The organism is Pararhizobium sp. DWP3-4, assembly GCF_049898205.1.
Lineage (GTDB): Bacteria > Pseudomonadota > Alphaproteobacteria > Rhizobiales > Rhizobiaceae > Pararhizobium.
Window position 1 is genome coordinate 443,909 of the sequence record NZ_JAFCXF010000002.1, and the last position, 55,913, is coordinate 499,821.

Below are 55,913 nucleotides of genomic sequence, written 5' to 3' on the forward strand. Positions count from 1 at the left end.
CCCGCCGGCGTCAGCGGATCGGGCGCCAGGAATTCGAAGGCGTAGCACATGTGCATCTTGTCATTGCCGGACGTATATTGCCCGGCGATCTCAAGACCAATCTGGCTGTCTCCGACTTCACCGACGGCGGCGATTGCCGGAAACTCATCCATCACGGCGCGGAAGCGCTTGAGGAATGCGAGGTTTTCCGGGCGGTTCTTGTCGTAGAGATGTTCCTGATAGTTGTACGGATTGACCGCCGGTGCCGTGTTGGCGTTGCGGCGTTCCGGCGCCAGCGCCGGGTTGTCGCGCAGTTCCAGATCGTGGAAGTAGAAATTGATCGTATCCAGCCGGAAACCATCGACGCCGCGTTCCAGCCAGAAGCGTTCGACGGCCAGAAGCGCATCCTGGACCTCTGGGTTGTGCAGATTGAGGTCCGGCTGCGAGGTCAGGAAGTTGTGCATGTAATACTGCAGGCGCGTCGGGTCCCATTGCCAGGCCGAGCCGCCGAAGATCGACATCCAGTTATTCGGGGGCGTGCCGTCCGGCTTGGAATCCGACCAGACATACCAATCGGCCTTCGGATTGAAGCGGCTGGAACGGCTCTCGACGAACCACGGATGCTGATCCGAGGTATGGGAGAGAACCAGATCGATCATCACCCGGATGCCGAGGCGGTGGGCCTCGGCGATCAGCGCGTCGAAATCGGCAAGCAATCCGAAGATCGGATCGACGCCGGTATAATTCGACACGTCATAGCCGAAATCCTTCATCGGCGAGGTGAAGAAAGGCGAAATCCAGATCGCATCGACGCCGAGCGAGGCGACATGCGGCAGGCGGGCGGTGATGCCCTTCAAGTCGCCAATGCCATCGCCGTTGCTGTCCTGGTAGGAGCGCGGATAGATCTGGTAGATCACCGCGCCACGCCACCAGTCCCGGTCGGCCTGCAATGTCGAACCACTTGCCTGGGTCATGCTCGTATTCATTCCTGTAGACGTCCTTGTACTATCGAAAAGTCTCAGCCGCCCTTGACCGATCCCGCCAGCAGGCCACGCACGAGGTAGCGCTGCAGGGTGAAGAAGACGATCAGGGGCACGATGATGGTGATGAAGGCCGAGGCCGTAAGGATTTCCCAGTTGCCGCCGCGCGAGCCGAGCAGGTTGACCAGACGGCCGGTGAGGACCAGCTCGTCATTGCCGGTTCCGAGGAACACCATGGCGACAAGCAGATCGTTCCAGGTCCAGAGGAACTGGAAGATCGAGAACGACGCCAGCGCCGGGAAGGACAGAGGCAGGATGATCTTGATGAAGATGTCGAAATCGCTGGCGCCATCGACGCGGGCCGATTCCATGATTTCGCGTGGCAGGCCGGCCATGTAGTTGCGCAGCAGATAGATGGCGAGCGGCAGGCCGAAGCCCATATGCGCCAGCCAGATGCCCACATAGGTCTTGGCCGGAACACCGAGAAACGCACCGACGCCATTGTAGAGTTTCAACAGCGGGATCAGCGACATCTGCAACGGCACGACCAGAAGGCCGACGACCACGGCGATCAGGATTGCCCGGCCGGGAAATTTCATCCAGGCCAATGCGTAAGCCGCAAAGGCTGCGACGAGGATCGGGATGATCGTGGCGGGAATGGCGACGGTCAGCGAGTTGATGAAAGACGAACCGATGCCCGCAGCGCGCATGACTTCACGATAGTTGTCGAAGGTGAAGCGTGGCGGGACGGCGGCGGTATAGAAGATACGCTGGCCGCGCGAGCCGTCCATGCGGGCCGGCGAAACGATCTCGTAACTGCCGTCGTCCTTGACGGTCAATGTCTGGCCGTCGCCGATGTCGGCGACCGCGCCGGCCGCGAATGCAGTGGGCTGCAGGGGCCGGAAACCGAAGGCCGAAACCTTCGCATTGCTGCTCTCCAGAAGATTGCCCGCGATGACGAACTTGCCGTCACGTTCGACTTGCTCGTCGGGCGAGGCAGCGCGGCCGGTCAGGTTCTGCGACGACGTGGAAAGAGCCGTCCACCAGCCGGACACGGCAAGCTGGTCCTTGTCGCGCAGCGACGAAATCAACAGGCCGGCGGTTGGCAGGGTCCAGAGGACGACGAGCAGGATGACGGAAATATGGACGACCCAGACCAGTGGCGAGCGGGAAGAAGCAATCATCTCAGTGGCCCTCCATTTCCTTGGCAGCGTTGCGGATGTTCCAGATCATGATCGGGATCACCAGCACCATGATGATGACGGCGATCGCAGCACCGCGGCCGAAGTCACCGCCACCGCGGAACATCCAGTCGAACATCAGATTGGCGAGAACCTGGCTTTGCCACTGCCCGTTGGTCATGGCGAGCACGATGTCGAAGACCTTGAGCACCAAGATGGTGATGGTGGTCCAGACGACGGCGATCGTGCCCCACATTTGCGGGATCATGATCTTGAAGAAAATCTGCAATCCGTTGGCACCGTCGATGACGGCAGCCTCGATGGTTTCTTCCGGGATGCCGCGCAGGGCGGCCGAGAGGATGACCATGGCAAAGCCGGTCTGGATCCAGATCAGGATCACCATCAGGAAGAAATTGTTCCAGAACGGCAGCGTCACCCAAGCTTCCGGCGTGCCACCAAAATAGACGACAACCGCGTTCAAAAGGCCGATCTGCGCGGTGCCTTCAGCGCGATAATCGTAGATGAATTTCCAGATGACCGAAGCGCCGACGAAGGAGATCGCCATCGGCATGAAGATCAGCGTCTTGGCAATATTGCCCCACCAGATGCGATCGGTCAGGGCTGCAATGATCAGGCCGAAGAACGTCGCTGCTGCCGGCACGACCAGCAGCCAGAGGAAATTGTTGTAGATCGACTGGCGGAATTCGCCGTCGTTGAACATCCAGATGAAATTGTTCAGGCCGACGAAATTCTCGCCCGCCCTGTCATGCAGACTGAGCCAGACGGAGGCGATCACCGGATAGATCAGGTAAATGGTAAGCGACAACAGCGCCGGACCGAGGAAAAGCCATGGCCGGATGGCATTGGTGATGCGCAGGTTGCGCGAGGCGACCGGTCCCGTCAAACCTTTGGATGGAAAGAGCTTGTCTAGAATCCAGTTCGTGCCGAAGAAATAGGCGGCGCAGCCGAGAACCCCGGCGGCCATCGTGGCGATGGCGAATATCAACTGCTGCATGGCAACTTCCTCCCCCAGGAATGTAAGGCCGGATACGCGGCCTGCCTGCCCTTGTTGCGTCAGTATCCCGGCCTTTCGGGAGATCACACGCGACCAGAATAGTCACACCGTTTGTTTTGCCTTAACCGGATATGCGGCTGGCAAGGGTGCGTTCATTCAAAAGGGCTTCTTGTGTCAGCTTTCCCCGAGCCGTTCCACCGCACCCACTCTACCGAGCGGCTGGGCAGGCGGCATTTCAGGCCCGGCAGTCTTTTGATTTCGGCTCCGGGATATTTCGCCCGGAGCCGCTTTTCGATGAACAGGCTGGCGATCCTACTTGATCGAATCCCATGCCTTCTGGATGCCGTCAGAGACGTCCTTGGCCGACTTGCCGCCGACATAATCGACCATGCCGGTCCAGAATGCGCCGGCGCCGATCTTGCCGGGCATCAGGTCGGAACCGTCAAAGCGGAAAGTCGTGGCGTTCAGCAGGATTTCGCCCTGCTTCTTCATCGGGCCGTTGGCATAGGCATCCTTGTTGGCGCTTTTCAACGGTGTCAGGAAGCTCGACTGAGCCATCCAGACTTCATGCGCGATCGGCGTTTCGAGGAACTCGATGAAGGCGCGAGCCGCCGGAGTGTCCTTGGTGATCATCGCCAGCGTACCGGCGCCGAGCACCGGATTGCCGAGGTCCGGCTTGCTGGCGTAAGGCGGCATGTAGAAGAAGTCAGCGTCTTCGCCGACCTTGGTGCCTTCCGGGAAAAACGACGGAATGAACGATGCCTGATGGTGCAGGTAGCACTTCGGCGGCGAGGCAAACAGACCCTTCGGGCTGTCGCGGAAGTCGGCGGAGGCAACGGCTGCTGCACCGCCATCGACATTCTTGTCGTTCTTGGCAAACCAGCCGAATTCATCGATGGCGCCGACGACGGCCGGATCGTTAAACGGGATCGCGTTGGTGACCCATTTGTCATAGACGTCGGCCGGCTGCGTGCGCAGCATCATGTCCTCGACCCAGTCGGTGGCCGGCCAGCCGGTCGCACCGCCGGAACCCAGACCAATGCACCACGGCGTGCCGCCATCGGCGACGATTTTTTCCGTCAGGGCCTTCAGTTCTTCCATGGTCTTCGGAACTTCATAGCCCGAATCCTCGAAATTTTCCGGCACGTACCAGACCAGCGACTTCACGTCGATCTTGTAGGGGAATGCGTAGAGTTCCTTCTTGCCGTCCTTGCCGGCATAGGTCGACAGATCGACCCAGGACTGGCCAGCGGCATAATTGTCGAGCAGCCACTTCTGGGTCTTTTCGCCAAGCGGCGTCAGGTAACCCTTCGACGCCAGATCGGCGATCAGGCCCGGCTGCGGCAGGATGGCGACATCCGGGGGACTGCCGGCCTGGGTGTCGATGACGATCTGCTGTTCGTAGTTTTCGGACGAGGAATATTTCACCTCGACGCCGGTCGCGTCGCGGAAATAGTCGAGCATGGACTCGGCCAGCGCTTCGTCTTCACCGCGCCATGGACCAAAGATGGTCAGCGTCTGACCCTTCAGGTCATGGCTCTTCTTAAACTCTTCGAAGCTTGCCCAGTTGAACTTGGAATCTTCGCCCGGCTTGAATTTCAGTTCGGCCGCATGCGTGGCTCCTGCCACAAGCGCAAGCGCCGCCACTCCCAACAAGAATGTTCTCTTCACGTCATTTCCTCCCAAGAAAGACCCGACCCATTGATGCCGGGCGAACACCACAGCGCCGCCAAAATTCAAAGCGCTTTGAGTTTGCTAACAAACCATTGCGATAGGTATCAAGTCAAGAGCTTTCCCGCAACGGTCGAACAAAGGCCTCATTCCTGCAGTGCAGCGAAGGTTTGCGCTGCACTGAAGCTGATTTTTCTGGTTGATGAGCAAAGCCGATGATACAAAATTCGTCGCGCATGAAGATTGAAAGCAAAAACAAAATAAAAATCAAAGCGCTTTGGGAGTGCGCGCTTGTCATGAACGTGAATTTGAAGCAGCTGGCGGAGATGTTGGGCCTGTCGCAAACGACAGTCAGCCGGGCGCTCAACGGCTATCCGGAAGTCAACGCCGAAACGCGCCAGCGAGTCCTGAATGCCGTGCGCGAAACCGGCTACCGGCCGAACCGCGCCGCCCAAAGGCTGGCGACAGGCCGGGCCGGATCGATCGGACTGGTGATGCCGATCGCCCGGGGCATCGATTCCGACGTGCATTTCGGCGAATTTCTGGCCGGCCTCGGTGAGGAATCCGTCCGGCACGATTTTCATTTCGTCATCAATCCGAGCGCACCCGACGACGAGGAATCCACCTTCAAGCGGCTGGCCGCCAGCGGCAATGTCGATGCGCTGTTTCTCGCCTATGTGCGTGCCAACGATCCACGCATCGCCATGCTGAAATCTCTGTCGATCCCGTTCGTCGTCCATGGCCGGGCGATCGACCAGCCGGCCGATTATCCGTTTCTGGATATCGACAATACCGGCGCCTTTTATGACGCAACCCGCCTGCTCATCCAGTTGGGACACCGGCGGATCGCCCTGATCAACGGGCCGGGAAACCTGACCTTCTCCATTCGCCGCATGAAGGGGATGCGGCGCGCGCTTGAGGAAAACGGACTGCGGTTCGATGAAGGCCTGGTGCAGAATTCGTTGATGACCGACGAATACGGGCACCGGGCCATGCAGCAATTCCTCGAGCGGGATCAGCCTCCGACCGCCGTCCTCTGCTCCAGTACCGTGATCGCGCTCGGCGCAGTCAGGGCGATCAACCGGGCCGGCCTGCACATGGGCAGCGATATTTCGCTGATTGCCCATGACGACGTGCTGCCGATGCTGAAGCCCGAAAACTTCAGCGTGCCGCTGACCACGACGCGCTCATCCCTGCGCGCGGCCGGCGCGCGGATCGCTACCCGGCTGATTTCGCGCATTCTCAAGACCGGCGAATATCCGGAGCAGGAACTGTGGCGGACAGAACTGATCGTCAGGGCCTCGACAGGCCCTGCTCCGAAATCGTAGCACGGTCCGCTGGCATCAGAACTTCGGTGCTGTCCTACCGGCCTTGCGGTAGGCGGCGATCACCGTGTTGGCCATCAGCATGGCAATGGTCATCGGACCGACCCCGCCGGGCACGGGCGTGATGACGGCGGCAACTTCAGCGCATTCCTCAAAGGCGACATCGCCGACCAGGCGGGACTTGCCCTCGCCCTTTTCCGGCGCCGCGATGCGGTTGATGCCGACATCGATGACGGTGGCGCCGGGCTTGATCCAATCGGCCTTGACCATTTCCGGACGGCCGACGGCGGCGACCAGAATATCGGCGTTGCGGCAGACGGCGGCCAAGTCCTTGGTGCGCGAATGGGCGATGGTCACCGTCGCATTGGCGGCCAGCAGCAGCTGTGCCATCGGCTTGCCGAACAGGTTGGAGCGGCCGATGACGACGGCGTTGAGGCCTGACAGGTCCTCGCCATGCGTGCGCTTGACGAAGACCATGGCGCCGGCCGGGGTGCAGGATACGAGGCCGCCATCGAGATCGCCGGTCGCCAGCTTGCCGGCATTGACGACATGCAGACCGTCAACGTCCTTTTCCGGCAGGATGGACTGGATGATGGCTTCCGAATTGAAATGTTTCGGCAGAGGCAACTGCACGAGAATGCCGTGAAGCGTTTCGTCCTTGTTGAGTGTCTGGACCAGAGCGGCCAGCTCTTCCTGCGTCGTCTCTTCCGGCAGCGTGTGCTGGACCGAGGTGAAGCCGCACTCCTTGGCCATCTTGCTCTTGGAAGAGACGTAGGCGTGGCTTGCCGGGTCGTTGCCGACGATGACGACCGCGAGACCGGTCTTGACGCCGGTCTGTTCGGTCAATGCCTGCGATGCGGTTTTCACGGCATCGATCACCGACGCTGCAACTTCTCTGCCATCAATCACGGTCGTCACGGTGCTCTCCCAGATTCTCGTTTGTTCTGTTCACTCTAGTTTCAGCAAAAAATAACGGTCGCCTCAATGCGTCCTATGCTGTCCAGATCGAATAAATTCAAGGCTGATCCGCGAAAGGCCGGGGAAATGCCGCCGATGCCCGCATTTTCCATCATCGCTGAGGGGATCGTCTGAGACAGGATTTCACTACCGCCGGCCGCCGGCCCGCAGTTTGGCGTAGTGCTCGACGCGGGACCGTAGAGCCCGCAGGTTTTCCTGGACCTCCACCATATCCCGATCGTCCGTATCACTGTCCTGCATCTGGCGCAGATAATCCTGCAGACTTGCCGATGCAGCATCGGTGCGCTGCGGGAAGGCATTGAGCGCTGCGGCAGATGCCGCTGCGTGATGCGCCGATGGCATGCGCGTTCGATACTCGACGGGCGCAGGCAACAGGTCTTCGATATTCTTCGGCGTGCCCGGGCCTTCCGGATGATGATCGTCATGGCCGGGCGGATCCCTCTGTGGAACCACGACAGCTGGCCGGCTCGACCGCTGCAACAAATCGCTTATGCTCCGGTAAGCGCCGAGCGCGATGCCCAACCCGACCCCGGCCATGAAGCCGAAAATCATGCCGCCTATGGCGATCAGCTTGCGTGACGGCCCGGTGGGCTGAAGCGGCGGCTGCGCCGACGAGATCACACGGATGTTCTTCGAAGTCAGCTTTTCCTCCTGGCCGGTTTCGCTTGCGCGCTTGAGGAAGGATTCGTAGATCGTCCGCGTCGCGTTGGCCTTGCGCTCCAGTTCCCGCAGCTCGATAAAGCCGGTGGACGAATTCATCTGCTGCGCCTTCTGGACCGCCAGTTGCTGGACGAGATCTTTTTCGGTCCGGATCGCCCGGTCGAGCTCGGTCTGGGCCGTTGCTTCGATGCGGCGAAGCTCATTGCCGATTTCGGAGCGCGCGACTTCAAGCGACTTGACGGCAGCCAGCCGTTGCGGATGACGCGGGCCAAGGCTCGCATCCAGCGCGCCCAACTGCGCGCGCGCCTCGGAATATTGCTTGCGCAGTTCCTGAAGCGTCACGGAACTGACCTCTTCCGGGAATGCGCCGCTCAGCACATCGTTCAACCCGATCTTCGTGGCGATATCAACTTTCGCCCGAGCATCAGCGATACGGTTGCGCACGGCGCCGACCTGATCGTTGAGGGCCAGCAATTGCTTGTCGAAGATCAGCTCGCCGGCAGCGCCGACGATGTCGTGCTCGGCCTTGAAGCTCTCGACAGCGTTTTCCGCTGCGTCGAGCTCCTTGCGCAACTCGGCCAGCCGGCTGTCGAGCGCCCGCGTCGTGCGCTGGAAGAAGCCGGATTGGGCTGCCTGCTCCTCATTGAGAAAGGTCGCCACGAGGCGATTGGTGATCAGTGCGGATTTGGCCGGATCCCGGCTCTTGACCTCGATGGTGACGATGAAGGTTTTCGGATCGCGCGACACGGCGACGGCATCGCTGAGTTTTTCCAAAGTGCGCGGATTGACCCCGGACGCGGGCGCCGGCGTAGCCTTGCCGGGGGAAACGATATCGCGGATGACGTCAATGCCATCCAGAATCCCGCCTTTGCCAGTAGTAACGCCGCCGAATTCCGGGTCACGATCAAGCCCCAGATCGACGGCGACCTTTTCCAGAACCGTTCGCGACCGCAGCACTTCAAGCTGACTGTCGACCAGCGCCAGGAGCGCTTCGGTGGCCAGGCTTTCCTTGGAAAGATCGGAATCCGTCAAGCGGACTTCGCGCGGATCGACATAAAGCTTGCTCTGGGAAACATAGACGCTCGGAGTGGACATCGCGAGCAACACGCCACCGATCGCGCCGGCGACCGTCAGCCCCACGATGGTCTTTCGAACCTGCCAGACGGATCTCATGATCGTGGCGATGTCGATCAGCGGCCGATCCTGCCGTTCTCCATAATAGGCGTCTGGATTGTTCATCGGCGGCGGGACGGCAGCTTCGGCTTGCGATGGGCTGTCCTGTGCAGCCGCTGTCTTTTCACCCTTGAACCAACCCCTAAACCGCCCGGCAGCTTTTCCCAGGCCCGCCTTGGCCGGCTCCCCTGCCGGCTGCTGCCGAACGCCGGATGTTTCCGACTTGACGGTGGGGCTGCCCAGACGCTCGAGCAACGCGCCGGCAGTGCGCGCAACCGGCGCTCCGGTTCGCGTCTGAGCGCGGGAACGCGAAGACGCGCCCCCGGCATTCGACCCGAGATCGGCGGGGGAGCGACGCACCACAGTCCGTTTGTTGTCTTCCGGATCGAACATCAATGCCTGCAAACGCCCGCACCGGGGCAAAGTGACGAATTGTGAACGAAGCATAAGTTTTTGTGGAAAACAAACCGTTAACAGACAGCAGGTTGCGGGCCGCACATGGAGGGAAATTCCCAAGGCCAAACAGCTCATTAAGCTTTCCCGGTTAGAAACGGGAACAGCACATCCGGACGCCACTCGTGATCGATTTCGCCAAGACCCTCTACGCACGCAACCGCAGCGTTATCAACGCCTATATCTCGATGACGAGCGGGTCTGCGGGCAGGCTTGTGCTGTCGCTGGTCTATTTCATCTGCATTGCCAACGGGCTTTCGATCGCGGAATTCGGCTTGTTTGCCACCGCATCGGCCGCCGGCATCATGATCTCGCGCGTGCTTGCCTTCGGCTTCATGTCGCCGCTCTACCGGGTCGCCACCGTCAAACCCTTGCTGGTGGGTACCTATAGTGCAGGCTTTGCTGCCGGTGCGCTGCTGTCTCTGCCCTTGATCGCCGTTCTCTCCCTAGCGGTCTATTATGCCGTTTTCGCAGGCGATATCGCGCTTGTGGTATTTTTGGCTTTCATGGCCGCCGAAATCCTTTGCTGGCGTGGCCTGGAGGTCGTGGTCATCGTCCTCAACGGTCTCGGCCGGTTTGGCCGCGCCGCCCTTCTGGTGGTGATCGGCACCGGCATCCGCACCGCCGCCGCACTGGCATTCTCCATGTCGCAGCCGGCATCACTTGGCACCTGGTCGCTGTTCTACCTGGGTGCCAACCTACTTGCGCTGCTGATCGCGCTTATCTGGTTCTTTCCGAAAGTCCGGCTTCGCTGGCGGCCGGCGCTCTATGTCCGCCGCTGGGCGGATTCGGTCACGGTCGCCGGGGCCGAGGTGCTGTTCTACATCCAATCGGAATTCGACAAGATCGCGGTGCTGGCGATCGGCGGGCCAGAGGTTTCGGGCATCTATGCGATTATCATGCGGCTTGCCGACCTGACGGCGCTGCCGGTGCGTTCGTTCAACACGCTTCTGGTGCAGAAGATCATGCGCACGCCGGCAACGATCTCCTCATGGCGCACCCGGCTGACGATCGAGACATTGGTGGCGGCCATATCCTTGCTGGCGATAGCCGCCATGGCGGTCTACCTCTGGATCCTCCCGCGTGGGCTGGGGAACAACGTCGCGCAGGCAGCGCCTTATCTGATGGCGGTGCTGCTGGTGCCGTCGTTCCGCAACCTTGTCGAATATCACTCCGAACTGCTCTATGCGACCGGCCGCACGGTGCGCCGGATGGTCAACCTGGTGATCGCGGGGATCGTCAAGGTGTCCTTGCTCGCCATCGTCTTCAAGACCAGCACGGATGTCGCCTATTGGGCGCCGCTGCTTAACGGCGTCTATCTGGCCCTGTATGCCGCGTCCTTCGCCCTCACCTACACGGCCCTGCGGCGCGAAACCGGGCGGGTCATCTGACGGATCAGGCGGCGCGTTCGAGAACGATATTGCGGATATCGGCAAGATCGTGACCGACAAAGGACTGGACGCCGATGCCGATCTGATGCGGCGCCATTTCGCGCATGAAATGCCGGAGACCGCCGATATCACGCGCATAGCTGTCGTCAAACCAGAGCACGTGGCAGAGCCCGTCCGGTGAGGCGCTGTGCCCCTGCCCCATCAGCACTTCATCGACAAAACGGCCATAGATCAGGCATTCCGAAAACTGGCGCGAGCGAAGGAAGGCGCGTATCCAGTTTCGGCCGTGAAGGGCCTCGATATGGTCGAGCAGAGCCCGGCAGGTGTCGGTGCGCCAGGCAATCAGCGTATTGATGTAATCATTGGCCGGCAGGCTGAAAGGACCGATTCCCAGCAGCCGGTCGGAATGAGCAAGCCATTCGAGATGATTGGAGCGCATGCGCTCGCCAATCGCGCCATCCTTGCGATAGAGCGTCAGGCGGTCACCTTGCCAGAGATCGGCCGGATCGAAATCACGCAACAGAACCACATCGGAATCGACGGCGAACATCGTCGCCTCGCCGATATGCCGCGCCAGCGCCAGCCGGCGCAGTTGCTGCGCATGCCAGCCGCGCAGCGGTAGGCTGTAAGGGTTGATCCAGAGCTTGCGCCGGCCCGCCGAGAGCGGGTCTGGAATAGCGCGCAGCCACCACGGCAGGAGATCGCTCTCGCTGATGACCTGCCGCCGCGAACCTTCCAACTGCCGGAACAGTGCGACGTCGAAGGGCGCCACCAGCAGATAATGAACCCAATCGCCCTTCAGCCGCATGTCCATGCTTTCGCACAGCAGCCGGCAGCGCTCGAAATCATTGGCGTAGGAGGCCGTAACGACAGCAGTGCGCATGATGGTTTCCGTTAGAACGACCGCGACCCGGCGCGCTGACCGCCGACTTGCGGCGGCGGCTGACGCCCATTCAGCTTATGGCGGAGAACATAATATATGAACAACGGGTTTCCGAGCAGATAACGCCGCCACAGCCGGCGTGGCTCCTGGACCAGCCGGTGCAGCCATTCCAGGCGCAGGCGCCGGACGACGGGAGAGGCGCGCGGCACTTCTTCGGCCATGAAATCGAACAGCGCGCCGACGCTGATCACCAGCCGCGCGTGGCCGGGACCGACATGGCGGTCGATCCATTTTTCCTGCTTCGGGCTGCCCATCGCGATCAACAGGATATCCGGTTTCACAGCGCGAACCTTGGCCATGACCTCGTCGGATTGCGCCGGGTCGAAAAAACCGTCGGAAACGGCGATGAACTCGTGCCATGGCGCGTGTTTCTGAAAGTTTTCGGCAGCGCGCTTGAGCACGTCCGGACGCGCGCCGACCATGGCGATGCGCCTCGGCGTCGTCATATAGGTCATCAGCGCCGGGACGAAATCGGTGCCATTCAGATTGGCCGGGAACGTCTTTCCATGGAACAGCCAGGAGGCGAGATCGACGCCATGCCCGTCGGGCAAAACGATGTGCCGGTTGAGCACGGCGCGGTATTCCGGATCCTGCATCATCAGGTTGGCATTGTGGGCGTTGAGGAACGATATCACCGTCTGCCCGATCGGCAGCGAAGCGATTTCGTCGGCAAAGGCGAAGGCGTCGGCCCAGCCGAAATCGCAGACCGGTATGTCGAGGATCATGCGCTGCGAGGCGACGATCGATGTCCCCGGGAAAACGTTCATCGGGATTGCCCCCCCTCATGCACTGCAAGGCCGTAAGGTGCGCCAGCAGTTTTGCTTGCCCGCTGCCGTGCTTCGTCTCTCGTCAAGGCGAGGTCGGATGCGACGGCAGGCATTCCGAACCGCAACAGGCCCTCATCCAGCGTCTCAAGCAGCCTGGTTTTCTGCGCCTGATGAAAAACCGATCCCGACAGACGCTGGCGATTGCCCGTCCGCACCTGCGCAACTTTTTCGACCAGCAGTTTTGCGAATTCGGCGGGATCGTCGGCAACCGCGCAATTGCCGGGAAGTGCGTCGATGCCGCGCAAGGATGCGCGCGTCGCGACACAGGGCATGCCGAGTTCGAAGGTCTCGATGGTCTTCAACTGCACGCCCGTACCGCCACGGCTGATCAATGGCAGAACGGCGCCGGATTCGACGAAGGCGCGTGCGTCGGGCACCCGGCCGAGCAGGCGTATCCCCGGATGGGAAATGGCGGGCGCGTCCGGCAGCTGGCCGGCAATGCCGATCGACATGCCGGCCGGCAGCAGCGGCACCACCTTCGAGAGAAACCAGTCGAGGCCGATCCGGTTCGACTGCCAGCTCCAGGTTCCGATCAAAGCCAGATCGTATTCCGGCGATTTTTCCGGACCGCTCGCGGCAAGGTCCCATCGGGTTACCAGCGGCAAGACGGTTGCACGAGTGGCGACGGCATAGCCAAACCCGAGGCGATCCGCCTCCGCAAAGGTCCATACCGCCGAGGCGGCCCGTGTCAGTGTCCGCTCAAGCCGGTCGAGGTAATGCGCTTCGCGCTTGAACAGCCACCGCTCCAACAGACCGGATGCGGTGGCAGCGTTTTCCCGCGCCGAACCGGCTTCGACATTGTGGGCGATGTAGATCGTCTTGTGTTTCTGGAATGAGGCGGCAAAGGCTCCGGGCAGTTGCACGGAGTTGAGAACGATGCCGTCGAACGGCTGCAGGCGCTGCAACAGCGTTTCCATATGCGCGCGGCTGGTCTCCAGCATCTTCGCCGAGGATAGCGTCGTGCGATGAAGACCGGCCTTTGCCAGCCAGCGCAATTTGGTCGCTGCGCCGACCTTGGCATTGGTGACCTCCAGTTCGCCCAGCAGATGCACGTCCTCGCCGCCAGCAGCGGTCTGCCCCGGCTGCAGATAGCCGATCACGCTCACCCTGTGGCCAAGGGCGCGAAGACCATCGAAGACGGCCCGGTTGGCGATGTCGAACCCTGACGAAGGGTTTTCCACCGGTACCAGCGAGGAAACGAAGACCAGATGCATGCTGTCACGCGAGCCTTGAGAACAATTGCCCGACTGTAGCAACACGGCGTGAAGCGAGCTTTAAGCCATTCATTCGAAAGCGAATTCGGAGATTCAGCATCTGTTTAGGAACATTTGCTTTAGTGCTTGCCAGTTTCCCGCCTTCAACAGGTACCCGCCATGACCCCGCCCGCCCAGGATGTGACCGAATTTTATAGGACGGCGGTGGATGACAATGACAGCATCGAGCTCGTCGTCACGCTGCCAACGTTCCGGCGCCCCGAGCATCTGCTGAAAACCCTGAGAACCGTTATTTCACAGGCCCCCGGCTGTCCCTTCGCCATCGTCGTGATGGAGAACGACGCGGTCGGACTGGAAGGGGCGAACGCTGCAAAAATGTTCTTGGCCGACCACCGCGTCAACGCGCTGGTGGTGATCGCGCATCAGCGCGGCAATTGCCATGCGTACAATGCCGGCTGGTCGATGGCGCTTGCCCACTATCCCAACCTGCAGGCCATCGCCGTGATCGACGACGACGAACTGGCAGCCCCCGATTGGCTCGACAGTCTCGTTTCGGTACATCGCCAGACGCGGGCTGACCTGATCGGCGGGCCTCAGCTTCCCGATTTCGAGGACAAGACCCGCCATGACCGCAAGCGGCACCCGGTCTTCATGCCCCACTATGACACGACTGGGCCTGTTGCTATCCTCTATTCATCGGGGAATGTGCTGATCACGCGACATGTGCTCGACGCCATGCCGCGACCATTCCTCGACCCATTGTTCAACTTCATCGGCGGGGGAGACAGCGACTTCTATCGCCGGTGCAAGGAAAACGGGTTTTCTTTTGCCTGGGCGGCGGAAGCCTGGGTGGCCGAGACCATTCCGGCACGGCGGACGGAACTGTCGTGGATCAGATCGCGCAGTCTGCGAAACGGGGCAATTTCCGCTTTGCTGGAACACCGCGCAGCCCCAGGCTTTGCCGGACGGGCGAGAACGATCGCCAAATCGCTGGCCCTTTTGGCCGCCTCGCCGTTTCGCGGCATTTCACTTTGGAAATCATCCGGCCTGCCATCGGCAGGGCTCTACCATTTTTATGTGGCGTGCGGGCGTTTGATGATGGAGTTCGGCTTCGTCAACGAACAATATCGCAACCCGGAGAAAAACTGAACCGCACCTGCGCGCCGGCTCAGTGGCCGGCAGCAGCGGCCCGCTTTTCGCTTTCCGGCATCTGATCGCTGGCAACCTGGCCATTCTTATCGACGATCGGCACAGGCTTGCGCTGTTTTTCATTCGCCGCATTGGCAACGCGGGCAACATCGGCCTTCGACAGATATTCCAGCTGCTCGACCAGAACCTGAAAAATCACCTCGTCATGCAGTTGTTTGTTCAACTGATCCTTGACGATCGTCTTGAAACTGGCGAGGTCGAAATTGCTGGTATCGGCGACGTTGATCAATTTCTGGCCGACCAGAATGTCGAACAAGGCGTTGGTCACCGATTGCTTGAACGGCACTTCCATGTTCTTGGCCTTGGCCTTGTCGACCGAGAACGACAGCTTGGTGAGGAAGTAACCCTGCACCGCGCCGTCGGTGATCACCGGAACGGTGATCAGCTCGCCGGGTATATATTCCTGCAATGCGCGGCGTTCTGCCTCCGCATCCGATTCCACCGGTGCCGACGCATGCTGGATCGAAAAATAGACGGATCCGAGCGATACGGCGCAAATCCAGACACCGGTGAAAACAAGCTTCAACATCAGAAATCGCCGTAGCGGAACTGCTGTTCGGTGTAGATGCCATCCGCGTCAGCGTCCTGAACGGCAGCCTTCAGCAGGTCGACCACCGAACGGCAGGCTTCCATATGGGCGTTGACCTTCTGCGAATTGGTCATCAGCTTGGTCTGGATGTGCCGGGTCTGCGACACGAATGCCGGCGAAATTTCATCCGGGGAAGCGTCGCGATGAAGCATCGTCAGTTCGTAGAGGCAGCGGCTCTTGCGGGCGTTCGACGTTTTCAGGTCAAAACTCGGATCGACGCCGATGCGGGTATTCTCGTTGTCGAGGATCATTTCGAGACGGCCCAGCACGTTCTGGATACGTACGTCACTCGATGCTGCAACTTCCATCATTTGGCTCCCATTGGCGCTGTCGGCACGCTGGGTCCAATCCCCTGGCGTGATATATGCGCGAAACTTCTGTACAAGGTCAGTCCGGCCGATGACCGGTCTCGCCTCAGGCTTGATCGTTAGTGTCTTGCGTGCCCATGAAATTGGCGACCGCCTTGCGCTCGTATTCCTGCACCATGCTCAGCGCGACATTGCTGCTATTGCCGTCGAGCGATGCGCTGACCCGGGTGGGGCCTTCGCCGACGATGCGGTCCGTGACCATGCGCTCGGCGATGCCGACACCATCGCCCTGGGCCATGACGTTGCCGATCTGCTCGGCCATCATGCTCTTCCACATGTCGCCGGACGTACCCTTGCCGTAGACCTCTTCGCTTTCGGACGGCAGCATCGACTTGACGAAGTTCTGCAGCACCATGGCTTCGAACTTGCGATAGCTTTCCGGAATTTTCTTGGCCTCGGCCCGATTGGTGATGTCGCCAAGGCTGTTGGTCGGGCTGTCCTGATTGAGAACTGCGACCGTGTTGGCGAAGCCGGTTCCGTTCTCGGCGAGGCTCGTCGCCTGGAATGCGGCGCGATTGGCCTTCAACCGCGCCTGGGCTTCCTGAACTTGAGCCGGATCGGCGGCGCGCACGACATCCAGCACCAGGTCGCTTGGAGGAGAAATGGCCATGCGGTATCCTCTCGGTCACGGAGTCTGCCGCAAGCGCCTTATGAACGCCAGAGATAACTCCATAAAATCAGCATCTTGGGGAACAGTTCGGCCGCAAAAGGCCGCCGCTCCTGAGCCGTACTATGACCGGCCAACCTTACCGGAAGCTGGTGATCCGCTCATCACATGCTGATCGAGGAGATCGTAGATGGCGTCGTCCGCTTCAGTCCGGTCTTCCAGAACGCGGGCGTCCTTCATGTTTTCCTCGAGCCGGTCGCCCTTTGCCCGCTCCTTCAGAACCCGGGCCTCGTGCCCCTGCTGGATATCCAGAAGCATCTGGTCCTTCATCGCAAGGCGGCCGAGTTGCGAGGCATAATGCCCGGAAAACATCGCGTGCAACGGGCTTGCCGACCCCATGGCGCCCACCACCACGTCAATGGTTTCAGCCAGATCACGGCGTTGCCTGGCGGTTTCTGCCCGCTCGTTTTCCGCCATCTGTTCCAGATGCCGCTGAACGACGACAAGGCGCTTGAGTTTTTCGGACCGGCTTTTCATGGGCTAGATTCCTTGCATCATCGGACCGAAGCCATCGGCAAACAGCTTCAGCATCGCGGCGATGCCGAGGTAGAGCAGGAACATGCCGCCCATGATCAGATAGGGTAGCGAGATGAAGTAGAGCGGCATCTGCGGCGCCAGCTTGTTGACCATGCCGATCGCGACGTTGAACAGCAGGCCGTAGATGATGAATGGGCTCGCCAGCCGCAGCATGATGTAGAACGTCGTCTCGAGTGCATTGGTGAGCGTGATCAGCACACCCTGCGGATCGAAGCCGACGCCGAGCGGCATCACCTTGTAGGAATCGACGATGCTCGCCAGGATGACATGGTGGAAATCCAGCATGAACAGAACCATCAGACCAGCGAAACTGATCATGTTGGTCAACTGGTTTTCGGCGGTATCTTCCAACACGTCGTTGGCCGGCGGGGCGTTGAAGCCGATCATCATCGTGATCACCGTGCCGGTAAACTGCAGCCCAAGTACATAATAACGTGCGATCAGGCCGATGACGCCGCCGATGACGGTTTCGGTGGCGACGATGTAGATATAGGTGTGCCCCTTGCCGGAAATCTGCGGATAGATCTCGTTCCACATGATCGGCAGGATGGCCATCGAGATCGCCAGGGCGACAAAGATGCGGATCTGCACCGACACACGTGCGGTGGAAAATCCGGGCATGACCATGATGCAGGCGCCGATCCGGCAGAATGCGGCGAAAAGCGCCAGCACTGTGCCTTCAGGGTCAGTGATCATGAAATCGAGCCAATGATCTTTATCTCGAGGCCCTTGGCGAGCTCGACATGCGAGAGAACCGGCAATGTTGCAAAAAGACGCTCGATGATCATGCGCACATAAGAGCGGGATTCGGGCGAACTTACCAGTACGAACGGCATGCCGCGGTCGAGATGTTCACGGATAACCTTGGTCGCCTGCTCGCTGAACTCCTCCAGATGGCGCGGATCGATGTCGAATTCGACGATATCACCCTTGGCATCGCGCTTCAGCGCCTGGTGGAAGACCATGTCCCATTTGCTGCCGAGACGCAGGACCCGCAGCGTGCCGTTATCGGCAAGATCGCCGCAGAGCTGCTGCGACATGCGCACGCGGACATGCTCGACGATCTGTTCGGTCTTGCGGACATGCGGTGCGAGTTCGGCGACCGCTTCGAGGATCAGATGCAGATTGCGGATCGAGACGCGCTCTGCCAGCAACAGCTTCAACACTGCCTGCAGGCCGGAATAGGACATGTGAGAGGTGCAGATTTCGTCGGCGAGTTTGCGGTATTCCGGATCCAGCCGCTCGATCAGGATCTTGACGTCCTTGTAGGATAGAAGCTGCGGCAGGTTGTTGCGGATCACTTCCGACAGATGCGTCAACACCACCGAAACATTGTCGATCGGATGGAAGCCTTCGCGCTTCAGGTCCTCGGTAAAGGTTTCGAGGATCGACACGGCCGGCATGCCGAATGCGGGTTCGCGGATATCGTCGCCCGGCACACTCGGCTTGCGGCCGCCGCCCGTGACGACGATGACTTCGCCGACACGCACGGTGTTCGACGCGATCGTCGTACCGTGGATACGGACATGGTAGGCCTTGTCGGGAATGCTGATATCGTCGGAGACCTTGATTTCCGGCACGATGAGACCGTATTGCCCGGCAAACTTGCGGCGCATCTTGCCGACGCGGAAGGCCAGTTCCTGGTGGGCGCCGAGAAGGCGGGTAGAGACCTGCTTGCCGAGCAGCAGTTCGATCTCGGCCGTCTTCAGAACCGACTTGACCGAGTCCTTTTCGCTGTCGGTCTTCAGCTGCGCCGTCTGCTGGTCCTGATCACGCTTGAGCTTGTTGGCCGCAGCCAGCTGACGGGGGATGACCCAGCTGAGAAACGCCATGCCTCCACCAAGAATGGCGAACGGGAAGAATGGCAGACCCGGCATGAACGCCAGCATGATGATCAGCCCGGACGCCACCATCAGCGCCCGCGGGTAGCCGCCGAGCTGGTTGATGACTGCCTGATCGGTGGAACCGGACGTACCGCCGCGCGAAACGAGCAAGCCGGCGGCGAGCGACACGATCAAAGCCGGGATCTGCGAAACTAGACCGTCACCGACCGAAAGCTTGACGAAGACGTCCGCCGCTTCGCCGATCGACATGTCGTGGCGGACGTAGCCGATGATGATGCCGCCGAAGACGTTGATGGCGGTGATCAAAAGGCCGGCGATTGCATCGCCGCGCACGAATTTCGACGCACCGTCCATCGAGCCGAAGAAGGAGCTTTCCTCTTCCAGCTCACGCCGGCGCCGTTGCGCTTCCTTCTCGTCGATCAGGCCGGCCGAAAGGTCGGCGTCGATCGACATCTGCTTGCCGGGTATGGCATCGAGGGTGAACCGCGCGCCGACTTCGGCGATGCGCGTCGCACCCTTGGTAATGACGATGAAGTTCACCGTGATCAGGATCAGGAAGACGATCAGGCCGATGACGAAATCGCCACCCATCACCAGTTCCGCAAAACCGGCGATGACACCGCCGGCTGCATCGTGTCCTTCATGACCGTGCGAAAGGATGACGCGCGTCGTGGCGATGTTGAGCGCCAGGCGGGTCATGGTGGAGATCAGCAGAATGACCGGAAAGGAGGAGAAATCCAGCGGCTTCTGGATCCACAGCGAGACCATGAGGATGAGCACGGAGAATGCGATGGAGAAGGCCAGCCCGATGTCGATCAGAAACGGCGGAATCGGTAGAAAGAGAATCGACAGGATCGCGACGATGCCGAGGGCAAAGCCGACATCGCGGCCCTTGGGCGCGACTTTCGGGATGATCAGAGCAGGAGGTTGTGCCATCGGAAATTCCGTCTCGTCATGAGAGGCGGACAGCATTCATACCTGCTGCCCAAACTAAGCAGCAGGCCTAACGCACCAAACTTGCGCGAAGGTGGCATCGATGTCGAATGAAAGAAGGGCGACGCGCTTTTCTCGGTACGCCCATTTCAGCTTCGCCGGAACGTCAGAAGCCGGTTTGAATGCGGGAAAAGACGACATCGGTGAAAATCGAGATTTGCGCACCGACAAACGAGGCGGAAAGCGCAATGGTGACAAGCACTGCGAGGATTTTCGGTACGAAGGTCAGGGTCATTTCCTGGACCTGGGTCAGCGCCTGGATGAAGGCGATGACGACGCCGACAACCATGGCGGCAGCGACGGCGGGCCCGGAAGCGACGACCACTGTCCAGATCGCCGCCTGCACGATATCGAGGGCATCCGCCTCATTCATGAGCTATCACTTTATGGTAACGCCGGGTCCGATAACCAGTTCTTTCTTGCTATCGAGGACGGCAATGATTCCATCCGAGTATAGCTTCACTTCCTTGACGACACCAGTTGTCTTGCCGTCGGCGCTGGTCACCGTCTTGCCGATCACGGCATTGGCTTCGCTCAGCGACGTGCGCTGCAGCAGGCTTTCCAGATTGGTGTTGGTCTTGATCGTCTGCTCGACCTGCGAGAAGGTCGCGAGCTGGGCGATCTGCTGGGTCGAATCCATCGGCTGGGTCGGATCCTGGTTCTTCATCTGGGCCACGAGCAGCTTCAGGAAGCTGTCATAGTTCAGGCTTGCCTTTGCCTTGTCGGTCCCTGATTCCGTGCCGGACGCCGAGGGTATGTAACTGTTGTTAACGCCGCTTACCGCCATGGTGCGATCTCCTTGCGAATCTGTTCGATCGTTGCAGGGGTGATTTCCTGATTGTTCAAGATCTTGTCTTCGAGAGCATAGAGACCGCGGATCGCCTTCAGGGCGTCGAAGGCCCGGCCCTGCGTCACCATTCCGTCGACTTTCTTCAGCTCGGTAACGATCTCCTCGTTCTTGAAACAAGTCAGAAGCATGACGACCGACTTGCGGAACATGTTCGTCGACTGCTCGGCGCCTTCCGGATTGATCAGGATCATCTGAGCGATGAAATAAAGCTGCTTCAGCGGGGTCGTCGCATCTTCAGGCTGGAGAACATGGTTTTCGAGCAGGAATGTCACGTCGTTCAGGAATTCGACGGCCACCTTGCGGTCGACACGCAGCACTGCCCCGTTGACAAAAATCCGCTCGCCAGACTTCAGCGAAATACGCAGTGTGCTTTTCATTTGAGTCCATCCCTGATGATGGTTGTGATATCGATTACGCCCTGGAAATTCGAGGATTCGCGTTTGCGGATCTTCTCTGTCTCACCGAGAATCCAGATGGCTATGGAAATAAGATTGGCGCGCAGTTCGTCGTTCAGCTGATTGTCCGAAGCACGAAGATCCTCGATAAACCGGATCCAGACCCGCCGCGTGTAGTAAATCGCCTCGATCGCCTCCCGCGAATAGCCCTTCTGTCGCTTTGCGGCTGAGAGCAGCACTATCGAGCGATCGAGCACCTGCCGTTCGCGATCCTTGGAGTCGGCAACGCCATCCTCCATGATCTCGGCATATGAAAACTGATACATTCAGACATCCTTCATGTTTGTCCTGTCCCTCAGCGCATCAGAGGAAGTTAATCAAGCTCAGCTGCTGAAGCCGCGAGGTCAGCGTGTAGGAAGCCTCGAGCTGGGTCTGCAATGTCTTCAGCATGGTCCCCGCCCCGACGGTATCAATCCCCTCCAGGTCCAGCTGGTATGACTTGACGATCTTGGTTTGCGCGTCGATCGACGTGTTCGCTTTCTTGACGCGCTCTTCCGACAGGCCAAGATTGCTCTGCATACTGATCAGTCCGGTGACGGCTTCGCCCATGTATTCGACGGCTTTGTCGGTGACCGCGCCGCGAACCTCATTGCTTAAGTTGGCGCTAAGAAGTTCCTTGGAAATCACGCTTGCGAGAGCAAATTTCCGGGAGCCTTCGGTATTGACGTTTGTCGAACTCTGAATGACTTCGTTGACGCTGACACGGCTGGTCATGTTCTGGCTGGAGGCGCTCGACCAATCCGTCCATTTCGACCCGGCCACAGACGGGTCGGCATACATCGGTTCCAGGGTATTTTCGATGAAGTCGTTCATCTGCGCCTTGGTGAACTGGCTGACCGACGTCAGCGGCGGCACCTGAACGGGCTGCGCGCCGATAAAAGTCGTCAATGCCGCGTCGTAGGACGCCTTGGCGGCGGATGTATCCGTATAGCCGGTGACAGGCTTGACATCGGTATTGATGCCCGAGAACAGATATTCACCATTCAGAGACGTGTTGGCGGCCGATGTGTATGTCGTCATCGCTGCCGTATTCTGGTCCTGCGCGATTTTCAAAAGGTTATCGGTGCCGCTATCCCGGAAAGCCATCAGCGACGACAGCGACTTCTGGGCAGCGTCCAGCGTCGTCTTCAACGCTTCTTGCGATCCGGAAAGCCTTTGCGTCACAATGGAATTGGTGCTTTTCAGCGTCGCCAACCGATCGATCTGCGATGAAATGTTGACCGAGCGGGAGGTAGAGCCCCCAAGCGCCAGACCATAATCCGAGTGAACGCCGGTCGCGATTTCGTTGTTCAGTTTGATCATTTCCGTCTGACCTCTTTGGATGGTCAGGCGCATGGCATTTTGAATGGCCAGATTGGAAACGAAAGACGTTTTCATGATTTTATCCTACAGCTTGCAGAAGGGCCGCCATCATGGCATCCACCGTACTGACCAATTTCGCCGATGCCTTGTAAGACTGCTCAAGGTCCAGCAACTGCGATAGTTCCTCATCGAGACTGACGCCTGTGACGTTGCTCAACGCATCTTGCGTGCGCGACAGCATGGCCGTCTTGTTGTCATTGGCGGTCGATGCCGTCTTTCGCTGCTCTTCCAGCCAACCGATCGAGGAAGCGGAAAAATCCAGGATGCTGCTTGAGCCGTCGAGCCCCGTCGCAGGATCGAAAGGCATATCGGCGCTGAGCGATGTAACAAATTTGTCCAGAAGTGCCGTGTAACCGGAACTTCCTGCAGTATTCGACTTGTAGGTGGGGCCATTGAAGCCGCCGTCGCGGACCAGCGTCGGATTGCTTGTGGCCAATGGATTGATCGTCAGTGATGCCGCCATGCCGGTGACAGTTGTGCCGGCCGCAGGCACGGTTCCACCTGCCCAGGTGAAGAGACCCGGTTTGGCCGTGGTCGCGGGTGTGGTGTTTTCCTGAAAGAGCGTCACCAAACCGCGGGCGATTTCATCGAGTTGGGACTGAAATTTTGGTGCCGTCTCATCCCGCAACTGGAGCAGGCTCGCAAGCTTGCCTTCGGCGCTGGTGTCGGCGCCTTTACCTGGCTTCATCGGTACGCCATCGACGTAGATCGCGTTGCCGTTGATCGACGCCCCGAAACCGGGCGTTGGCTGAAAAGTCACCGCGCGCGCGCTGTTTTCGAACAGGACTGTGCCATCGGACGTAAAGATGACCGTATCGTTGTTGGCGCGTGTTACAGTGGAAATACCGACGATCTCGGAAATCTGGCGAAGCAGCTTGTCGCGCTGGTCGAGCGCATCGCTTGCGTCCGTGCCACTGGCTGTCGCGCCCTGTACTGCGTTATTGGCCTTTTCGAATTCGGCGAGCAGCTTGTTCAGTTTTTGAACGGAAGCGTCGATTTCCTTATCGGCATCGTAGCGCACGTCCTGGACGGAGGCAGATGTCTTATTCAACGACTTGGCGAGATCCGAGGCGCTCGCCACGGTTGTGGCCGCGATGGATGCGTTGCCGGGTGCCGCCGCCAAGGTCTGCAGGCTGTCACGGAATGATTTGAGGTAGTTCGATGGCGAGGTCTCGTAGCCATTGCCGCCGAGCGCCGCCTTGACTGCTTCCAGGCCGGTCAGCAAAGCGTCCTGAGCCGACGACTGCGAAATGCTGATGGAATGCTGCTTCATCAGCGCGTCGTTCTGGGCGCGCTGAATGGATACGATCTGCGCACCGTTGCCACTCGTGCCAAGCATTGCCATGCGCCTGGAGTAGTCCGCATTGCTCACATTCTGGATATTCTTCGAAACGAGTGCCGTTTGGGCCGCCGTGTTGTTGAATATCGTCTGTGCGGTGTTGATGGCTGATGACAGCGACATGACGCAGACCGTACCTTTTCAATTATCGCTTCAGGTTCACAAGAACGTCCAGCAGGTCTGCACCTGTCTGGAAGACTTTCGAGTTTGCCGTGTAGCTACGCTGGGATTCGATCATCGCCGTCAGTTCGTTAGCGATATCGACGTTGGAGCCTTCGAGCGCGCCGGACTGAATGCTGCCGAAGTCGCCGGAGCCGGCAAAACCGGTGATGATGACGCCCGAATCCACGCCCTGCGAATAAACATTCCCAGACTGCGGAATGAGATTGTCCGGGCTCTGGACATTGGCCAAGGCTACGCGGTAGCGCGGGTCGAGCGTGCCGTTTTCGTACTTGACGTAAACGACGCCCTCCTTGTCGATCTGATAGCCAGCCACCTTGCTTGGGGCACTACCGTCGATCGTACCGCCATCCGGAGTGAACTCTCGGCCGAGCTGCTGTGTTTTGGTGAGATCGATCGTCAACGCGCCGAGGTTGGCTCCCGTGCCCGGAAGACCGTTGATTGCGGTCGTCGTCAGCGTTGCCGGATTGGTCGTCAATTGACCAGCAGCATCGAAGGCGAGTGTCTTTGTGCCCAAGACACCGGTAGCCGGTGCGGCATAGGTGGCGCGGTCACGCACTTCGACTGTCCAAGCATTTGGGCCGGTCTTCTTATAGACAAAGTCGAGAAGGCGCGCATTGCCCTGGCTGTCGAAAACCTTGAGCGAGGTCGTGGATTCCGCACCGACGGCATCACCGGAGTTGAGCGTCGCACCCATCGCGCCCTTGGTTGAGCCCTTTGCGACCAAGCCATCGGAGGCGAGGTTGACCTTGGTCAGACCGTCAAATCCATTAACGACGACTGTCGGATCGACGCCTGCCTTGTACTCGTAACCCATCAGCGTGTAGCCGGCGGAATTTACCAGATCTCCATCGCCATTCTGCGTGAAGGCGCCGGCGCGGGTTAGGAAGTTGGAGCCATTTGCACCTTCGACGATGAAGAAACCGCCACCATTGATGGCCATGTCGGTGCCGGATGTCGTGTAGGTCGTCGGGCCTTGTTCCGAAATGCTGTAACGCACCTTGGTTTCGACGCCACCGGAATTGTAAGCACCGTTGCTGGTCGGCAGGATCAACGAGGAGAATTCCGTCGATGCCCGCTTGTAGCCGGTGGTGTTAGAGTTGGCGATGTTTTCAGCGACCGTACCCAGGCGGTTTGCCTGGGCATTCATGCCGGAACCACCGGTTCTCATCATTCCGTAAAGACTCATGTCCGATCCTCGTTTTATCGTTATGGCGAGACTATGGGGTGGGCCTTGCGTGAACCTGTCTTGGGGTGCCGGATGCCGCACATCCGAAGCCCCGTCGACGATCAGCTCCAGTCGATGCAGTAGCCGAGGAAACGCTTGGAATCGATCGGGTCGAAACCGAGCCGCTTGCGCAGCTTCTTGCGCAGCTTGCTGATATGGCTTTCAACGACATTTTCTTCGACGTCCTCATCGAAAATTCCGTAAATGGCGTTGAAAATCTGAGACTTGGAGACGCGGCGTCCACGATTGGAGACCAGGTATTCGAGAATGCGGCGCTCGCGGCGCGGCAAGGCGAAAACTTCGCCCTGGACTTCCGGATCCCGGCCGTCTGAAAACACCCGGATCGGGCCGATGTCGGTGAAATTCACCAGCGCCTTCAGGCGGCGGCGGATTGCTGCCGCACGCGCCAGAATTTCGCGGGGGTGAACCGGCTTGCGGACGACGTCGTCGACGCCGCAATCGAAGAATGCCAGCGTCGTTTCCAATGAAGGGCTGTCGCTGATGGCGATGACCGGGGCCGTCGAGCGGTCCCGGATAGCGCGGGGAAGGCTCATGGCCTTTTCGCCCTGGCCGATCAGGAACGCCTCGACGGCATCGATATCGCTATCGGCCGCCTTCGAAACCCAATCGCCGAATTCGCTTGGATCGAACCCCTGGGAGGGCACGCCCTCCCGTCCAAATAGTGAAGTATATCCGTCTTTCACGAGCTCACGCTCATCAACCACTACGATCATTCGTCCGCCTCCGAATCAGTATCGCGCATCTATGGTTAAGAGGTACGAATCGGGGGATTCATGAACAACTATGGAATGTGAGTGACTGAAATTAATAGTAGATTAAGATTTGTGTGCCGATTTGAACTAGATATAGTGGCAGCGTTCGCATATGACACTATTTTTTATGTGGAAACGTTAACAGCCTATTAAGAAACCGCTTGTGGTCATTTTTCTAACTCAATGTTGACGCAATCGCCAAGAGCAATAAAAGCTGTTTATAATTCATCTTTTAGTTGAGTTATTGGCAAAAATTCGACGCATTCGCCGTCCATTTTCCGTAGCCCGTCGCGACCAGATTGGCGATAACGCGGCAGACATATTTTTTCTGCGCCGGATCATTGTTCGGTCCTGCGTGATAGCGGGCAACGGCCATTGTCCAGGTTTCGTGCCGGGCATGTAGATTGGAGAGGAACCGGGCCGCATATTCGACATTCTTTCGCGGGTCGAGCATCTCGTCCGGCGAGCTGAAATTCTCGCCATGGAAGTAATAATTGATCTGCATGCAACCGAGATCGATCAGCTTGGCACCCTGCGCCCGCGCCGCAGCAAAGCGCTGAAGAACCTCTCCGGCGCTGTTCTCAAAAAAAGCCTTGCCTTCGATGTTCATCGCAAACGGCTGGAGCGATCCCTTCCGGCCGGTCTCCGTCAGCCCGACGGAATAGAGGATGCCTGCCGGTATCTGATATTTCGCCGCCGCCGCCGTGATCTCGCTTTCGCACACGCCGGGGCTTGCCTGGACGTTACATATAGACATCACCAGCGCGGTTAAGCTCAATCCCAGAAGACGCATCGCCGCTACCTTCATTGCCCGTCCACCTTTCGCCGCCCTGTCCCTGACCGCCATTGTCATTGCGCTGCCCCTTGGCGCCATCTCCAGCGGCCTCGCGGCCCTGCTGGCCTGCCTGAGGCTGTGGCTGCTGCTGCGCGGTGCTGCCGGACGTGTCCGAAGCGTTGAAGACGATATTGACCTGATCCACGGCGAAGCCTTGCGCGCGCAACGCCTTGACCATGGCACTCTGATCATCGCTCAGCTGCCGGAAGGCATCGCCGGTCTCAACCTTGATCTCGACATGTAACTCGTCGTCCTTGAGCCGCAGCGTTGCCGTGACCATGCCGAGATCGATCGGGTGCATCTGGATCTTCAACGTGTTCAGAACCTTGCCGGTGGCCGCCTGCGTCAACTGTGAATGATCTCCGGTGCTGCCCGGTTGGAGCGCGCGGGCCCATTCCGGGTTGCTGGCGATCTGGTTGGTCACAGCCGACGCGTTGCTTGAAGGCGCCAAGCCGAGATAGCGGCGCGCTTCTACCACGGTAACGGTTTCAGCCTTGGCTGTGGCGGCTGACGCCTCGTTCTTGGCAACCGTCTTGTCTCCGTCCGAGGACAGGCTCATAGACACCGCCTGGCCCTTGCCATCGGCGCGCGCAAAGCGGAACACCTGGTCAGCTTCAGCATCAGTTCCGGCCTTGGTGGCATTCTTGACCGCGTTCGCATCGCCGGCCGCCTGCGCCTCGGTCTTCGCCGTATCCTTCGCACCAAGCTTCGCCTTGCCGGCCCGTTCGGCGAGCGCCTGGAACTCGGACATGCCCGGGGCCGTGCCAGCCGTCACCGACTGGCTTGCCGCCGCCGGCTTCTGCGTAGCATCCAAAAGACTGAGCAACTGGCTGACATCGCCCGCAGCCGCGTCCGGAGCGTTCGCCGCCAGGGCGTCATCCGGGTTTATAGTCTTGTCGTCGTGCCGGGCGAGGCTTGTCCCGGCATTTTTCATCAGACCGGCAATCTTCTCGCCGACCAGCCCGTCGATGGTTTCCCCCGCATCCTCGCCAGCGCCGGCGCGGTTCGCCTGCATCAGCGAGAATTTCTGCAGATGATCCGCTTTTGCGGCGGCCAGCGAACCTTGCACCGGCATCTTGCCCTTGACGTGAATGTCCGCGGTGGAGGAAGAACCGAGCAAGGATTTCATGAGGCCATCGTGTTCCGTGGCAAGGCTCTGCAGCGGCGAAAGGCCGTTCTCGCCGGAATCGACAGCCAAGGGATCGGTTCCGGTTTCCTTGGACGCGGCAACCAGCACCTCGGCCGCAGAAGACTTGAGGGTCTGCGTCAGGCTGCCCTCGACACCTGGGTTTCCGTTGATCGAGACCACCGGCTGTTTCTTTTTGCCGGCGTCCGCAAAGGCATTTTCGAACGCGGACTTCTGATTGGCGGCGTCCATATCATCCGGCTTGCCCCCCGACTTTCCGCCCGCCTTGCCTGATCTTACGGGACTTGCTCCCAGCAGGTTGTCGTCTACGAATGTCATTGTTGGTCTTCCCCCTTCAGGAGAGAATCGATCTCGTCGAGCTTCGAGCGGCCTGTGCTCAAAAATGCGTCGAGAACCGGGTCAGCCGGAGCTTGCCCGGACGAGGCCGCCTGCGGCATCGCATTGGGTTGAGCCGCCTTCAAAGCCACTTCCGACGCCGGCGTTGCAAACGGGCTGTCACCGCTGCCGGTGTCTGCTCCGCTCTTTTCCGTTTTGATTTCGGATTTGACATTAGAAACAGATGCTTGCGTCAGGCTTTCCGGCTGGGGTGCACGCAGCACTTCCTCGGCGATGACGGTTGCGGCCTGGCGCAAGGCGCGATCGCGGGGTGACAGCTCCGCTTCGGGAATGGCACTGATATCCTTGACCGCTTCGAGAATACCCTTCGATGGAATACCGACCAGGCCGGAATAGAGGCTGGCCAAGGCCTTGGGGCCTGCATCGGCAACGCCGGAAAGATCCTGGGCCCGCGTTGAGGCGAGCGTTGCCAGTTCCTGCATGCCGCCAATCGCTGCGCGGCGGGCAATGCGCAAATAGACTTCGCGCTGCCGGGGCTTGTCCATGAAGCCAAGAATTTCCTGGATCTTTGTTTCGGTCTTCTCGCTGTAATTGACCACTGCCAATTCGACGAAAACATCGGCAAACTGGCTGGCATAAGGAGACGTCAGGAACCGGCGGGCATAGGAGAGCGAGTAGGCAAAGCCCTTCTCCGACATGGCGCCGCGGGTCGCCAGCGATATCGAACGCCGCAGGGCGGCTTCCTCGATGTTGGTACCCGGCGCCGTCAGACGGGCCCAATCGTAATATTGCAGCGACTTTGCCGGGCTCTGCTGTGCCGTCGCGTTGCCGAGAACCAAATAGAGATACGGCCCAATCCGCGAGTTCCGGTATTCCGGAATGGCTTTCGCCAGGTTTTCCACCATCAGCCCGCCCTTGCCGGCGAGGTAGTGGCTTAGCGCATCGACAAGCCGGGTATCAAAATTGCCCCCGATGTCGTGATTGGCGAGATAGGACAGGGTTTCCGGGTTGCCACCGCTCATCGCATAGAGGAAAGCGGCATCGACATTGCGCGGATCATCGAAAACCGTGTGATCGGATTCCCGCAGACGCTTGTCGATCGCCGCCAGCATGAAGCGCTGCATCTCAGCCGCCGAATGATCGCCAAGCACGATGGCGTCCTGGATAGCCTGCAGCGAGCGCAGCATCTTGTAGGGCGGCAGATCCTCCGGGCCTTGCGCATGCGCTGCCGTCGCCGGGATTGTCCCGGCGGCACATGCACAGAGAAGGAGGATGCGGATCGCCTTCAACATCACCATCAGCCCTGGTTCGTCTGCAGCAGGATTTCAATGCGGCGATTGGCCGGCGCCAGCGGGTCCTTCGTATCCTGGAGACGCTTGTCGGCGAAGCCGCTGATCTGGCTGACGCGGCTCTCGGCGAGGCCACCGCGGATGAGCATGTAATAGGCGCTCTGAGCGCGATCGGACGACAGCCGCCAGTTATCGTAGGCGCCCTTCTTGAACGGACGGCCATCGGTATGGCCGCGAATGGCGATGGCGCCGCTGCGAGCAGAAAGAAGCTTGCCGATTTTCTCCATGGCGATAACCATGTCCTTTTCAGGCACGGCCGAGCCCAGCCCGAACATTGGCGTATCGCCCTGCTCGCTGATCGTTACCAGAAGGCCGCCCTCGGTCGGAGTGACCAGCAGCCCTTCGGAGAGTTTGCCGGCCGAGCCGCCGATTTCCTTCTCGATTTCGGCTTTCAGAGCCTTGGCAGCATCTTCGCCGGACTTGACCGGAGTTGCGTTCCCGGAGGCTGCAGGCGGGTCAATCTCCGTCTTGTCGGACGCATCCTTCTTTGCCGCTTCGGACTGATCTGCAGAAGCAACGACTTTTTCCTTGGCGGCGTCTGCAGGACCATCTCCGGCCTTCGCCTCAAGACTGTCACCGCCCTTTTCCGCGTTCTGCAGTTCGACCTGCTTCGTCCAGAAATCCGGATCAAACGGGTCGCGATAGGCTTCGCCCCCCTCTGCGCCGGTCGCAGGTCCGGACGTCGAGGCGCCGCCATCACCCTTGGCGCTGATATTGGCGTTGCGGCCGACTTCATTGACGATTTCGGACATTACCGAATAGGGGTTCTCGAAGAAGTCGGCGTCGGAATACTGCGTTTCCTCGCCGGAGGTCGCAGTCATGTCGTCACCGTTCTTCGCCGAACCGCCGGTCTTGGTCTCGGTGCCATCGACCTTCGACTTCATCTGGTCCTCTTCACCCTTGGCATCCTTGGCCGGCTGCTTGACGCCCTTTTCGGATGGCTTTGCATCGGTCAGCTGCACGGGGTTGAAATAGGATGCAAGCGCTGCCTTGGTCTGCGGATTGGCCGCGTTGATCAGCCACATGACGAGAAAGAATGCCATCATCGCCGTCATGAAGTCGGCATAGGCGATCTTCCAGGCACCACCGTGATGTCCGTCGTGGCCGCCACTGTGACGTTTGATGATGATGATTTCGTTCTTGCCGTGGTGATGGCCGTCGTTCTCGCTCATGCCAGCACCTTGCCAACGGTATCGGCCCAAGCGGCCATGCGCGTCACCAGAATGGAATCGCCGAACTCGACCGAGAGATCGATGTCGTCGGATTCCAGATGGCGGAAAATCAGGGTTTCATCATTCAGATGACGTTTCAGCGCCTCGAACAGCGCTACGGGTCCCTTCACGGTGATCTTGACGCCTTCGCCGGAGCCGATCGACAGCGTGATCATCCGGGCAAGATCAGCGATGGATTTCTGCAACAGCACGTCGTCCATGACAGGGGCCAGCGCCCGCGCCGTCTGATCCGACAGCATGGTCACAAGCTGCGAGCCCATATCGGAAAAGCGATCATAGATCATTGCGGCAATTTCATTTTCGCAGCGCACACGCATAGCCTCAAGTTCGGCAGCATGGCGCGTATTCAGCGCGGCAATTTCCGCGTCATGAAGAGCTGTCTGCTCGCTTTCCGCTTCACTGCGTCCCAGAGCGAACGCATCGCGGCGCTCTACGTCAATGTCGATTTGCGGCTGGGACTGCGGCTTCATGGCAAAAGCACCGTTGGCCGGAAAATCTTCGTCCAGGTCCGGAAAATACCGTGGTGGAACCAGGGACAGATCGACTTTCGGAACGCTGAAATCCTTGAGGTAGCGGGAAATGGACGCACTCATCGGCAACCTCCCGTGAACCGGACCACGGTCAAGCCGGCCGCCCGTTGGATTGCGGACGGCACTGGGCTAACAAGCCTGAAAACATAAGACTGTGACACTTCCGGAATGTCTCCTTCAGGACCCTGCGGAGCGAGAGTGCCGCGCGGCCCGAACATTTTCAATCCGTACCAGCCCGATGCCGGGAGGACCGGCTTGCAGGCAGCATACAACGGCAGCACGACAATCATGTCGGCTGGCAACCCGGATGAGGATGGCTGCGGTTGGAGACTATCCGGTCAAACTTGTGCGAAAATGTAGGTCACAGATATATCCGGCCCCGGTGGGAAGTCTCCTGCATGCGAGACCGGTATAGCACCGAGGATCGATGACGGGAGCCGCTAGAATAAGGCTCCTGTCATCGATCCTCGGTATGAGGTGTTGGACCGCGCTTGGGCAATGAGCGCGGTCCAACCGTTTCCACCTGCCGATGACCGCGGCTTGGCGGAAAAGAGTTCGCAGCCCCGCAAAAGGGGAGCGATAGAGGATGCGCGAACCGGTTTCATGCCCGCCGGTCCGGCGCGTCTGGGCTTATTGCTGGAACAGGCGCAGGATGTTTTCCGAATTGGTATTGGCGATCGAGAGCGCCTGGATACCGAGCTGCTGCTGCGTCTGCAGCGCCTTCAACCGGGTCGATTCCTCGTTCATGTCGGCGTCAACCAGGCGGCCGACGCCCTTGTCGATCACATCCATCAGGTTGGCGACGAAGTTTTCCTGCATGTCGATGCGGCTGGTGATGGCACCCAGCGTCGACGCGGAGTCAGTCAGGTTACTGAAAATGGCATCGACGGCTTTGATCATGCCTTCGATATCATCGTAGCTGGTGCTGGCCGTCAGTTCTATGAGGTTGCCTGCAGCCGCAGTGGCGCCGGCAAACGCAAGCAATTTGTAGGTTGCAGTTGCAGTCGTCGCACCATTTGGCTGGGTGACCCCAACAGACTTGGTCAGCTGGCCGAGCGAAGCGTTCTTCGTATCGATCAGGATCGACGCTGCCGTGTTATAGTCCAGCGTCGAGACCGACACGGTACCGTTGGTCGACCGGTTAAAGGACGCGACGATAGACTTTGTGCCCGCAGGCGTCGTGCTGTCATTGTACAGCCAGTTTTCACCCGAGAACGAAGCGGATTCAGCTGCTGACGCCAGCTGGTTCTTGAGCTCGGTCAGTTCCTTGTTGATCTTCGTCTTGTCCACGCCCGGCTCGCGCGCGGCGACGAGCTTGGCCTTGATCTCGGAGACAACGTCGATCGCGGAACTCATGCCGGCGTAGGATGTATCGACCTTCGCCGCACCCAGCCCGAGCGCGTCCTGAACGGTCGAGAGGGCTGCATTGTCCGAACGCATGGTGGTCGCGATGGACCAGTACGCGGCGTTGTCGGCTGCGGTTTCGACGCGGTAGCCGGACGAAATGCGGTTTTGTACTTCTTCCATATTCGAGTTGATCGAACGCAATGTCTGGAGAGCCGCCATAGCGGCGGAATTGGTCAGGATGCTGGTCATGGTCATTGCCCCAGTTCGAAATTAAACGGAACATTCCGGATCGTAACCGGTAGCGACGGGACCAGCGTCATGCAAACTGCCCAATGTTTAGCCCAAGGACAGCCTATCGCTCTTAACGAACACTTAACAGTCACATGGTTAACAAATCATTAAGCGCGTTAGCAAGTCGGTAATGAAAATGAACGAAAATAAAACTCAATTGCCACTTCGTTAACGGCCGCGGTGCCCGACATGCAGGCACGAAAAAACCGCGCCCCTTGCGGGACGCGGCTTGCGAAATATCCGGCGGATCGGTGATGAATTTGACCCGCCGGCGCTATCGTCCTGCCTGTTCCGATTAACGGAAGAGCGAGAGAATGTTTTCCGAGTTGGAGTTGGCGATCGAGAGAGCCTGGATGCCGAGCTGCTGCTGTGTCTGCAGAGCCTTGAGGCGGGTCGACTCTTCGTTCATGTCGGCATCGACGAGACGGCCGACACCCTTGTCGATCACGTCCATCAGGTCGGCCATGAAGTCGTCCTGCATCGAGATGCGCTTGTTGGTCGCACCGAGCGTTGCAGCCGAGTCCGTCAGGTTCGTCAGCATCTTGTCGACGGCACTGATCATGCCTTCGATGCTGTCGTCGCTGGTGGATGCTGTCAATGTGATCTGCGTGCCCGTCGCGCCGGTCGAACCAGCTGTGTTGATCAGGCGGTAGGTGGCGGTGGTGGTCGTTGCGCCGCTCGGCTGGGTGACCGTGATATCCTTGGTCAGCTGGCCGTTCGAAGCCGTCTTGGTGTCGATCAGAACAGAGGTGGCAGCGTCGAATTTCAGGACGCCGACAGCAACGTTGCCGGAAGAGTCACGTGTGAACGAACCGACCATTTCCTTGGTGCCGAGGGCAGTGGACGAGTCGTTATAGAGCCAGTTTTCACCGGAGAAGGAAGCCGACTGCGCCGTCGAAACCAGCTGGTTCTTGAGCTCGGTCAGTTCCTTGTCGATCTTCAGCTTGTCAACACCCGGCTCGCGGGAGGCAACCAGTTTGGCCTTGATTTCGGAGACGACGTCGATGGCTGCGTTCAAACCGGTATAGGCTGTGTCTGTCTTGGCAGCGCCGAGACCGAGAGCGTCCTGAACCGTGGAAAGAGCCTTGTTGTCCGACTTCATGGTCGTAGCGATCGACCAGTAGGCAGCGTTATCGGCAGCGGTTTCGACGCGCAGGCCCGAGGACACGCGGCCTTGCGTCGTTTCCATGCCGGAATTGATCGAACGCAGGGTCGAGAGTGCTGCCATTGCAGCCGAATTGGTGAGAATGCTTGTCATGGTATTTACTGCCCCTTTTGAACAGGTGAAATGGAAGGGACATTCCGGTCAGTACCGGGAAACAGCGGCCAGCTTCATGCCTGTTAACGCGTTAATTTTCTTGGTTAACCCGCTGTTTCGATGACCATAGAAAACACCAACATGGTTAAAGAAAACCTAAAGGAGGAAAACTTTTTTTCGTGGCAAAGAAAAAACCGCACCTCTTGCGAGGTGCGGTTTTCGATAGGTCGCGGAACCGGCCGTTTGGGGGGGATGGCGGCCCCGCGCCGTTTTCGATTAACGGAACAGCGACAGGATGTTCTGCGAGTCCGAGTTGGCGATCGAGAGAGCCTGGATGCCGAGCTGCTGCTGTGTCTGCAGAGCCTTGAGGCGGGTCGACTCTTCGTTCATGTCGGCATCGACGAGACGGCCGACACCCTTGTCGATCACGTCCATCAGGTCGGCCATGAAGTCGTCCTGCATCGAGATGCGCTTGTTGGTCGCACCGAGTGTTGCAGCCGAGTCCGTCAGGTTCGTCAGCATCTTGTCGACGGCACTGATCATGCCTTCGATGCTGTCGTCGCTGGTGGATGCCGTCAATGTGATCTGCGTGCCCGTCGCGCCGGTCGAACCAGCTGTGTTGATCAGGCGGTAGGTGGCGGTGGTGGTCGTTGCGCCGCTCGGCTGGGTGACCGTGATGTCCTTGGTCAGCTGGCCGTTCGAAGCCGTCTTGGTGTCGATCAGAACAGAGGTGGCAGCGTCGAATTTCAGGACGCCGACAGCTACGTTGCCGGAAGCGTCACGTGTGAACGAGCCGACCATTTCCTTGGTGCCGACGGCAGTGGCCGTGTCGTTGTAGAGCCAGTTTTCACCGGAGAAGGAAGCCGACTGCGCCGTCGAAACCAGCTGGTTCTTCAGTTCGGTCAGTTCCTTGTCGATCTTCAGCTTGTCAACGCCCGGCTCGCGGGCAGCAACCAGCTTTTGCTTGATTTCGGAAACGACGTCGATGGCAGCGTTCAGACCGGTATAGGCTGTGTCCGTCTTGGCAGCGCCGAGACCGAGAGCGTCCTGAACCGTGGAAAGAGCCTTGTTGTCCGACTTCATGGTCGTAGCGATCGACCAGTAAGCAGCGTTGTCGGATGCGTTACCAACCTTGAGGCCGGACGAAATACGACCCTGGGTCGATTCCATGTCCGAGCTGATGGAGCGCAGCGTCGCGAGTGCAGTCATTGCGGAAGAGTTTGTCAGGATGCTTGTCATTGGGGTTGTCCCTCTGGATACAAAATACAAGAGTGGGGACATACCGGACTAAAATACTTACCGGTGATAACGGCTCGGCATCATGCCACTCGGCTCCTGATTGGTCAGGAAATCCAAATCCGTTATGTGAGGGTAATGTCGCAGGCAAACATTGCGATATGTTTAAATGCCCTGCGAATATGCACGTGTCGCGGCCCGCCGCGACACGCGACCGGCATCGCAGAGCCTCAATAATTATCATTATAATTCAACGACTTAGAAAATTTCTGCGCGATACGTCCGTGTCGAAAAAGAGACGGAACGTTAACCACGACGGCGGGATCAGTTGAAAGATCGCACTAGGCTGCCGACCAACAGGTTCCAGCCGTCGATAAGGACGAAGAAGAGGATCTTGAACGGCAGCGAAATGGATGTGGGCGGCAGCATCATCATGCCCATCGCCATTGTGATCGTCGCGACGATCAGGTCGATCACCAGGAACGGCAGCATGATCAGGAAGCCGATCTCAAACCCGCGCCTGATCTCTGAAATCATGAACGCCGGCACGACAGCACGCAAATCGACCCTGTCGCCGACGACGACCGTCTGTCCCTTCTCCTTGGCGATGTCGATGAACAGCTGCAGGTCCTTATCGCGGGTATTGGCAAGCATGAATTCCCGGAACGGTTCGGCAATGCGTGTCATCGCCTCCGTTTCGTTGATCTGGTTCTGCAGGAGCGGATTGACGCCGTTCTGCCAAGCCCGGTCGAAGGTCGGCGCCATGACATAGAAGGTCATGAACAGCGCGAGGCTGACCATGATCATATTGGACGGCGTCGTGGCGAGCCCCATGCCGGTGCGCAGGATCGCAAAAGCGATGACGAAGCGCGGAAAGCTCGTCACCATGATGAGAATGCCAGGGGCGACCGACAGGACGGTCAAAAGGCCGAATGTGCGGATGATCCAGGACGCCACCGAGCCGTCGATGGGCGTGTTGAGGATATCGGCGGGAAAGCCTTGCGCTCCCGCGATACCCGACATCGCCAGCATGGCGGCTATGAATGCGATAGTCCGGATCATGAGCGAATCATTGAATAACAAATGTCCTGAAGATGACATTGGTTACGCGCCCTTCGGAGCGCAGGTCAACCCGTTCTTCGATGTCATCCTTGAGATATTGAAATCCGCGCGGTCCCTGGATCTGCTGCAATGATACGGTCTTCAGATAAGCGGCGATATCCTGATGGATCTGCTCTGCCATAGCCACATCCGGGGCGCCCTTGAAAAGAAGAGCAACTTCAAGCCTGATCCAGTTTTCGGTCGGATAGGCAAGGTTGGTGGTGATCGCATCGAGCTGCACGACGCCGTTGGCTTCGGTTGCGATTTTCGGCAACCCTTCGTCTTTCTTGCCAGCCTCACCTTCTGGTTTCAGGCCAGCATTTTTCAGGGCGACTGCTGCCTTGGCTTCCTCGACGATCCTGGCTTCCTCGGTGCTGAGAGGTTTGGGTGCCAGCATGCCGCCGACTAGCCAGCCGCCGCCGCCTGCGATCAAGGTCAGGACCGCAAGCGCCGCGATCATGACGACCGGCGATGACTTTTTCGGACCGCCATTGGCGAGATCGGCATCTTCCATCTTCAAAATCCATCAAGAGTTGGCCGATACAGCGCCGCGCGTCATTCACGACGCGCAAAGGTCCCTGTAGCACTTTAAATTTGCTGCCGATCCGTCAGATCGGCGACACGATATCCATGACCTGCTGGCCCCATGGTGGCTGCTGGACTTCGGTCAACCGGCCACGTCCACCGTAGGAGATGCGCGCCTCGGCGATTTTCTCGTAGGAAATCATGTTCTTCGCATCGACGTCGTAAGGCCTGACGATACCCGCGACGTTGAGAATACGGATTTCGTGATTGACCCGGACCTCCTGGGAACCGCTGATCAGCAGATTGCCGTTTTCGAGCACGCCGGTGACGACGGCTGCCACCAGCAAGACGAGCTTTTCGGAGCGCTCGGTCGTACCCTCGCCCTTGGACTTGGTGTTCGAGCCGTAGTCCAGCCCGCCCTTCCAGCCGAAATCGCTCGATTCCGATTGGCCGTTCGCGCCAATCTTGAACCCGCTGTCATTGGTGCGGCTGCGGTCCGTCTTGTTGTCGAACGATGCCTTGTCGTCGATACGGATATCGACGGTCAGGATATCGCCGACTTTCAGCGCGCGGGCATCCTTGAATAGGGCTGACTGATTGTCGCTCCAGAGCGAATAGCCGTTCATGACCTGGCGCGGTTCCTTCGGATACATCGCCATCTGCGGCGTCTGGGCGTATTGCAGCCCGCTGCCGATCGGGCTCATGGCCGGAGCCCTGCCGATCTCGTTGAAGGTCTGGTTCTGGCATCCCGACAGCAGGCTGGCGGCGAGAAGAACCGAAATCGGATATCTCATGACGGTTCCTTCGATGTGTCCGGGTCTGTGGCGCTGGAAATGACATTGGTGACAACCGCCGCCTTTTCATTGCTCATTTCGCTGAGAATCAGGCTCGATTGGCGCGGCGGAAGCTGCATGAGGATCGCCGCGGCGACACCGGGGTTGACAAGCTCCAGCTTGGCTGCCGCCGCATCCGCCTTCATGGTCTTGTAGATTCCGACCAGGCCGATCTGGGCCTGTTTGAGAAAATCGTTGCGGCGCTTCAGCCAGTCCTCGTATTCGGCGCGGCGCTTTTCCAGCGTCGCGATACGTTCGTCGATATCGAACTGCAGCTTCTCAAGGTCTTTCTTCTGCAGAAGATACCGCTGGTCACGCGCTGCGTCGGCGATATTGGTGCAGAACTGCTGGATCTCATTGCCGTTGGCCGGGATGCCCACAGCCGGCGCAGCGACCTCTTGGGCAAAGGCGCCGGGTATGGCCAACATGGTGCAGCCGGCGGCGATCAACATCAGACGGCGGCGCAGGCCGTTGGAAGCGCTGGGAGGACGATATGTCATCATTGCAAGACAAGCTCCGCCTGAAGGGCGCCGGCTGTCTTGATGCCCTGGAGAATGGAAATGATGCCGTCCGGTTTCACCCCTATACTATTGAGGCCCGAGACCAGAGAGCGCAGGTTGGAACCATCGAGGATCGCGACGGTTCCGCCATCCTCGGACGCCTGGATTGTCGTATTCGGTTCGATCTCGGTACGACCCCGCGAGAACGGCTCCGGCTGCACGACGGTCGGCGTCTCGGTTACCTGAACCGTCAATGTTCCATAACTGACGGCGACCTGGTTGATCCGCACATCCTGTCCGATGACGATCGTGCCGGTCCGTTCGTTGATGACCACGCGCGCGGGCACATCGGTCTCGACGACGAGGTTTTCGATATCGGCCATCAGGCGGGACAGATCGGCCATCTTCGGCTTGTCGATGACAACCGCCTGGGAATCGCGCGCCTCGGCGATGCTGCCGCCAAACTGGGTCTTGCCGTAGCGATTGATAGCCGCGGCCATGCCGACAGCCGTCGAAAAGTCCGGATTTCTCAGCTGCAGAACGAGATTGAACCCATCCTTGAACTTGGCCGGCAGTTCACGCTCGATGATCGCACCGTTCGGAACGCGGCCGGAGGTGGTGATCCCTTGCGTTACCGATGCGGCATCCCCCTGCGCACTGAAACCGGTGACGACGACGGATCCCTGCGCGACCGCATAGATCTGTCCGTCGGCACCCGACAGCGAGGTCATCACCAGCGTACCGCCGCGAAGCGAGGTGGAATCGCCAAGCGACCCGACTGTGACGTCGATGCGGCTGCCGGGGCTGGCAAAGGGCGGCAGGTTGGCGGTGACCAGAACCGCTGCAATGTTCTTCGAACGGGATTCGTTGTCCTGCGTCGAGATCCCGAGGTTCTGCAGCATGGCGCGCAGCGATTGCGCCGTGAACGGTGCGGAGCGCAGACTGTCGCCGGTGCCCTGAAGGCCGACCACCAGACCATAGCCGATCAACTGGTTTTCGCGTCCCGACTGCAGCGAGGCGATATCCTTGATGCGCGACGCGGCCTGTGCCGGCGCGATCGTCATCGAAAGCACGGCAGCAATTGCCAGGCACCATTTGCCGAAACGAAAGATCATTTTGCCACCACGTGAATTGTACCGTCATCCATCACCGTTCCGGAGACGATGATGCCTGAATCGGTGTTGCGCACCCGGATCAGATCGCCGACTGCGGCATTTTCCAGCGGGGCTCCGCCGGCTGTGATCGTCAGGGGGCCGTTGGTAAAGACGATCCGGACCGCCTTGCCGCGCTCGACCGCATAGGGTTCGCGCAATGCCGAGACGAGGATGACGCGCCCTTGCAGCAGGGTGCGGCTGGTCACCTTGCCGGTCACCTGTTCCGTCGAGACCGCATAGTCGCCGGCCAGAGCTGGATTGGTCACCTCGACCTCCTCCAGCCGATTGGCATCGATGACCTCGCCCGGATAGATCGTCTGGGTCGGAATGACAGCCATGCGCTTTTCGGCCAGGGCATGGGCTGGAAGCACCAACCCGGCGCCCATGGCCCCAGCGACGGCCAACGCCCGCAGAAGCAAACCTCCGCGGGGAGTGGCAGCTTTCAATAGCAGCACATTGACAGTCCGGCGAAACGTCATGTTTGCCAATCCCTCTTTTATCTCAGGTTCTTGCTGACCGTCGCAGCCATTTCGTCGGCGGCCTGGATGATCTTGGAATTCATTTCATAGGCGCGCTGAGCCGAGATCAGGTCGGTGATTTCCTTGACCGGATCGACGTTCGACGCTTCGAGGTATTTCTGCTTGATCTGTGCATAACCCGGATCGGCCGGAGTGCCGATGACCGCCTCGCCGGACGCCGGCGTCTGCTTGAAGAGATTGTCCCCCTGCGGCTCAAGACCTGCCTCGTTGACGAAGTTGGCAATCGTCAGCTGGCCTAGCACGGTGGGGACGGTGTCGTTGCCGACACGCACCGAGACCTCACCCGAGGCGCTGACGGTGACCTCGCTGGCGTTCTGCGGCACGGTGATCTCCGGCACGACCGTGTAGCCATCGATGGTCACGAGCTGGCCATCGGCATTGGTGTTGAACGCACCGGCGCGCGTATAGGCCGTTTCGCCGTCCGGCGTCTCGATCTGGAACCAACCGCGGCCGATCAGCGCCATGTCCAGATTGTTGCCGGTGCTGATCAGGCTGCCCTGCAGATGCAGGTTGCGGACGGCGGAGGTCTGCACACCGAGGCCGATCATGGCACCTTCCGGAACGATCGCCTGGTTGGCGCGGTTCGGCACGCCTTGGGCGCGTTCGGTCTGGTAGAGAAGGTCGGAGAACTCCGCCCGCGCGCGCTTGTAGCCGGTGGTGTTGATGTTCGCGATATTGTTCGCGATCACTTCCAGGTTCAGCTGCTGGGCGTTCATGCCTGTCGCGGCGATCGAAAGAGCCTTCATTACATTTTTCCTTTAGATCGGCATGCGTGCGATTTCGAGATAGGCACTGACGACCTTGTCCCGGATGGCGATGGCGGTTTGCAGCGACTGCTCGGCATTCATGACGGAATCGATGACTTCGCGGGTATTGGCTTCGCCGCGAATGCCCTGGATCGAATTGACTTCCGACTGCCTCAGACCGTTGGTCATCTCGGTCGCCATGTTGCCCATGACTTCGGCAAAGCTCTGAGACTTGCCGGCCGTGGCCGCGCCACCGAGAATGCTCTGGGCGGACGAGGCTGATGACGTGGAGGTGGCGTCCTTGACGGTTGAAATTGCCGCACTGATGGTTTTGATTGCGTCGATCATTATTGCGATGCCCTGAGAAGGTCGATTGTTGCGGAGATCAGGTCACGTGCCTGCTTCGTGGTCTGGAGATTGGCCTCGTAGGAACGGTTTGCTTCCCGCATGTCGGCCATTTCGATCATCACGTTGACGTTCGGCATCTTGACCATGCCCTTGGCATCAGCCGCCGGGTTACCCGGATCGAATTCGACGGAGAAGTCGGAATCGTCTGTTCCCAGACGCTGAACCTCGACCGTCGATGCGCCACTGGCGCGATCGACTTCCGCTGCAAAACTGACCGTCTTGCGGCGATAGGGGTCGGTGCCCGGCGCGTCGCCGCTGGAGCGTGCGTTGGCAATATTTTCCGAAACGATGCGCAGGCGCGTCGATTCCGCTTCGAGACCGGAGGCCGAAACCTTGAGAGCTGAGACAAGAGGATCCATGGCCGTTATTTCCGTACCGTCATGAGCATCATCCGGTGAAACGCCTTTACCAGCCCGGCATTGAGCTCGTAGTCGCGCTTGATCTCACCGGTCTTCATCAATTCCTTTTCCAGCCGGACGCTGTTGCCCGACTGCTGGACCTCGGCATCGTCCAGCATGCTGGTTTCCGTCACCTGCGCGGCGCTGCTACCATCGGTAAAGTGCGCTGGGTTGGTGGACGCCATCTGGAAGCCGGTTTGCTGCATCACGCTTTCGAACGGCTTGACGTCCTTGGCTGCATAATGCGGGGTATTGGCGTTGGCGATGTTCCCGGCGACGACGTTCTGGCGGACTGCCAGCCATTGCGCCTGCCGGGACGCGAGATCGAAAAGCTGTATAGGTTGCATCATGCGACTCCATGCTTGTTGCTGGAGAACCTAGGCACGCAATCTTGCGTGGGACTGAATTGGACGGCATATCGGAAACGCGGCAGATGCGGGCTTTGCGGCGTGATGCATTTTGGCAATGCCATGGGCTGTGCCACCGGAAAAGCCGGGAACGGCAGAGCCGTTCTGCACAGGGGTCCGGGTCCATAGCCCCTTCCCATTCATGGGGCCGGAGCGAACGGCAATGTTCGATGAAGGACAGCCGGATCAGTCAGCCTGATAAATGTCGCCCTTGGAGGTGATCATCACCCAGCGCCCGTCGCGTTGTTCCAATGTGGCAAGACGGCTATTGTCGGGAAGGGCGGAGCCGATGCGGACAATATACATGCCGCTGCTGTCTTCGATCAGAGCGCGGCCGTTGGCGACATGCATCAGCTTGAAGCCGGTGGCGGATGGAAACGGTTGCTCCAGATCGTCCTGGACGCCGGGCTTCTTCAGCCCCTGCGCATTCGGAACCGTGGCCGTCGTCAGTTGGTCGATGGCCGACTGGGTCGCGGCATCGCGCTCCATCATGGCCGTCGGTGAGGCGGAACCGCCCGTGCCCTCGCGGCCTGGCACGTCGCGCATATTGCCCTGCCACAGCGTCGGCATCGAGAATTTGTCCTGATGCAGGAAGGCATACCAGGGGAAAAATGTGGCTATCGCCGCAAGGACAACGCCTGTTGCTCCGAGCGCCTTGTCGATCAGGGGTGTGCGCTCGCCATACTTGCGCTGCGGGACGACTTCATCGGCATCATAATCAGTCATGGCTCATCCCCTCCGCATGTTTCCGGCCTGGCCGCCGTTGGCTGCCGCCTTCAGCGCATTGGCAAGGTCGGTGAACGCGTCGAAGGCCGGCCGCTCGCCGGGTGTCTGCTTCAAAATCTCGTAGATGACGGGGACCTGCTTGATCGCCATGTCCAGATCCGGATCGCTGCCCGGCCGGTAACCGCCGATCAGACGAAGATCGCGGGTTTCCTCGAAACGGTGGATCAGCGATTTCAGGCGCCCGACAAGCTTTTCCTGATCCGGCGTCCAGGCTTTTCGCGCCAGACGCGACACCGAAGCCAGCGGATTGACCGGCGGATAGCGGCCTTCCTCGGCAAGGCTGCGGTCCATGACGATATGACCGTCGAGAATACCGCGGGTCGAGTCTGCAATCGGGTCGTTGTGATTGTCGCCGTCGACGAGAATGGAGATGATCGCGGTGATCGTCCCTGCCCCTTCGGCCCCCGGACCGGCGCGTTCCAGCAGCCTTGGCAGCTCGGTGAAGACCGAAGCGGGATAGCCGCGCGCGATCGGCGGCTCGCCCGAAGCGGTGGCAACCTCGCGGATGGCATGGGCAAAACGGGTGACGCTGTCGACGATCAGCAGCACGTTGTCGCCCTGATCGCGGTAGTGCTCGGCAATCGTCACGGCCGTCAGCGGCGCCATCTTGCGCAGCATCGGACTTTCATCGCTGGTCGCAACCACGGCCACCGACTTGGACAGGTTTTCGCCAAGCGTATCCTCGATGAATTCGCGCACTTCACGGCCACGTTCACCCACCAGCGCGATGACAACCTTGTCGAAGGCATCGGCACGCGCCAGCATCGACAGCAGTGTCGACTTGCCGACGCCGGAACCGGCGAAGACGCCGAGACGCTGGCCAAGGCAGAGCGGGGAAAAGATATCGATCGCCCGCACGCCGGTGCGGAAGCCATGCTCGACCCGCTTGCGGGTCATCGACGGCGGTGCCGTGTTGGAGATCGGCCGGCGGATATCACCCTGCAGCAGCGGGCCACGACCGTCGATGGGTTCGCCGAGTGAATTGATCGTACGGCCACACCAGGATTCGGTCGGGGCAATGCGGAAGGCGCCCTTGCGGATCACCGTGTCATGGATACCGATCGGATCGCCCGGTTCGATCGGGCACACCACCACGATCTCCTGTTCGACCTTGACGACCTCACCGAGGTGAACGCCGGTTGAACTCTTGTGCGCGACGAAGTCGCCGAGGCGGACATGCCGGGAAAGGCCGGTCACGGTATAGTAACCCGCCGAAATCGACTGGACGTGACCACCCGGTGCGATCGAGAATTCCGGATTGGAATAGCGCCCGACGAGGCCCCCGAGTGCTGCAAGCGACGTCGACGAATTGCTGATCTGGAGTTTGTCGTTCTGCATGCCGGTTCCTGCCGTCTGCTCGCATCGTCGCAAAAGTGCGCCGGGGCGTGGCTTTAATCCTGTCGAGAATCAAGGATGCTACTTGCTGCCGCCGAGTGTCTTGATTGCTTCACTCATCGACGTTTCGCTGTCGCGCATCAAAGCCGTAATGTTTTCGAAGGCGCGCGACACCATGATCAGTTGCGACATTTCCTGAACCGGATTGACGTTGGATTCCTCGACATAACCCTGCATCACGCCGACGTCGAAGCGATCGACGACCGGCTCCGGGGGGGAGCTTGGAATGACGGCGCTGTTGTCGTAGCGGGAAAAGCCATTGCTGAAATTGGCTTCATACAGCCCGAGCGATGCGACCTGCGCCCCATCCTGCTGGACGGAGCCATCGGCACCAACCTTGATGTCGCTGGCTTGGGAATTGAGCTGGATCGGCGCACCGCCAGCGTCCAGCACCGGATATCCGCGCAGCGTGACCAGATCGCCCGTTTCCGTTATGGTAAAACGGCCGTCCCGGGTCAGAGCCGTGCCGCCGGGCGTATCGATCTGGAACCAGGCATCCCCCTTGATGGCGAAGTCCAGCTGGTTGCCCGTCCGGTTCAAACCGCCATTGTTGGTGTTGAGGAATTCCTTCCCCTCTGAAACGAACGATACCTTCGTCGGACGCGTGTCACCAAGTATCTGGTTGAATTTCACTTCCGTCGAGCGGAAGCCGACGGTGCTGGAATTGGCGACGTTATCGGCCAGCGTATTCATGCGTTTTTCAAGCGCCATCTGCGAGGAGACGGCAACATAGAGACCGGTCTGCATTTCAGCGTCCCCCGAGTTTCAGCGTATTGATGGAAAGGAGGAGATCGGAGGAAATGCCATAGCCGCTGGATGAGCCGAAGACGGCGAGCGGATCATAAGGGTCCGAAGAATTGCCGAGTTCCCAAAGAGCGGTGAACCGTTCGAGCAGTTTCGACAGCTTGGCCGGATCCTTGAAGTCTTTGATGTCGATTGCCTTGTCGATCGCTGCCGCCTGCTTGTCGATATCGGCAGCGGCAAACTCGTCGGGCATTTGCAGCAAAGTACGGGCGACCTGCGCCAGGGCATCATCAGCCAATAGTCCGAAGGCGCTTGTGACGGTCGGTGCCGTCCGTTCGAAATAGAGCGCCAGGCGAACGCCGGCATTGTCTTCGCCTGCCGTCTGTTCCAGCGTCTGGCGCATGTATTTGTCGGCGACGCCCTTCTGGGCCTTGTCGAAAGACGTTGCCGCCGTGCCGTTGCGGGCAAAATTCAGTGATTCCACCAGACCCGAATAGCGGCTGTCGGTCAGCTGCTTGGCAAACGAGTCGTCCTTGTCCACTCCCTCGGTCAGCACCTTGCGCATGAACGCCTTGGCATAGCCCATGTCTTCGAGGCCGTGCGCCTTGATCGCGTAATTGTAAAGCCGCGTATCGGCGAAGAAGTCATCGATGGTTTTGACGTTGCCGATGTTGGCGAGGTAATACTCGGTTTCGCGCGCCACATCCGGCTGCTCGGACACCCGCTCCAGCGACTTGCTGAGGTTGCCTGCTATCATCTGGTAGCTGGTGTAAGTCGTCGTCACGACACGTCCCCGTTCATCCATTAAAATGACGCATCGCGCGCCGATTGAACGGAAATCTGACCGCTGTTGCTTGCGCGAACCTGTTTCCCCGCAACGCCTTCAAATGTGGCCGACAGCCAGCCTCACGCAAGGCTGGCAGCCTAACCATACCGTCGAAAATCCACCATTGCGGCAGGTATCGAAATGAACATCATCATCGGGCTCCTCTTGACATTGGGCTGTATCCTCGGCGGCTTCATTGCCATGGGCGGCCATATGGAGGTCCTGAACCAGCCCTTCGAACTTGTCATCATCGGCGGCGCCGGCATCGGCGGCTACATCATGGCCAATTCGATGAAGGTGTTGAAAGATACCGGCAAGGCACTCGCCGAGGCCTTCACCCACAAGGTTCCGAAAGAGCGCAATTATCTCGACACGCTGGGGGTTCTCTACAGCCTGATGCGCGACCTGCGCACCAAGTCGCGCAACGAGATCGAAAGCCACATCGACAACCCGGATGAATCCTCGATCTTCCAGTCGGCCCCGACGGTTCTGAAGAACAAGGAACTGACGGCCTTCATCTGTGACTATGTCCGCCTCATCATCATCGGTAACGCCCGCTCCCACGAGATCGAGGCGCTGATGGACGAGGAAATCAACACGATCACCCACGACAAGATGAAGCCCTATCATGCGCTGACGACCATGAGCGACGCCTTCCCGGCCATCGGCATCGTCGCCGCCGTTCTCGGCGTCATCAAGGCGATGGGCGCCATCTCCGAATCGCCGGAAGTGCTGGGCGGCAAGATCGCAGCCGCCCTCGTCGGCACCATGCTCGGCATCTTCCTGTCCTACTGTATCGCCAGCCCGGTCATCGCCAATATCAAGGCCGTCCGCGACAAGCAGAACCGCCTCTACATCATCGTCAAGCAGACGCTGCTGGCCTACATGAACGGCTCTGTGCCCCAGGTTGCGCTCGAATACGGCCGCAAGACCATCTCGGCTTACGAGCGTCCGTCGATCGACGCGGTCGAGCAGGAGATGATGAACCCCGGTGGCGGCGGCGAAAGCAAGGCGGCTTGATCCGATGACCTCAGCGACCAACAACAACGTCTACACCTTCGACCGCAAGCTGCTCGCCCGGATGACCGGCGCGCTCGGCGACACCAAGACGATCAGCAAGCTGTGCAGCGATCTCGGCCACGTCTTTGCCGAGTTCCTGCCCGACATTTTCCAGAACGAGACCGGTCTCGACATCGAGATCGGTTATGCCGGCTTCGATACCGGCCTGAAGAGCGAACTGATCGCCAGTCTCGGCAATGGCGTCGCCCTGTGCGATACGTCGCTGCGCAACTGGTGCCCCGATTTCGTCATCAGCTGCGACAGTCCGGTGATCATCACGCTGATGGAAATCCTGCTCGGCGCCCCGGCAAACGCCATCGAGGAACCGAAGCCCCGTTCGCTGTCGAACATCGAGCTCGATGTTGCGACAATGATCTTCGAAAAGGTCGCCGACGTGCTGAAATCGGCGGTCACCGTTGCCGGAAGCTTCGAGCCGGTGGTTGGGCGTCCCTACAATGCCAGCCAGCGGCCGGCGGCAGACCCGGAGGTCGCCGACGTTTACGCCGCCTGCATCAACGTGACGATGGGCCTCGGCCCCGTTCTTTCGACCTTCTCGATCATCGTTCCACAGCAGACCCTTTTGAAAACGGCCGTCGTGTTCCCCAAAGGCATCGGCCAGGGCCGCAAGGCCAAGGGCGCATGGGGCGAACAGCTCGAACAGCAGGTCCGCCGTTCGACGGTGAGCCTGGAAGCGCGCATCAAGCTGCAGAGCCTGACGCTGGACAGCATCAGCCGCCTGCAGCCCGGCGATGTCATTCCGTTCCAGGACGCCAAGGACGTTCGTGTCGAGATCAATGCCAACGGCCGCGACCTCTATATTTGCGAATTCGGCCGGTCCGGCGCGAGATACACGGTGCGGATCAAGGACACCCACGGTTCGGAGAGCGACATTCTCCACCACCTGATGAGTTAAAAAGCCCCTGCCTTACCCGGCAACATGGTTGGGGCAAGTTTCAACTGGAATAGTTTGCACATGGCACCGAAGAAAGCACCAATAGAAGACCAGGCGATCCTGAGCGGCGGCGATGCCGAACTCGATCAGGCCATCGACGATCTGCGTGGCGTCCTGCAAAGCGATGCCACCGGAACCGGGCTGGAAAACGATTTCGGCATGGATTTCGCGGCTGCACCAGCCACCGGCGAAACATCGGATTTCGGCAGCACATTTTCAGCCGAAACCGATCTCAGCAGCTTCGGCGGCGATTTCGGCGCCAGCAACAGCTTTGCCGATCTGGCGGAGGCTTCGGCAGCACCTGCCTTCGACGCCGGTTCCTTCGGCGGAAAAGCATTCGGTGGCGACACGTTCGAAGACCAGCCGACTGGTGAACCCGGCAGCGGCATGACGGCCAATCTCGACCTGATCATGGACATCCCGATCGACGTCCAGATTGTTCTCGGCACCAGCCGCATGCAGGTCTCCGGCCTGATGAACCTGACGGAAGGCGCGACGATCGCGCTTGATCGCAGAATTGGCGAGCCGGTGGAAATCGTCGTCAACGGCCGGGTTATCGGTCGTGGCGAAATCACCGTTCTCGACGAAGACGAAACACGTTTCGGTGTAAAACTCATCGAAATCAAGGGTACCAGTAAAGTTTGAACCCGGTTACAGCGCCGCGCGTCTCTCATGACGCGCAAAGGTCGCTGTAACACTTTTAATTTACTGCATAATTTTTCCATAATCGATTCCGATTTAAGGAATTATGCAGGAGGGTCATGAGGATCAATCCATGATGGATTTCGACAATTTCGAGGCTTCGGCGCCCACCAGGCCACTTACCCAGATGGATAAGGCCGCTGCTGTTCTCCTTGCAATGGGCAAGCCAATAGCCGGCAAGTTGTTGAAATTCTTCACGCAGAGCGAATTGCAGGGCATCATCGCCTCCGCGCAATCACTCCGCTCGATCCCGCCCCACGAACTGGAAATCCTGGTGAACGAGTTCGAGGACCTGTTCACCGAAGGCGCCGGCCTGATGGACAATGCCAAGGCCATCGAAGGCATTCTCGAGGAAGGCCTGACGCCGGATGAAGTCGACGGCCTGCTCGGCCGCCGCACCGCCTTTGCCGCGTATGAAGCCAATATCTGGGACCGCCTGCAGGATTCCGACCCGGCTTTCGTCGCCCAGAGCCTGGGCAAGGAACATCCGCAGACAATCGCCTATGTCCTGTCGATGATGCCATCGACCTTCGGTGCGAAGGTCCTGCTGCAGCTACCGGAAAGCAGCCGCGCCGACATCATCAACCGCGCCGTCAACATGAAGACCGTCAGCCCCAAGGCCGCCCAGATCATCGAGGCCCGCGTGGTCGAAATGATGCGCGAGATGGACGCCGAAAAGAACTCGATCGGGTCGATCAAGATCGCCGAGGTCATGAACGAGCTGGAGAAGAGCCAGGTCGACACGCTGCTTGCATCGCTCGAAACCCTCAGCACCGAATCGGTCAAAAAGGTTCGCCCGAAGATCTTCCTCTTCGACGACGTTCTCTACATGCCGCAGCGCAGCCGCGTTCAGCTGTTCAACGACGTATCGGGCGACATCATCACCATGGCGCTGCGCGGATCCGGCATGGAACTGCGCGAATCCGTCCTCGCCTCCATCGGCGCGCGCCAGCGGCGCATGATCGAATCGGACCTTGCGGCCGGCGACGTCGGCATCAATCCGCGCGATATCGCCATTGCCCGCCGCTCGATCACGCAGGAAGCCATTCGCCTTGCCGCCAGCGGCCAGATCGAACTGAAGGAAAAGGAAGCCGTGGCGGCCTAACCGCGCCCTGCCGCTTCGCTCCCGAACGGATACAAAAGCCCTCCAACCGATCGCGGTTGGAGGGCTTTTTGCTGGGCGCTTGCCCGCACCGTCTACTTTCTGTGAAGCGTTGGTTTCCCGCGCATATCTTCCTTGCATGCCCTCCTGCCCCGGCTCACAACAGTTTTGACAGCAAGCACTGCTGCAGCCAGACGCAAGAGGTCTTCATCCGATGTCGGACGATCAGGACAAAGACAGTAAAACAGAATCGCCGACCGAGAAAAAAATGACCGACGCCATGGAGAAGGGCAACACGCCCTTCTCGCGCGAGGTCACCATGTTCGCCTCGGTCGTCGCCATCTATATCTTTGTCGTTTTCTTCCTGCCGCAGGGCTTCGCCACCGTGGCTGAATCGCTGAAGGATATTTTCGAGCAGCCGGAGGCTTGGCGTATCAATACATCGACGGATGTGGTTGCGCTGATAACGCACCTCTTCTCGAAGGCCGGCACCTTGCTCATTCCCTTTTTCGTGCTTTTGATCGTGTTCGGGATCGGTTCCTCCATTCTCCAGAACCTACCGAGCCCGGTGCTCGACCGTGTCGCACCGAAGATGAACCGGATTTCGCCGATCGGCGGGTTCAAGCGGATCTACGGGATCCAAGGTATCGTCGAATTCGCCAAGGCCTTTGCCAAGGTTGCGGTCGTCTCGCTGATCATCGTGCTGACACTGTGGAACGACTATTATGCGACGCTCGATTCGATGTTCTCGGACCCTTTGACGATCTTTTCGACGATGTCGAAGGATTTCAACAAGATCATGATCGTCATCCTGATCTCGACGGCCGTCATTGCCATCGCCGATTTCTTCTGGACACGGCATCACTGGTACACCGAACTGAGGATGACGAAGCAGGAGGTCAAGGAGGAGCTGAAGCAATCCCAGGGCGACCCGATCATCCGTGCAAGACTTCGTTCGATTGCCCGCGACAGGGCGCGCAGGCGCATGATTACCTCGGTGCCGCGTGCCACGCTCGTCATCGCAAACCCGACGCACTATGCCGTTGCGCTGCGTTATGTCCGCGAGGAAGGCGATGCGCCGGTCGTCGTTGCCAAGGGGCAGGACCTCGTCGCGCTGAAGATTCGCGAGATCGCCGAGCAAAATGGCATTCCGGTTTTCGAAGACCCGCCTCTCGCACGCTCAATGTTTGCGCAAGTCTCGGTGGATAGTGTGATTCCACCGGTGTTTTATAAGGCAGTCGCCGAACTGATTCACCGGATCTATGCAACGCAGCCGAAACGGATGACGTGATCCCAATGAAAAAATGCGAATATTCGGAACAACGCGAGAAAATTGTAGCCGACGCGATCCGTCCTGTTGCGACGGAATTGCGCTTGATCGATGCCGCCGACTTTATCGCGATGCTGCGTTTTGAATCGCACGGGAGCCTGTCGGACCTGGTGTCATCGGCCGCCGAGCTCTATTTTCTTCCAGGGACCGTCAACTTCGGTATCGGCGGCAACTACTCTCTGGACTGGGGAACGGAGCCGGAGATCACCCTTGATCTCGAATTGAAGCCGGATGGCGTCACGGTCTATGCGCAGCTGGCTCTGGGCAAGGACTCAGCCGGCCTGGAAATCAACCATATCGCATTTCAAAGCCCGTCCAGCGATCCGGACGAGAATACGGCGTTCCTGGCCCAGAGCCTGAACGCGGCGAAATTCGTCAAATCCTATCCGACCGCTCTGGCGAGCTGAGTTTCCGGATACGGGATACCGGGCCATGACGGCCTGAAAATCACGATCAGCTGATATAACCGAGCCGAATGGCCTTGGCGATCGCCTGGATTCTGTTGACCGAATCCAGCTTGGTTGTCGCGGCCCCGAGATAGGCGTTGACCGTATGCACCGACAGTCCCATCTTCTCGGCGATCTCTTCGCTGATATACCCGTCGCCAGCCATCTGCAGGCAGCCGATTTCACGGTCGCTCAGCGATTCCGACGGAAGCATGCGCCGTTCGTCGGCGGCCAGAAGATCAGTCATGATCTGGCAGCTGCGTCCGTGTAGGTCGATGATCACCTCGCTCGACAGATCGATGTAGCTGCCCATGAAGAGAACATAGCCGTTGCCCTGGGCGCCCAGCCTGACCGGCAGGGCAATCCCGGAATAGGGCAGGACGCGGGCGGGAAGACGCTGGGTGAAACCGGCAAAGTCCGGTGTCTCCGCCGCCTGGTGCTCGCCCATGCCGTTCCACAGCATTGGCAGCAGCGACGCATCCAGATGCACCAGCATCTCGGCGCCGTAGGCAGACACCAGTTCATGCGCCATCGCTTCGCTCTCGACACCCCAATTGTCGAGGACGCAACTTAGCTTGCGTGTTGCCGGGAGACCGTTTCCATTCAGCCGCAGAACGGCGAAATTCTTGGCGTTGATCTGTTTCTGCATCGCCTGCAGCCGCGCCACCAGCGTTGCCGCCTTCGACGCCCTCGCCTGCAGCCTGCCGGCCTTGGCGTCGTCACCTGTGCGCGCATGTGGGAGGAAATAGGTCATGACCGTCCTCCTAGACGAGATTGTTGCGAACGGCATAGGCGATGGCCTCGGAGCGGGTCTTCGTCGCCGTCTTGCGCATCACGCTGGTGATGTAGTTGTTGATCGTGTTTCGCGAGATGCCGAGGATGACCGCGATCTCGTCGCTGGTCTTGCCCTCGGCGATCCAGAACAGGCATTCGAGTTCGCGGTCCGTCAATTCAAAATCACGGTCCGTGCGCGCGCCGCGTTCGGTGGTGAAGCTGGCGAAATAACCGGTCAGCAGACCGACATCCCTCAGGCTTTCCTGCGACAGGATCACGTCCTGCGGAAAGAGCAGCATCAGCGACAACCGGGCGCGTCCGACATTGAAGGTTATCGCGCAGTATTCCCGGCTGATGCCGCGGCTGATGTCGATGTCGTCGGGAAGACTCATGAACACCGGCTGCATGACCGACAGGCATTTTTCCATCTCGTTGGTCTTGGAGTGGAGTTGCGACATCACCTTGCCGAGGCGCTTGACGACATCGAACGGCCAGTCCGAGCATACGACAAAATCAAGGCCTTCGTCCTGGGACAAATCATAGCGCGCGAGGAGATAGTGGGTTGCTCCCACATAGTCCGTCAGGGCCGCAAGTCCCTTGTTCAGATTGCCGCGCTCGGCAAATTCGCCAAGCCTGCGAATGAGCTGCTCTTTGGAAGAACCCCGTCCAACACCGCGCCCGACCGCCCCTGGCAATGGCCAAGTGGCACCTTCTGTTTGTAGAGCATCCATGACATTACCCCCGTGATGGATTCGCCCCGTGCTCAATCAAGCGTTTTCGCCGCCGCCGGCAACCGTATCGAAGCGTCCGCATTCTTCGACACACGCGAATCAGTACGCGAATCACTACATAAAATGTACATCGCCCCTTGCGAAAAACTACTGCCCCCTTATCGGGATTTACTTTTTCAAGAATCCATGAATCGATTCGCTCAGCTGCACGCAGAAAAATAGGCGATCGCCCTTCAGAGCGAAAGCCGCCGCATTTTAGGCAATTGTAATAATTAACTTTTTCGAAGAATAGCGGATGGGGAACCCACCCTGTTGTCGTCAAAGCGGCGGCGCTGATCGTGCGATGGGATGCTAAAACAACAAAACAAACCAGCGCCGATTGAATCGACCCCTTTTTTCAAGTTTTGATTTTCTTATTTGTTTTGGACATTGTTGCGAAAATACATCATCAAAACCCCATCGTTTAAATTTGAGAACAGAACGGAAACCAAAGCAATTGCCGACGCAAATCCAACGTAATATTTGGTTCTACCGGAATTATTACTGTCAGCCGGAATCAATACCTACGCTGCCGCACCTATTGCGGCAGACAAACCCGGTTTTCCCCAGAGAAAAATTAACGATTTGTTAAATATAACGAATCTCGGACTGCCCCGGTTACATCGTTCGAGCCGGACGCGATTCTTGCAACCGTCCTCAGGCGGCGAGGCAATACAGAAAACGGCAGGAATTCTAGCTTTTCCGCGGAAAACCTATTGCCTGCCGCACACTCGACACCCAGGAGCCCCGTGCAATTTTGGGTGCGCATCCCGGGGCACGCTCGCGCTGATCTGGCGGCTTCAGTGAAGCCGTCGAAATTTCCATACGGAAAACCCGCCGGTGGCGGGTTTTCGCAGTGCTTGGTCTGAGGCAGGAGAACGCTTTGGGTCTCAGGCTGCTTTTTCGGCGACCCATTTTCGCAGGATCTTGGCGGCGCGCTCTTCGCTGATTTCGACCATGCGGGCAAGCCTGCGTTCCGGGCCTTCCTTGACGCGCCGGTTGAAGCCGCCCTCGCTGTCGTCGCCCAGGCTGAGCAGGTCGTCGGTGCTGTCGAAGCCGAAGTCGGATCCGAAGCCTTCCATCAGAGCCCCGCCTGCACCGCCGTTTGCGGCAGGCGAGAAGTCCGGCAATTCCAGGCTGACAGGCTCGTTGTCGTTGAGAGCTACGCCCGGGCCACCCAGACCCATCGAGCGGGCCAGAGGACGCATTCCCATCCAGACGACCACGACGGCCACAGTGACGAAGGCAAGCGCGTTGATGATACCGCCGAGATTGCGGGTCAGCGTTTCCATGATGCCGGGGCCAGCGACCGCTTCATCGAGCAGCTGCGTGTTGACGAAATCCATGGCCGTCAGGGTGATCATGTCGCCGCGCGCCGGGTCGAGGCCAACGGCGGAGGCGACGATTTTCTGCATGTCCTGGATATAGGCGTCGATCTTTGCATGGTCGGCACCTTCGCCGATCATCGCGGCGACCCGGCCGCGGTTGACCACGACGGCGACGGAGAGCTTCTCCAGCGTATAGCTGCTCTTGACGGTGGCGACGGTCTTCGAGTTGATCTCGTAGTTGGTCTGCTCTTCCTTCTTCTCGGTCTGGTCGTTCGACTGAGGTCCGGCCGCACCGCCTGTCGGCGCCGCTTGCGGAACGTTCTGCTGAACGGTCGCCGCATTATCGGCCTGTTGCTGGCTGGATTTCTGCTCTTCCTTGGTGACCCGGGTTGACCGCTCGACGCGCGATTCCGGATCGAACACCGTTTCCTGGATCTGCTGGGTGTCGGTGTTCAGCTTGGCGGTGACACTGGCACGAAAGTTGTCCATGCCGAGGAAAGGCGTCAGAGCCTTGTCGATATTGTTTTCGACTTCTCGTTGAACATTCTGGATGATGCCAAGCGACTGGTTCATGGCGCTGTTGGCGGGATCATCACCGGAGGCCAGAAGCTGGCCGGTGGAATCGAGGATGGTCACGTCGTCGATGCCGAGGCCCGGAACCGACGAAGCCACCAGATGGCGGATCGAGGCTGCAGCGTTGCGGCCGATATTGGCGCTGGCGCGGATCATCACCGAGGCTGTCGGGTTTTGTTCGGCTTTTCTGAAGCTGCCGCGGTCGGCCATGACGATGTGGATGCGGGCGGCGGAAATTCCGGAAATCTGCTGGATGGTGCGCGCGATCTCACCTTCGAGGGCGCGGACGCGGGTGACTTCCTGCATGAAGGAGGTGAGGCCGAGCGAACCGACATTGTCGAAGAGTTCGTAGCCGGCATTGGCGCTGTTGGGCAGTCCGCGTTCAGCCAGATACAGCCGCGCCTTGCCCGTCATGCCCACCGGAACCTGAACGCTCGCCCCATCGGCCCCCACCTCGAAATTGATATTGGCTTCGGCAAGGGCGACGCTCACCTGGTTGAGGTCGTTGCTTTCCAACCCCACATACAGCGTTTCGTAGGAAGGTTTATTGACGAAGAGCGCGGCCGCCAGAACGATCGCTACCGCGACGACACCGGCTGAGATCAGCGCAATGAGTTTACCCTGCCCCAGGCTGGCCAGGTTTTTCGTGACCGTCGAAAGTTGATCCAACAGATTCATTCTGTTTCCGCACCCAGTGGCGCATGTTCCGTTCAGACAACATCGCCTGGGGAGTGAACATGCGCAGATCCAAACATTTGGGTTTCTGGGTC

General features: G+C 59.3%; 57 protein-coding genes (1 of these 57 cut by a window edge). 9 read left to right on the forward strand and 48 right to left on the reverse strand.

The genetic code is table 11. The annotated features are described in order from the left end of the window. From ACP7E6_RS07300 to ACP7E6_RS07315, 4 genes are all read right to left on the reverse strand, one after another. Positions 1-953, reverse strand: partial view of an alpha-glucosidase gene (locus ACP7E6_RS07300; protein WP_426229056.1) — the 5' portion only. The gene continues 700 nt to the left of window position 1, outside the view; 953 of the gene's 1,653 nt are visible here — the first part of the coding sequence; the start codon lies at positions 951-953; its stop codon lies off the left edge, out of view. Positions 954-997: 44 nt separating this feature from the next. Next, positions 998-2,143, reverse strand: a complete 1,146-nt coding sequence (locus tag ACP7E6_RS07305; RefSeq protein WP_426229057.1) for a carbohydrate ABC transporter permease — start codon at positions 2,141-2,143, stop codon at positions 998-1,000. A 1-nt stretch (position 2,144) separates the two neighbouring features. Further along, entirely contained in the window at positions 2,145-3,155 is a 1,011-nt protein-coding gene (locus ACP7E6_RS07310; RefSeq protein WP_060504665.1) for a carbohydrate ABC transporter permease, read from the reverse strand. Between the two features lie 312 nt (positions 3,156-3,467). Then, complete coding sequence (locus ACP7E6_RS07315; protein WP_426123718.1) at positions 3,468-4,826, reverse strand: ABC transporter substrate-binding protein; 1,359 nt, start codon at positions 4,824-4,826, stop codon at positions 3,468-3,470. 296 nt (positions 4,827-5,122) lie between these two features. Here ACP7E6_RS07315 and ACP7E6_RS07320 point away from each other — a divergent pair, with 296 nt between their 5' ends. After that, the gene (locus ACP7E6_RS07320) at positions 5,123-6,154 is read left to right on the forward strand and encodes a LacI family DNA-binding transcriptional regulator (protein ID WP_426229058.1); all 1,032 of its coding nucleotides are present in this window, start codon (positions 5,123-5,125) and stop codon (positions 6,152-6,154) included. Between the two features lie 15 nt (positions 6,155-6,169). Here ACP7E6_RS07320 and folD read toward each other — a convergent pair whose 3' ends face one another. After that, positions 6,170-7,069 carry a bifunctional methylenetetrahydrofolate dehydrogenase/methenyltetrahydrofolate cyclohydrolase FolD gene (folD, locus tag ACP7E6_RS07325; protein ID WP_426229059.1) on the reverse strand — a complete coding sequence of 300 codons (900 nt, stop codon included), beginning with the start codon at positions 7,067-7,069 and terminating at the stop codon, positions 6,170-6,172. 186 nt (positions 7,070-7,255) lie between these two features. Further along, entirely contained in the window at positions 7,256-9,355 is a 2,100-nt protein-coding gene (locus ACP7E6_RS07330; protein ID WP_426229060.1) for a GumC family protein, read from the reverse strand. Positions 9,356-9,540: 185 nt separating this feature from the next. Here ACP7E6_RS07330 and ACP7E6_RS07335 point away from each other — a divergent pair, with 185 nt between their 5' ends. Continuing rightward, the gene (locus ACP7E6_RS07335) at positions 9,541-10,806 is read left to right on the forward strand and encodes a lipopolysaccharide biosynthesis protein (protein ID WP_426229061.1); all 1,266 of its coding nucleotides are present in this window, start codon (positions 9,541-9,543) and stop codon (positions 10,804-10,806) included. Positions 10,807-10,810: 4 nt separating this feature from the next. Here the strand turns inward: ACP7E6_RS07335 and ACP7E6_RS07340 are convergent, their stop codons facing one another. Genes ACP7E6_RS07340 through ACP7E6_RS07350 form a run of 3 tightly spaced genes read right to left on the reverse strand, consistent with a single transcriptional unit; the run spans position 10,811 to position 13,790 of the window. Continuing rightward, the gene (locus ACP7E6_RS07340) at positions 10,811-11,689 is read right to left on the reverse strand and encodes a DUF6492 family protein (protein ID WP_426229062.1); all 879 of its coding nucleotides are present in this window, start codon (positions 11,687-11,689) and stop codon (positions 10,811-10,813) included. Positions 11,690-11,700: 11 nt separating this feature from the next. Beyond that, positions 11,701-12,516 (reverse strand): WecB/TagA/CpsF family glycosyltransferase, encoded by an 816-nt coding sequence (locus tag ACP7E6_RS07345; RefSeq protein ID WP_426229063.1) that lies wholly within the window; start codon positions 12,514-12,516, stop codon positions 11,701-11,703. Next, positions 12,513-13,790 carry a glycosyltransferase family 4 protein gene (locus tag ACP7E6_RS07350; RefSeq protein ID WP_426229064.1) on the reverse strand — a complete coding sequence of 426 codons (1,278 nt, stop codon included), beginning with the start codon at positions 13,788-13,790 and terminating at the stop codon, positions 12,513-12,515. Before ACP7E6_RS07350 ends, ACP7E6_RS07345 begins: the two co-directional genes overlap by 4 nt. Positions 13,791-13,949: 159 nt before the next feature. Between ACP7E6_RS07350 and ACP7E6_RS07355 the strand changes: the two genes are divergently transcribed. After that, on the forward strand, positions 13,950-14,939 hold the full coding sequence (locus ACP7E6_RS07355) for a glycosyltransferase family 2 protein (RefSeq protein ID WP_426229065.1): 990 nt from the start codon (positions 13,950-13,952) through the stop codon (positions 14,937-14,939). A 19-nt stretch (positions 14,940-14,958) separates the two neighbouring features. Here ACP7E6_RS07355 and ACP7E6_RS07360 read toward each other — a convergent pair whose 3' ends face one another. The 36 genes from ACP7E6_RS07360 to ACP7E6_RS07535 form a co-directional block, all read right to left on the reverse strand. Continuing rightward, complete coding sequence (locus tag ACP7E6_RS07360; RefSeq protein WP_426229066.1) at positions 14,959-15,528, reverse strand: hypothetical protein; 570 nt, start codon at positions 15,526-15,528, stop codon at positions 14,959-14,961. After that, the gene (locus tag ACP7E6_RS07365; protein WP_426229067.1) at positions 15,528-15,896 is read right to left on the reverse strand and encodes a hypothetical protein; all 369 of its coding nucleotides are present in this window, start codon (positions 15,894-15,896) and stop codon (positions 15,528-15,530) included. The genes ACP7E6_RS07360 and ACP7E6_RS07365 overlap by 1 nt, the downstream gene beginning before the upstream one ends. A 106-nt stretch (positions 15,897-16,002) precedes the next feature. Further along, positions 16,003-16,566 (reverse strand): rod-binding protein, encoded by a 564-nt coding sequence (locus ACP7E6_RS07370; protein WP_426229068.1) that lies wholly within the window; start codon positions 16,564-16,566, stop codon positions 16,003-16,005. 120 nt (positions 16,567-16,686) lie between these two features. Beyond that, entirely contained in the window at positions 16,687-17,100 is a 414-nt protein-coding gene (locus tag ACP7E6_RS07375) for a hypothetical protein (protein ID WP_426229069.1), read from the reverse strand. A 3-nt stretch (positions 17,101-17,103) separates the two neighbouring features. Next, complete coding sequence (gene fliR / locus ACP7E6_RS07380) at positions 17,104-17,856, reverse strand: flagellar biosynthetic protein FliR (RefSeq protein WP_426229070.1); 753 nt, start codon at positions 17,854-17,856, stop codon at positions 17,104-17,106. Continuing rightward, positions 17,853-19,940 (reverse strand): flagellar biosynthesis protein FlhA, encoded by a 2,088-nt coding sequence (gene flhA, locus ACP7E6_RS07385; RefSeq protein ID WP_426229071.1) that lies wholly within the window; start codon positions 19,938-19,940, stop codon positions 17,853-17,855. Before flhA ends, fliR begins: the two co-directional genes overlap by 4 nt. A 163-nt stretch (positions 19,941-20,103) precedes the next feature. Then, positions 20,104-20,370, reverse strand: coding sequence for a flagellar biosynthesis protein FliQ (gene fliQ / locus ACP7E6_RS07390; protein ID WP_426229072.1), 267 nt, complete (start codon positions 20,368-20,370; stop codon positions 20,104-20,106). A 6-nt stretch (positions 20,371-20,376) separates the two neighbouring features. Next, positions 20,377-20,784 (reverse strand): flagellar hook assembly protein FlgD, encoded by a 408-nt coding sequence (gene flgD / locus ACP7E6_RS07395; protein WP_426229073.1) that lies wholly within the window; start codon positions 20,782-20,784, stop codon positions 20,377-20,379. Continuing rightward, positions 20,775-21,224 (reverse strand): flagellar biosynthesis repressor FlbT, encoded by a 450-nt coding sequence (gene flbT / locus ACP7E6_RS07400; protein WP_426229074.1) that lies wholly within the window; start codon positions 21,222-21,224, stop codon positions 20,775-20,777. The genes flgD and flbT overlap by 10 nt, the downstream gene beginning before the upstream one ends. Further along, positions 21,221-21,568, reverse strand: a complete 348-nt coding sequence (flaF, locus tag ACP7E6_RS07405) for a flagellar biosynthesis regulator FlaF (RefSeq protein ID WP_426229075.1) — start codon at positions 21,566-21,568, stop codon at positions 21,221-21,223. The genes flbT and flaF overlap by 4 nt, the downstream gene beginning before the upstream one ends. Before the next feature lie 37 nt (positions 21,569-21,605). Further along, positions 21,606-22,679 carry a flagellar hook-associated family protein gene (locus ACP7E6_RS07410; protein WP_426229076.1) on the reverse strand — a complete coding sequence of 358 codons (1,074 nt, stop codon included), beginning with the start codon at positions 22,677-22,679 and terminating at the stop codon, positions 21,606-21,608. 4 nt (positions 22,680-22,683) lie between these two features. Then, positions 22,684-24,126: a flagellar hook-associated protein FlgK gene (gene flgK / locus ACP7E6_RS07415; protein ID WP_426229077.1), complete on the reverse strand. Its 1,443-nt coding sequence runs from the start codon at positions 24,124-24,126 to the stop codon at positions 22,684-22,686. A gap of 22 nt (positions 24,127-24,148) precedes the next feature. After that, positions 24,149-25,372: a flagellar hook protein FlgE gene (locus tag ACP7E6_RS07420; protein WP_426229078.1), complete on the reverse strand. Its 1,224-nt coding sequence runs from the start codon at positions 25,370-25,372 to the stop codon at positions 24,149-24,151. A gap of 101 nt (positions 25,373-25,473) precedes the next feature. Next, positions 25,474-26,145 carry a transcriptional activator Rem gene (gene rem, locus ACP7E6_RS07425; protein WP_060636008.1) on the reverse strand — a complete coding sequence of 224 codons (672 nt, stop codon included), beginning with the start codon at positions 26,143-26,145 and terminating at the stop codon, positions 25,474-25,476. 280 nt (positions 26,146-26,425) lie between these two features. Continuing rightward, the gene (locus ACP7E6_RS07430; RefSeq protein WP_426229079.1) at positions 26,426-26,977 is read right to left on the reverse strand and encodes a transglycosylase SLT domain-containing protein; all 552 of its coding nucleotides are present in this window, start codon (positions 26,975-26,977) and stop codon (positions 26,426-26,428) included. Next, a complete protein-coding gene (locus ACP7E6_RS07435) occupies positions 26,928-28,484 on the reverse strand; it encodes a flagellar hook-length control protein FliK (protein WP_426229080.1) in 1,557 nt (518 codons plus the stop codon). Before ACP7E6_RS07435 ends, ACP7E6_RS07430 begins: the two co-directional genes overlap by 50 nt. Then, on the reverse strand, positions 28,481-29,794 hold the full coding sequence (gene motC / locus ACP7E6_RS07440) for a chemotaxis protein MotC (RefSeq protein ID WP_426229437.1): 1,314 nt from the start codon (positions 29,792-29,794) through the stop codon (positions 28,481-28,483). The genes ACP7E6_RS07435 and motC overlap by 4 nt, the downstream gene beginning before the upstream one ends. A 5-nt stretch (positions 29,795-29,799) precedes the next feature. Beyond that, positions 29,800-31,023: a MotB family protein gene (locus ACP7E6_RS07445; protein WP_426229081.1), complete on the reverse strand. Its 1,224-nt coding sequence runs from the start codon at positions 31,021-31,023 to the stop codon at positions 29,800-29,802. Further along, positions 31,020-31,676: a hypothetical protein gene (locus tag ACP7E6_RS07450; RefSeq protein ID WP_426229082.1), complete on the reverse strand. Its 657-nt coding sequence runs from the start codon at positions 31,674-31,676 to the stop codon at positions 31,020-31,022. Before ACP7E6_RS07450 ends, ACP7E6_RS07445 begins: the two co-directional genes overlap by 4 nt. 567 nt (positions 31,677-32,243) lie before the next feature. Then, positions 32,244-33,209 (reverse strand): flagellin, encoded by a 966-nt coding sequence (locus ACP7E6_RS07455; RefSeq protein WP_426229083.1) that lies wholly within the window; start codon positions 33,207-33,209, stop codon positions 32,244-32,246. A 337-nt stretch (positions 33,210-33,546) separates the two neighbouring features. Further along, positions 33,547-34,509: a flagellin gene (locus ACP7E6_RS07460; RefSeq protein WP_426229084.1), complete on the reverse strand. Its 963-nt coding sequence runs from the start codon at positions 34,507-34,509 to the stop codon at positions 33,547-33,549. Positions 34,510-34,785: 276 nt separating this feature from the next. Further along, complete coding sequence (locus ACP7E6_RS07465; protein WP_426229085.1) at positions 34,786-35,748, reverse strand: flagellin; 963 nt, start codon at positions 35,746-35,748, stop codon at positions 34,786-34,788. 321 nt (positions 35,749-36,069) lie between these two features. After that, positions 36,070-36,807 carry a flagellar type III secretion system pore protein FliP gene (gene fliP, locus ACP7E6_RS07470; RefSeq protein WP_113245438.1) on the reverse strand — a complete coding sequence of 246 codons (738 nt, stop codon included), beginning with the start codon at positions 36,805-36,807 and terminating at the stop codon, positions 36,070-36,072. A 7-nt stretch (positions 36,808-36,814) separates the two neighbouring features. Further along, positions 36,815-37,360 (reverse strand): flagellar basal body-associated FliL family protein, encoded by a 546-nt coding sequence (locus ACP7E6_RS07475; protein ID WP_426229086.1) that lies wholly within the window; start codon positions 37,358-37,360, stop codon positions 36,815-36,817. 94 nt (positions 37,361-37,454) lie between these two features. After that, on the reverse strand, positions 37,455-38,165 hold the full coding sequence (gene flgH / locus ACP7E6_RS07480) for a flagellar basal body L-ring protein FlgH (protein ID WP_426123754.1): 711 nt from the start codon (positions 38,163-38,165) through the stop codon (positions 37,455-37,457). Continuing rightward, on the reverse strand, positions 38,162-38,656 hold the full coding sequence (locus ACP7E6_RS07485; protein ID WP_426229438.1) for a MotE family protein: 495 nt from the start codon (positions 38,654-38,656) through the stop codon (positions 38,162-38,164). The genes flgH and ACP7E6_RS07485 overlap by 4 nt, the downstream gene beginning before the upstream one ends. A gap of 47 nt (positions 38,657-38,703) precedes the next feature. Continuing rightward, the gene (locus tag ACP7E6_RS07490) at positions 38,704-39,819 is read right to left on the reverse strand and encodes a flagellar basal body P-ring protein FlgI (RefSeq protein ID WP_426229087.1); all 1,116 of its coding nucleotides are present in this window, start codon (positions 39,817-39,819) and stop codon (positions 38,704-38,706) included. Next, the gene (gene flgA, locus ACP7E6_RS07495) at positions 39,816-40,337 is read right to left on the reverse strand and encodes a flagellar basal body P-ring formation chaperone FlgA (RefSeq protein ID WP_426229088.1); all 522 of its coding nucleotides are present in this window, start codon (positions 40,335-40,337) and stop codon (positions 39,816-39,818) included. The genes ACP7E6_RS07490 and flgA overlap by 4 nt, the downstream gene beginning before the upstream one ends. Before the next feature lie 17 nt (positions 40,338-40,354). Next, positions 40,355-41,143: a flagellar basal-body rod protein FlgG gene (gene flgG, locus ACP7E6_RS07500; RefSeq protein WP_426229089.1), complete on the reverse strand. Its 789-nt coding sequence runs from the start codon at positions 41,141-41,143 to the stop codon at positions 40,355-40,357. Positions 41,144-41,155: 12 nt separating this feature from the next. Beyond that, positions 41,156-41,491 carry a flagellar hook-basal body complex protein FliE gene (locus tag ACP7E6_RS07505; protein ID WP_426229090.1) on the reverse strand — a complete coding sequence of 112 codons (336 nt, stop codon included), beginning with the start codon at positions 41,489-41,491 and terminating at the stop codon, positions 41,156-41,158. Beyond that, the gene (flgC, locus tag ACP7E6_RS07510) at positions 41,491-41,910 is read right to left on the reverse strand and encodes a flagellar basal body rod protein FlgC (protein ID WP_426229091.1); all 420 of its coding nucleotides are present in this window, start codon (positions 41,908-41,910) and stop codon (positions 41,491-41,493) included. Before flgC ends, ACP7E6_RS07505 begins: the two co-directional genes overlap by 1 nt. Before the next feature lie 5 nt (positions 41,911-41,915). Continuing rightward, positions 41,916-42,296: a flagellar basal body rod protein FlgB gene (gene flgB / locus ACP7E6_RS07515; RefSeq protein WP_426229092.1), complete on the reverse strand. Its 381-nt coding sequence runs from the start codon at positions 42,294-42,296 to the stop codon at positions 41,916-41,918. A 246-nt stretch (positions 42,297-42,542) separates the two neighbouring features. Further along, a complete protein-coding gene (locus ACP7E6_RS07520; protein ID WP_426229093.1) occupies positions 42,543-43,082 on the reverse strand; it encodes a flagellar protein in 540 nt (179 codons plus the stop codon). 3 nt (positions 43,083-43,085) lie between these two features. Then, a complete protein-coding gene (gene fliI / locus ACP7E6_RS07525) occupies positions 43,086-44,480 on the reverse strand; it encodes a flagellar protein export ATPase FliI (protein WP_426229094.1) in 1,395 nt (464 codons plus the stop codon). A gap of 78 nt (positions 44,481-44,558) precedes the next feature. Next, the gene (gene flgF / locus ACP7E6_RS07530) at positions 44,559-45,284 is read right to left on the reverse strand and encodes a flagellar basal-body rod protein FlgF (RefSeq protein WP_426229095.1); all 726 of its coding nucleotides are present in this window, start codon (positions 45,282-45,284) and stop codon (positions 44,559-44,561) included. A 1-nt stretch (position 45,285) separates the two neighbouring features. Continuing rightward, positions 45,286-46,065, reverse strand: a complete 780-nt coding sequence (locus tag ACP7E6_RS07535) for a DUF1217 domain-containing protein (RefSeq protein WP_426229096.1) — start codon at positions 46,063-46,065, stop codon at positions 45,286-45,288. A gap of 183 nt (positions 46,066-46,248) precedes the next feature. Between ACP7E6_RS07535 and motA the strand changes: the two genes are divergently transcribed. From motA to ACP7E6_RS07565, 6 genes are all read left to right on the forward strand, one after another. Then, entirely contained in the window at positions 46,249-47,127 is an 879-nt protein-coding gene (gene motA, locus ACP7E6_RS07540) for a flagellar motor stator protein MotA (protein ID WP_426229097.1), read from the forward strand. A 4-nt stretch (positions 47,128-47,131) separates the two neighbouring features. Then, positions 47,132-48,079: a FliM/FliN family flagellar motor switch protein gene (locus ACP7E6_RS07545; protein WP_426229098.1), complete on the forward strand. Its 948-nt coding sequence runs from the start codon at positions 47,132-47,134 to the stop codon at positions 48,077-48,079. A 60-nt stretch (positions 48,080-48,139) separates the two neighbouring features. Beyond that, a complete protein-coding gene (fliN, locus tag ACP7E6_RS07550) occupies positions 48,140-48,763 on the forward strand; it encodes a flagellar motor switch protein FliN (RefSeq protein ID WP_426229099.1) in 624 nt (207 codons plus the stop codon). A gap of 130 nt (positions 48,764-48,893) precedes the next feature. Then, positions 48,894-49,925, forward strand: a complete 1,032-nt coding sequence (fliG, locus tag ACP7E6_RS07555) for a flagellar motor switch protein FliG (protein ID WP_426229100.1) — start codon at positions 48,894-48,896, stop codon at positions 49,923-49,925. A 211-nt stretch (positions 49,926-50,136) separates the two neighbouring features. Then, a complete protein-coding gene (gene flhB / locus ACP7E6_RS07560) occupies positions 50,137-51,213 on the forward strand; it encodes a flagellar biosynthesis protein FlhB (RefSeq protein ID WP_426229101.1) in 1,077 nt (358 codons plus the stop codon). A gap of 5 nt (positions 51,214-51,218) precedes the next feature. After that, on the forward strand, positions 51,219-51,659 hold the full coding sequence (locus ACP7E6_RS07565) for a hypothetical protein (protein WP_426229102.1): 441 nt from the start codon (positions 51,219-51,221) through the stop codon (positions 51,657-51,659). Positions 51,660-51,705: 46 nt separating this feature from the next. On the opposite strand, the gene visR is transcribed toward ACP7E6_RS07565, so the two are convergent. The 3 genes from visR to fliF all read right to left on the reverse strand — a co-directional run bounded on the left by visR (position 51,706) and on the right by fliF (position 55,821). After that, the gene (gene visR, locus ACP7E6_RS07570; protein ID WP_426229103.1) at positions 51,706-52,452 is read right to left on the reverse strand and encodes a transcriptional regulator VisR; all 747 of its coding nucleotides are present in this window, start codon (positions 52,450-52,452) and stop codon (positions 51,706-51,708) included. A gap of 10 nt (positions 52,453-52,462) precedes the next feature. Beyond that, positions 52,463-53,203, reverse strand: coding sequence for a transcriptional regulator VisN (gene visN / locus ACP7E6_RS07575; protein WP_426229104.1), 741 nt, complete (start codon positions 53,201-53,203; stop codon positions 52,463-52,465). A gap of 929 nt (positions 53,204-54,132) precedes the next feature. Beyond that, entirely contained in the window at positions 54,133-55,821 is a 1,689-nt protein-coding gene (gene fliF, locus ACP7E6_RS07580; RefSeq protein ID WP_426229105.1) for a flagellar basal-body MS-ring/collar protein FliF, read from the reverse strand. Between the last annotated feature and the right edge of the window lie 92 nt (positions 55,822-55,913).

Excerpts from the sequence above, each read along its gene's own strand:
- flaF (WP_426229075.1), bottom strand. The coding sequence starts at position 21,568 with ATGTATCAGTTTTCATATGCCGAGATCATGGAGGATGGCGTTGCCGAC.
- ACP7E6_RS07465 (WP_426229085.1), bottom strand. The coding sequence starts at position 35,748 with ATGACAAGCATCCTGACAAACTCTTCCGCAATGACTGCACTCGCGACG.
- visR (WP_426229103.1), bottom strand. The coding sequence starts at position 52,452 with ATGACCTATTTCCTCCCACATGCGCGCACAGGTGACGACGCCAAGGCC.
- flgG (WP_426229089.1), bottom strand. The coding sequence starts at position 41,143 with ATGAAGGCTCTTTCGATCGCCGCGACAGGCATGAACGCCCAGCAGCTG.
- ACP7E6_RS07565 (WP_426229102.1), top strand. The coding sequence starts at position 51,219 with ATGAAAAAATGCGAATATTCGGAACAACGCGAGAAAATTGTAGCCGAC.
- rem (WP_060636008.1), bottom strand. The coding sequence starts at position 26,145 with ATGATCGTAGTGGTTGATGAGCGTGAGCTCGTGAAAGACGGATATACT.
- visN (WP_426229104.1), bottom strand. The coding sequence starts at position 53,203 with ATGGATGCTCTACAAACAGAAGGTGCCACTTGGCCATTGCCAGGGGCG.
- fliF (WP_426229105.1), bottom strand. The coding sequence starts at position 55,821 with ATGAATCTGTTGGATCAACTTTCGACGGTCACGAAAAACCTGGCCAGC.
- ACP7E6_RS07360 (WP_426229066.1), bottom strand. The coding sequence starts at position 15,528 with ATGTTGAAGCTTGTTTTCACCGGTGTCTGGATTTGCGCCGTATCGCTC.
- ACP7E6_RS07370 (WP_426229068.1), bottom strand. The coding sequence starts at position 16,566 with ATGGCCATTTCTCCTCCAAGCGACCTGGTGCTGGATGTCGTGCGCGCC.
- flgK (WP_426229077.1), bottom strand. The coding sequence starts at position 24,126 with ATGTCGCTGTCATCAGCCATCAACACCGCACAGACGATATTCAACAAC.
- ACP7E6_RS07345 (WP_426229063.1), bottom strand. The coding sequence starts at position 12,516 with ATGAACGTTTTCCCGGGGACATCGATCGTCGCCTCGCAGCGCATGATC.
- flgA (WP_426229088.1), bottom strand. The coding sequence starts at position 40,337 with ATGACGTTTCGCCGGACTGTCAATGTGCTGCTATTGAAAGCTGCCACT.
- ACP7E6_RS07305 (WP_426229057.1), bottom strand. The coding sequence starts at position 2,143 with ATGATTGCTTCTTCCCGCTCGCCACTGGTCTGGGTCGTCCATATTTCC.
- ACP7E6_RS07455 (WP_426229083.1), bottom strand. The coding sequence starts at position 33,209 with ATGACCAGCATCCTGACCAATTCCGCCGCTATGGCGGCTCTCCAGACA.
- flgB (WP_426229092.1), bottom strand. The coding sequence starts at position 42,296 with ATGCAACCTATACAGCTTTTCGATCTCGCGTCCCGGCAGGCGCAATGG.
- ACP7E6_RS07410 (WP_426229076.1), bottom strand. The coding sequence starts at position 22,679 with ATGAAAACGTCTTTCGTTTCCAATCTGGCCATTCAAAATGCCATGCGC.
- fliG (WP_426229100.1), top strand. The coding sequence starts at position 48,894 with ATGATGGATTTCGACAATTTCGAGGCTTCGGCGCCCACCAGGCCACTT.
- fliR (WP_426229070.1), bottom strand. The coding sequence starts at position 17,856 with ATGATCACTGACCCTGAAGGCACAGTGCTGGCGCTTTTCGCCGCATTC.
- ACP7E6_RS07310 (WP_060504665.1), bottom strand. The coding sequence starts at position 3,155 with ATGCAGCAGTTGATATTCGCCATCGCCACGATGGCCGCCGGGGTTCTC.
- fliN (WP_426229099.1), top strand. The coding sequence starts at position 48,140 with ATGGCACCGAAGAAAGCACCAATAGAAGACCAGGCGATCCTGAGCGGC.
- flgH (WP_426123754.1), bottom strand. The coding sequence starts at position 38,165 with ATGAGATATCCGATTTCGGTTCTTCTCGCCGCCAGCCTGCTGTCGGGA.
- ACP7E6_RS07430 (WP_426229079.1), bottom strand. The coding sequence starts at position 26,977 with ATGCGTCTTCTGGGATTGAGCTTAACCGCGCTGGTGATGTCTATATGT.
- ACP7E6_RS07445 (WP_426229081.1), bottom strand. The coding sequence starts at position 31,023 with ATGAGCGAGAACGACGGCCATCACCACGGCAAGAACGAAATCATCATC.
- ACP7E6_RS07475 (WP_426229086.1), bottom strand. The coding sequence starts at position 37,360 with ATGGAAGATGCCGATCTCGCCAATGGCGGTCCGAAAAAGTCATCGCCG.
- motC (WP_426229437.1), bottom strand. The coding sequence starts at position 29,794 with ATGTTGAAGGCGATCCGCATCCTCCTTCTCTGTGCATGTGCCGCCGGG.
- ACP7E6_RS07435 (WP_426229080.1), bottom strand. The coding sequence starts at position 28,484 with ATGACATTCGTAGACGACAACCTGCTGGGAGCAAGTCCCGTAAGATCA.
- ACP7E6_RS07505 (WP_426229090.1), bottom strand. The coding sequence starts at position 41,491 with ATGATCGACGCAATCAAAACCATCAGTGCGGCAATTTCAACCGTCAAG.
- ACP7E6_RS07520 (WP_426229093.1), bottom strand. The coding sequence starts at position 43,082 with ATGACTGATTATGATGCCGATGAAGTCGTCCCGCAGCGCAAGTATGGC.
- ACP7E6_RS07460 (WP_426229084.1), bottom strand. The coding sequence starts at position 34,509 with ATGACAAGCATTCTCACCAATTCGGCTGCAATGGCAGCACTCTCGACC.
- ACP7E6_RS07365 (WP_426229067.1), bottom strand. The coding sequence starts at position 15,896 with ATGGAAGTTGCAGCATCGAGTGACGTACGTATCCAGAACGTGCTGGGC.
- ACP7E6_RS07350 (WP_426229064.1), bottom strand. The coding sequence starts at position 13,790 with ATGCATCTGGTCTTCGTTTCCTCGCTGGTACCGGTGGAAAACCCTTCG.
- ACP7E6_RS07450 (WP_426229082.1), bottom strand. The coding sequence starts at position 31,676 with ATGAGTGCGTCCATTTCCCGCTACCTCAAGGATTTCAGCGTTCCGAAA.
- fliI (WP_426229094.1), bottom strand. The coding sequence starts at position 44,480 with ATGCAGAACGACAAACTCCAGATCAGCAATTCGTCGACGTCGCTTGCA.
- ACP7E6_RS07490 (WP_426229087.1), bottom strand. The coding sequence starts at position 39,819 with ATGATCTTTCGTTTCGGCAAATGGTGCCTGGCAATTGCTGCCGTGCTT.
- ACP7E6_RS07355 (WP_426229065.1), top strand. The coding sequence starts at position 13,950 with ATGACCCCGCCCGCCCAGGATGTGACCGAATTTTATAGGACGGCGGTG.
- ACP7E6_RS07330 (WP_426229060.1), bottom strand. The coding sequence starts at position 9,355 with ATGTTCGATCCGGAAGACAACAAACGGACTGTGGTGCGTCGCTCCCCC.
- ACP7E6_RS07340 (WP_426229062.1), bottom strand. The coding sequence starts at position 11,689 with ATGCGCACTGCTGTCGTTACGGCCTCCTACGCCAATGATTTCGAGCGC.
- ACP7E6_RS07485 (WP_426229438.1), bottom strand. The coding sequence starts at position 38,656 with ATGTTGATCGCCGCCGGCTGCACCATGTTGGCCATACCCGGCGCCTTT.
- ACP7E6_RS07420 (WP_426229078.1), bottom strand. The coding sequence starts at position 25,372 with ATGAGTCTTTACGGAATGATGAGAACCGGTGGTTCCGGCATGAATGCC.
- flgC (WP_426229091.1), bottom strand. The coding sequence starts at position 41,910 with ATGGATCCTCTTGTCTCAGCTCTCAAGGTTTCGGCCTCCGGTCTCGAA.
- fliQ (WP_426229072.1), bottom strand. The coding sequence starts at position 20,370 with ATGAATGAGGCGGATGCCCTCGATATCGTGCAGGCGGCGATCTGGACA.
- fliP (WP_113245438.1), bottom strand. The coding sequence starts at position 36,807 with ATGATCCGGACTATCGCATTCATAGCCGCCATGCTGGCGATGTCGGGT.
- ACP7E6_RS07375 (WP_426229069.1), bottom strand. The coding sequence starts at position 17,100 with ATGAAAAGCCGGTCCGAAAAACTCAAGCGCCTTGTCGTCGTTCAGCGG.
- flhB (WP_426229101.1), top strand. The coding sequence starts at position 50,137 with ATGTCGGACGATCAGGACAAAGACAGTAAAACAGAATCGCCGACCGAG.
- flgD (WP_426229073.1), bottom strand. The coding sequence starts at position 20,784 with ATGGCGGTAAGCGGCGTTAACAACAGTTACATACCCTCGGCGTCCGGC.
- flhA (WP_426229071.1), bottom strand. The coding sequence starts at position 19,940 with ATGGCACAACCTCCTGCTCTGATCATCCCGAAAGTCGCGCCCAAGGGC.
- flbT (WP_426229074.1), bottom strand. The coding sequence starts at position 21,224 with ATGAAAAGCACACTGCGTATTTCGCTGAAGTCTGGCGAGCGGATTTTT.
- motA (WP_426229097.1), top strand. The coding sequence starts at position 46,249 with ATGAACATCATCATCGGGCTCCTCTTGACATTGGGCTGTATCCTCGGC.
- flgF (WP_426229095.1), bottom strand. The coding sequence starts at position 45,284 with ATGCAGACCGGTCTCTATGTTGCCGTCTCCTCGCAGATGGCGCTTGAA.
- ACP7E6_RS07545 (WP_426229098.1), top strand. The coding sequence starts at position 47,132 with ATGACCTCAGCGACCAACAACAACGTCTACACCTTCGACCGCAAGCTG.
- ACP7E6_RS07320 (WP_426229058.1), top strand. The coding sequence starts at position 5,123 with ATGAACGTGAATTTGAAGCAGCTGGCGGAGATGTTGGGCCTGTCGCAA.